Raw genomic sequence first — 47,913 nt, 5'->3', positions numbered from 1 at the left:
CCTCGTGGCTTGCTTGAGCCGGATGCGGGGAAAGCTCGCACGTCCGGTTCTGAGGGGGCCGGGGACCAGCAATGGTCTCCGGCTACCCGACCACAGTGAGGGCGACCAAGGTCGTTGTTCCGCAGGGCGTCCAGCAGTACGCCGTCGAGCGCACCGTCGCGGTCGAACCTCACCCACGGCTCCCCCGCCAGTTCGCGCAGCTCGACCCGGTCCGCAGCGAGCTGCCGATGCCCGGCGCCCAGCGCCACGACGAACTGCGCAACCCCGAGATGGTGAGCGTCGGCAGGGCCTTGATCGCACGCCGCCATCAAGGCGAGGCCCAGCACGCCCCAGCTGCTCCGGCTCGGCGGAGTTCGGCTCATCGAAGACGGTGACCTCCAGTCGCGGGAAGCGGCGCCGCGGCGCGCCCAGCGCGCCCGGTAGCTGTCGGGTGCCACAGCCCATCCGCACCGCAACCACCAACTCACCCACCAACTCGTCGGCACCGACCCCCTCCCTGCGGTGGACCGCGGCCCGCCGCGCTCAGATCGTCGTGATCGTTGCCAGTGTCACAACGCGGGAGACAGCGCATGGGCTCCAGGTCCGTCACCGGCCGTACGAAGGTGGTGCTGCCCGAGGTGGGTTGGCCCACCGCACGGCGGCTCCCCGAGCCGTCCCGCCGATCACGGTTGGTAGCCTCCCCGGATGACTGCGACCTTCGACCCAGCCGTCCGCGCCCGGCTGCAAGCTCCCCTCATTTGGTACGTCGGCACCGTGTTCGCCGATGGAGCACCGCAGGTCAGCCCCATGTGGGTGGACCTGGAGGGGGACAGTGAGTTGACGTTCAACACTTCGGCGGGCCGGGTGAAGGAGGAAAACCTGCGCCGCGACCCCCGCGTCTACCTCTCGCACGCGGACGCCGCCGACCCCTTCGACCGGGTGCAAATCAGTGGCGTGGTGGCCCGCTTCATCGAGGGCGAGGAGGCGCACGACCGGATGGACCGGTTGGCCCGCAAGTACCTGGGCAGCGAGCGCTTCGAGTGGATCATGCCGGGAGAACAGCGGGTCGCGGTGATCGTGCGGCCGACCAAGGTGCGCCACATCGTCGGGGTGGAGCGCTTTCGCCCCGGCGGCCCCACCCCCGCCCCCTGATGTGCCCACCGAGATTTTCTCAGTGCAGATCACTTCCAGTGGCGGTTACGGGCAACGGCGGCGCGGGCTATGTCGCCGATACGGCTGGGGCTGAGGGTGCCGCGCTTGAGCGCGCCAGCGTTCTTTGAGTGCGGCAGTGTTCTTCAGGTGTGCCAGCGTTCTTCGAGTGCAGCAGCGGTGCAAAGGTTCCGGCCGGCGGCGGAGGCCCAACACTAATGATCATCGCAGCCACCAGGGAGCCCGCAACATGACCGGCATCGCGGAGGCCCTTGGTGAGTCGGCTCCAGTCGACAATGCAGCACGAAGTGTCACGCGCCCGTTCTCCGTATACGCCGTACTCGCCAACTCGCTGTTCCAGCGCGGAGTATTCGTCCTCTTCCTTTATGAGCGAGGCTTCTCCGCCGGGCAAGTGGCCCTACTACAGACACTGCTCTACCTGGTCAGCGGACTCGCGGAATTGCCGACAGGAGTCATCGCCGACCGAATTGGCAGGCGTGCCAGCATCGTGATCGGCCAGGTGCTGATAGCTGGGTGTCTGCTCGGTCAGGTGGCGTTCTCCAACTACTGGATGTTCTTGGCGCTGTTCATCGGGCAGGGCGTGGGCATGGCATGTGTGTCCGGTTCGGACACCGCCCTGCTGTACGACCTGCTCGTGCGTCGTGGTGCAACGGCCAGCTACGTGAAGATCAAGTCCCGGTTCACCATGCTCGGGACGGTCACCTCGGGAGCCGCCATCGTCCTCGGCGGCCAACTGCAGCGCATTTCTTGGGGAGTCGTCTACGTCGGTTCGGCGACGTGCCTCGTCCTGGCCGTGGTGGTGCTGATGTCACGGGTGCCCGAGATCCGCGGCGCGGACGCGGTGGACGAGCAGGACGGAACCGGGGAGGAGCACGGCGACACCACCGCATGGCGGGCCATGCTTCGAGTCGCCACGCCGGCGCTCGTGACGCTTGTCGTGGTCTCCGGATTGATGCATGCGACGTTGACGCCGTACATCATTTTCACGCAGAAGGTCCTCTCCGATCAGGGAGCGGGCACCACATTGGTCAGCGTGGTCATATCGGCGGGATTCTTCGTCGGCGGGCTCATTCCCTTGCTGTCGGACCGCGTGGACCGACGCATCGGGTACCGGGTCATCGTCCCGGTGTCTCTTCTGACGCTCGCCGCGGCACTCGGCCTGAGCGGCCTCGGCCTTGTCTGGGTCACCATCGCCGCGTTCCTCATGCTGGTCGGAATTCCCGAGATCACCGCCGTGATCGTGGACAACGTGTTCAACAAGGCGGTGCCGTCGCGCCACCGGGCGAGCCTGCTGTCGATGATCGCTTTCGTGGAGTCGGCGCTCATCGGCATCGGCTATCTCGTCGTCGGCACGCTCATGGACGAGATGGGCTCCAGTGTGGGCATGGCCACCTACGCCGCGGTCCCCCTGCTGGCATGTCTCCTGTGGCTCCCGGTGCTCTTTCGAAGGGCACCGGTGACCACCGAGATCGAGAAGCCCGCCGACCAGAAGCCTTCCTGAAACAGACCACCTTGAGCAACGCCCTGCCCGATGGCAGGGCGTTGCTCGTTGACATGTCGCTTGCAGTCGGCGACAGAGCTGTCATCGCGACGATCAGCGGCAAACGGGATGGGAAGAATCGCGCCGCTGAGAAAACCTCACCGCCTTGTGCCGCAAAGGCGGCTGGGGGCGTACGAGAACTCCCGCCGTGCTCCGTGACGTGACGTACCCGTGCGCCGATGGCGTAGCTGCGTAAATGAGCCGATCGGCACGATTCCCGTAGCACCGATCTCAGTAGTCGGCTGCTTCGCGCTGGGCTTCTCGCTGTACGACGACAGTATCCGCAAGCTTGTCGTGCAGGCACTGCTGGAGCGGGTTGTCCCACAGGTACCACAAATGGTTCAGCGCACCGAAGAACCATAGGCCCAGGTGGGCCAAATGCCGGCACAAGGCGTGTTCATAGGACAGAGGGGTCCCATCCCACGCTCGCGCCACTCGCAGACCACACAGGCGTTTGCCAACCGTTCCGCCCCAACGAGCGGTCGCCAGTGGCGAGTAGCCCGCACACATCGCGATGAAGCACGGGGCCCCGATGGCCCCGTTGCAGCTCAGCTGCATGTCCAGTGCGACAGCAAGGGAAAATAAACCGCAAAAGACCACGACATCGATGACATAGGCGCTCAGGCGTCTTGGAAGGTCAGCGGGATGCTCCCTGCCTGGCTTGGTGGGGTACATCTGAAGCCAGGACGGGTACGGGCGGCCTCGGTAGTAGTGAAATCTCTCGGACTCCGGGATAAGCGGCGTCAATTCGTCCACGCCGCGGACGCTACTGGGCGCCACCGGGAGGGGTCCCGGATCTCTTCGGCGCAGCCCCAGTCACAAGGCCGTGTGCGTAAGCCAGTGATCCAAAAGGGCGCGGTCGCCGGTGATCGTGACCGCGGTGGGTGAAAGGCGGCGGTGGAGCAGCAGCAGGAGGTCTTGCACCGTTCCGGTCACCGCCACATCTGCCGCGGCGGGCCCGCGTTCCCAGGTCGGTCCCTGTGCCGTGCGCGTCACCACCCACCCTGGCGCAGCCGGCCCCTTGGCCTGCAACTGGAGCCGCTCGCCGTGGCCACGCAGTTCGGCCAGGGCCGGCTTGACCGCTTCGGCGCCCGGCGCGCACAGCAGGTCGAGTAGCTCGCAGATCGCATCGGCGGCGAGGTCGGGGGCCACCCGGAACGCGGTGTCGCTGGCCAGGGCCGCATCAGCGTGGTGCACGCAGGTGTCGTGCAGCATGCGACGCAGCCAAAAGACCGCGGGTCCCGCGCCGAGGAACGTCCACACGGTGGCCTCGGGAGGGGTGCCACGGACCGCGGTGACGAGATCGGTGACGCCATCGGCCAACCAGCGAGGCCACGCTCCCGGTGCGCCGGGATCGACGTCGCGCGGGTCCGGTACGGCCTCGGCGGCGCCGGCTCGCACGATCCCTGCCGCCCACCGATGCGCCTGGCCGATATGGGCGACGAGATCCCGCACCCGCCACTGCGGGCAGGTCGGCACGCGACGTTCCGGGTCCATGCCCCGCACCACGCCCGAAAAGGCCTTGGTCTGTTCCCGCAGCCCCTCGGCAAGTCGCTCAATACCCAGCTGTTGCATGGTCATTGTCCCTCTCTGTGTCTCTGTGGGAGATCCGGCTGGTGCATCCGTCTGGTCATTCCGGCTGGTAGATCCGTCTGGTGATTCCGGCTGGTAGATCCGTCTGGTGATTCCGGGTGGTAGATCCGTACGGTAGAAAGCGCACCCAGGTGGAGGTTCTAGTCATCGTGACCGACGTCACATCGCAGGGAGCGGCGCTCGGGATCGGCGACCTGGCGCAGTTGACCGGAGTGCCCGTGCGCACCATCCGCTTCTACTGCGACGGGGGCCTCTTGGTGCCGCGGCGCAGCGTGGGCGGGCACCGGAGGTTTGACCCCGCGGCAGTGGATCAGCTTCGCCTCATCCGGCAATTGCGCAGGCTCGGGCTTGGCCTGGCCGCGCTCCGGGATGTCCTCGCCGGCCGGTGTTCCCTCACCGATGCGGTCGCCGCAGAACGGGCCGCGCTGGACGCCGAGTTGGCGGCGCTCTCCTGGCGCCACGCTTGGCTGCGCGCGGTCGAGGACGCGGGCCCGATCGAACGGGCTGCCCATCTGGAGCTGCTCGGTGTGGTGGAGAGCGGCCCCGCTGCCCGCGACGCCCTCGTGGCCTTTTGGCGGCGGCTGTTTCTCGCGCCGCTGCCGGACGACATGGTCAGCATGTTCCTCGACGTGAGCGTTCCCACGCTGCCCGCGGACCCGACGCCGCATCAGGTAGTCGCCTATGCGCAGTTGGCCGCCCTGGTCACCGACCGGTCCCTGGAGCGACAACTGCTGGCCCGTGCGAAGGACGGCCGGGAGGCGTTTGTCGACGAGGTCGCGCTGCTGACCGGGGTGGGCGAGGCGTACGAGATGGCCGGGCCGCTGCTGCTCGCCAGGCGGCGGCCGGGGCCCGGCCCGGCGCTCGACCGCTTCGTGGAGGCCCATGCGTCGGTACGCAACAGCCGGGACACCGCGGCGTTTCGGCGCGAGATGCTGACGGCCTTCGAGCACCAGTCATGGACGCATATCGCCGTGTTAGGCGACCCGCGCATTCGCCGCTATTGGGGGCTGGTGAGCGAGGTGACCGGGGATGCCGCCACCCTCGGCGCCCTGCACGCATGGCTGCTCGACGCGCTGGAACGCTCCATCGAATGAGCCCGGCCGCACGCCGACGACAAAGGGACGCAGGGACTCAGGGATGCAGAGACGCAGGAACGCAGGGACGTAACGTATCCGCCGCGAAGGCTGGGCCTGTGCGGCGGATGATGGTCGTAGCCACAAGCGGATCGTGGCGAGGGCGACGGTGCCGTGGAAGACGTCGGCACGCTTGTTATAGCGAGCGGCCACGGCGCGGGAGTTCTTGAGCGAGTTGCTCGTGCGTTCGACCTCGTTGCGATGCTTGTAGACCGCCCTGTCGAAGCCGACGGGTCTGCCGCCCCTGCGTCCGCGTCGTTGCCGGTTGGCCCGCTGGCTGCGCGGTTCGGCGATGGTGTGCTTGATCTGGCGTCCGCGGAGGTATCGGCGGTTGCGGCGGGAGCTGTACGCCTTGTCTCCGCTGAGATGGTCAGGGCTGAGATAGTCAGGGCGCGTGCGGGGGCGGCCGATGGTGAGCCGGGGGACGCTAAGACGTTCCAGCACCGGGACGAGCTGTGGAGCGTCGCCCCGCTGCCCCGGGGTGATCAGGAACGCCAAGTGGCGACGTCCACCCTCGCCGACCAGGTGAACTCTGCTTGTCAGACCACCCCGCGAACGTCCCAGTCCCTCGTCGGGCCGATGCTGACTGTCGCCGGGTGGCAGTGGTACGAGCCGTGCCCACTCGCCATGCGTCAGATCGCCCCGCCCCGCCCCGGGCACGGTGCCCCGTTCCCAGAGACCGGATCGGACGGTTACGCGGTGTTCCGCCGGGCGCACACCTCGATCTCGATCTTCATGCGGGGATCGGCGAGGCCGCACATGAGCATGGTGGCGGCCGGCCGGACCTCGCCGAACGCGCGACGCAGCGTCGGCCAGCAGGGCTCGAAGTCGGCCCGGTCGGGCAGCAGGTAGCGCACCCGTACTACGTCGGCGAAGGAGCATTTCGCTTCGCTCAGGGCAGCCTCGATGTTGCGCAGGCACTGCTCGGCCTGCTCCACCACATCCTCGGAGATCGTCATAGTGGCGTAGTCGAATCCGGTCGTCCCGGACACATGAACCCAGTCGCCGTCGATCACCGCGCGGGCGTAGCCGATCTGTTCCTCGAACATCGAGCCGCTGAGGATGGAACGTCGCTCTGTCATGCGCCGAACGCTAAGCACCCGGCACCGATACGTCTAATACGACTTTCGGTTGGCAGTGATACCTCTAGGCGTATGGAGCGCCCTGAACTTCCCCTGCCGCAGCTGCACGCCTTCGTCGTGCTCGCCGAGGAACTCCACTTCGGCCACGCCGCCGCCCGCCTCGGTATCGCCCAGCCACCACTGAGCCAGCAGATCCGTCGCCTGGAGCACAAGGTCGGCTACGCACTGTTCAGTCGCGAACCCGGGCGCATCGGCCTCACCGCGGCGGGCCGGGAACTCCTCCCCGCCGCCCGGCACGCCCTCGCTCACCTCACGCAGGGCCTGGCCGCAGCCCGGGAAGTCGGCAGCGGCAGGGCCGGCCACCTGCGGATCGGCTTTGCTGCCTCCCTCGCTCTCACTGTTCTCCCCAGCTTGCTGCGAACCTTCCGGGAACGGTTTCCCGCCGTGGATCTGGACATCCAGGAGATGACCACCACGCCGCAACTGGCCGCCCTGCGCGAACGGACGATCGACATCGGCCTATTGCGAGAGCCGCCTGCCCATGACGCGGAGATCGGGTTCGAGACCGTGCTGACCGAACCGTTCGTGGCCGTCCTGCCCGCCTCGCACCCCCTGGCGGCACAACGGGCGCTCCAGGTCAAGCAGTTGGCGGACTGCCCCTTCGTGCTCCTGCCTCGTGCCGTCGGCCCGTCGCTGTACGACCAGATCGCCGGTCTGTGCATTGCTGCGGGCTTCACCCCCCAAGTGACCCAACACGCAGTGGAATGGCAGACCGTCTGCGCCTTGGTGGGAACCGGCCTCGGCGTGTCACTGGCCCCGGAGAGCATCCGCCGGATTCGCCTCAAAGGCGTCGCCTTCCGCAAGATCGAGCCCGACACCGTGCACACACGCGTCGCCGTCGCGTGGCGCAAGAACGACCCAAACCCCCTGGTCCCCAGCATCCTGGCCGCACTTGACCAAGATTCGCCGGACAAGCCTCAGAGGTAGGCGGCGGTCTCGCGAACGGCACCGAACCGGGGGAAGACCCGCTGTACGGCGAAGTCATGCTCATCGGCAGCCAACCCGGACATGGCGTCGCTGACGAACTCCACCTCGTATCCATGATCACTGGCCGCTCGCCCGGTGGACTCCACGCCCATGGTGGTGACCAGACCGCCGAGCACCACGGTGTCCACCCCGCGCTCGCGGAGCTGCTGGTCCACGTCAGTGGCGTAAAAAGCGCCAACGGTGCGCTTCACGATGACGAGATCACCGGGCTGGACCAGCCCCGTAGCGAAGTCACTGCCGGCAGGCTGCTCGGCCACCCCAGGGCGGTCCACGCGCACCTGGACGACCGGTCGGCCATCGGCCCGAAACGCTTCGGCCAGCCGCTTGCAGCGGGCCAGCACTTGGTCCCCGGAGTGTGGGGCCACGGGTAGGGCGATGATGCGGGGCATCAAGTCGATGAGGACGAGCGCGGAGATCATGATCATGATCGTACGCGCCACGCCGCCGGCGGCAATGGCTGATTATTGCCTCATTGCCCCGCACGGCACGCCTTCTTGCCGCGTCCCCACACCCCATCGCCGGTGTTGCACCCCCGCGACTGGGTGGCCGCACCGACCCCGCCCTCCGCACTTGAGGGCAGGGCAGAATTCCGCCGCGGGGGAGACGGGGTCCTGTCGAGGGCGGGTCGGCTACGGGATATCTTGATGTCGAGCAATGTTGCAGACGTGGAGCGGAGCACCCGGTGACTGACTCGACCATCATCTATACGCACACCGACGAGGCCCCGGCCTTGGCGACGTACTCGTTCCTGCCGGTGATCGAGGCCTACGCCTCGACGGCCGGGGTGGCCGTGGAGAGTCGTGACATCTCTCTGGCGGGGCGGATCATCGCCAGCTTCCCGGAGCACCTTGAGGAGAGCCAGCGCATCGATGACGCGCTGGCCGAGCTGGGCGAACTGGCCAAGACGCCGGGTGCCAACATCATCAAGCTGCCGAACATCTCGGCCTCGATTCCGCAGCTCAAGGCGGCAATCACTGAGCTTCAGGAGCAGGGTTACGCGCTGCCCGACTACCCGGATGACCCGAAGACCGATGAGGAGCGGGAGATCGGCGCGCGGTACGACAAGGTCAAGGGCAGCGCCGTCAACCCCGTGCTGCGCGAGGGCAACTCCGACCGCCGCGCTCCCGCCTCGGTGAAGAACTACGCCAAGGCGCACCCGCACCGCATGGGCGCGTGGACGTCCGACTCCAAGACGAACGTCACGCACATGGACACCGACGACTTCCGCTCCACCGAGAAGTCCGCGGTCATCGCCGAGGCCAGCACGCTGCGGATCGAGCTCTCCGGGGACGACGGCAGCACCACCGTGCTGCGCGAGTCGGTACCGGTGCTCGCCGGTGAGGTCGTGGACGCCGCCGTGCTGCGCGTCGCGGCGCTGCGCGAGTTCCTGACGGCGCAGGTCGCCCGGGCCAAGTCCGAAGGCGTGCTGTTCTCCGTTCACCTGAAGGCCACGATGATGAAGGTCTCCGACCCGATCATCTTCGGCCACGTGGTACGCGCCTTCTTCCCCAAGACGTTCGCCGAGCACGGCCAGACGCTCGCCGCGGCCGGCCTGACCCCGAACGACGGGCTCGGCGGCATCCTCAAGGGCCTGGAGTCGCTGCCCGATGGCGCAAAGATCAAGGCGTCCTTCGAGGCAGAGCTGGCCGAAGGCCCCGAGCTCGCGATGGTGGACTCGGACCAGGGCATCACCAACCTGCATGTGCCGAGCGACGTCATCGTCGATGCCTCCATGCCCGCGATGATCCGCACCTCCGGTCACATGTGGGGCCCGGACGGCCAGGAAGCCGACACCCTGGCGGTCATCCCGGACAGCAGCTACGCCGGGATCTACCAGGTCGTCATCGATGACTGCCGCGCGAACGGCGCCTTCGACCCGGCGACGATGGGCTCGGTGCCCAACGTCGGCCTGATGGCGCAGAAGGCCGAGGAGTACGGCAGCCACGACAAGACCTTCGAGATCCCCACCACCGGCACGGTGCGGGTCATCGACGGCAGCGGCAATGTGGTGCTTGAGCAGGTGGCCAGCGCCGGCGACATCTTCCGTATGTGCCAGACCAAGGACGCGCCGGTACGAGACTGGGTCAAGCTCGCCGTCACCCGTGCCCGCGCGACCGGCAACCCGGCGGTGTTCTGGCTGGACGAGGGCCGCGCGCACGACGCGAACCTCATCGCGAAGGTCACCACGTACCTCGCCGACCACGACACCGATGGTTTGCAGATCGAGATCCTGTCGCCGGTCGAGGCGATCGCGTTCTCGCTGGAGCGGATTCGCCGTGGCGAGGACACGATCTCGGTCACCGGCAATGTGCTGCGTGACTACCTGACCGACCTGTTCCCCATTCTGGAGCTCGGTACGAGCGCCAAGATGCTGTCGGTCGTCCCGCTGATGAACGGCGGCGGCCTGTTCGAAACCGGCGCCGGCGGCTCCGCGCCCAAGCACGTGCAGCAGCTCGTCAAGCAGAACTACCTGCGCTGGGACAGCCTGGGCGAGTTCCTCGCGCTGGCGGTCAGCTTCGAGCACCTCGCGCAGACCACCGGCAACGCGCGCGCCCAGGTGCTCGCCGACACTCTCGACCGTGCGACGGCGTCCTTCCTCAACGAGGACAAGTCGCCCAGCCGTCGGCTCGGTGGCATCGACAACCGCGGCAGCCACTTCTACCTGGCTCTCTACTGGGCCCAGGAGCTGGCGAAGCAGACCGACGACGCGGAGCTCGCCAAGGCGTTCGCCGCGCTCGCCCAGAACCTGGCCGACCAGGAGCAGACGATCGTGGCCGAACTGATCGCGGTCCAGGGCTCCCCGGCCGAGATCGGCGGCTACTACAAGCCTGACGCCGCCAAGGCCACGGCCATCATGCGCCCGTCGAAGACCTTCAACCAGGCGCTCGCGACCCTCGGCTAACCCGAGGCCCCGTGCGCCCGGCGGCACCGGCACCGGCAGCACCCGCCGCTGACGGGCGAGCGTCGTTGAGCTCGTGCGCAGATACGCGTCGGCTCCGCCCCGGCTGGTCCTCCATCCAGCCGGGGCGGAGCCGTTGTCGCCTCCGGCGCCGGCTCAGCTCGGTTCAGTTCAGTTCAGTTCAGTTCAGTTCAGGTCACCACGATGGCTGACGTGTTCGGCTGCCGGCCGCGGGGTGCCGGGTCATCGCGGCGAAGACCAGTGCGGCGACGATCTGGAAGCCGGCGGCTGTCAGCAGTGCGCCGGGCAGGGACCAGGTGGCCAGCGGCCCGGCGATGGCGGCCCCCACCGCGAAGCCGGTGATCTTCAGGCTGGCGCCCGTGGTGAAGATCTGGCCGCGCAGCCGCGCCGGCGCCTCCCGGTGGCGCACCGTGAACAGGGCGGTGAGCTGCGGCCCCTCGGCTGCGCCAGCGATCACCATGGCGCAGATGAGCGCCACCGGCGAGCAGGTCGCCGCCAGCGCGAGCGCGCCGGCGATGGCGAGAGGCGCGCACCAGATGAGGGTGTCAGGACGCACCGGGTAGGCGCGGCGGGCGAGCAGGGTGTTGGCGGCGAGCGCCGATGCGGCGACGACGGACAGCAGGATCGCCCCGCGATCAGCCCCGTCGAGCACCCGTACGCCGAGCAGCGGGCAGCACGCGATCAGGATGCCATCCCCCACACATGAGATCACCGAGGTCGCCGTCGCACGAGCCAGCGGCCCAACCCGCGCGATGGCGCGGAAGCCGGCGCCGAGGTCGGCGGCGACCGAGCCATCGGCCGCGGCGGGCCTCCGGGTGCGGCGGGCGGGCAGCGTCCACGCCGATGGCAGGGCCAGACAGATCAGCGCGATCGAGACGCCGACCGCGGCCGGGGCTCCGATCAGGCTCGCGATGACCCCGGCGGCTGCCGGGCCCACCAGCCCGGCGCCGTTGAAGGTCATGGCGTCGAACGCGTGCGCGCGCGGCAGCGCATCGGGCGTGACGCAGCGCGGGAGTTGTGCGGTCCAGCCGCCGGACAGCGCCGGGCCGAGCAGTCCCGCGCCCACGGCGATCAGTACCGAGTAGCCGATCGGCCAGTGGTCGATGGCCAGCAGGATGACGGTCAGCGCCGCCGCGTATCCGGCGAGCGCCCCGGCCAGCAGCCGGCCCGGACGCGCGGACCGGTCGATGAGGACGCCGAAAACCGGGCCGCCGACCGCCGCCGCGATGGTGATCCCGGCGAGTAGCGCGGAGGCGGCTGAGGCCGACCCGGTGGCCGCGAGCCCGGTGAGGAGCAGGGCGGGGCCTGACATCTCATCGCCAGTACGGGCCGCGGTTGCCCCAACCATGTACCGAGCCATCGCGTAACGCTTCTGCATGCCAGTCACGTTACGTACGTAACGAAAAACTTCGCCACATGCGTTACATTGCCAAGGTGCTGTCCCCTGGAGACGACTGGTCAACGCGGCACTCGGTGCTGGCAATCGCCCGCCGCACGGCTGCCCTCATCAATGCGCTGAGCGCCGACGAGCCGACGCCGGACGCGGTCGCCGACGTGCTGCGCGCTCACGGCGAGGAGGTTTCTCGCCCGCTCTCCGCGCACGACGTCTGCACCCTTCGTAGCGCCGCTTCGCTGTTGCGGGAAGTGTTTACGGCCGGCGACGCAGACACCGCTGCGCGCATCATCAACGGCCTGCTTCAGCGGAGCAGCGGCGCGCTGCGCCTCACCTCGCACGGCGGCAACACACCCTGGCACCCACACCTCGACAGCGACGACGACGCGCCCTGGGACGAGTGGTTTCTGGCCTCCTCGTGCCTGGCGTTGACCGTGCTGCTCTGGGACCGGCAGCGCTCGCCCGGGGGTCTGTGCGCCTCCGCGGGGTGCCCCAACGTCTACCTCACCCAGGGCAGCGGCCCATCCCGCCGCTACTGCTCACGCCGCTGCGCAACCCGCGAACGCGTAGCGGCACATCGGCGCGGAGCTGGCCACAGCCCGCACCCGCCGGCAGCCCATCGACCGTAAACTCGCCGACTCACCAGCTCCCCCGCGCGTCAACTCGCCAACGCATGAGCACGGCAGCGCGTCAGCACATCAGTTGGCCCCTACGCCGGCTCTTTAACCCGCCAAACCCGCCAAACCCGCCAGCATGTAAGGGACCCTGGACAGCACACCGGACGCACCTGCCCCAGAGCGCTCACCGGCACCGAGTACGCAAGGAGCCACGCATGCCCACGACACCCACGTCCCCCACCAACCCCGACCCCACCCCCGATCTGGGGCCCGCCGCGGAACGCATGGCGGCGCTGCTCAGCGAGGTCTCCGATGCCCAACTCAGCGCGCGCACGCCCTGTGCGTCGTACGTACTGGGCGACCTCATCGACCATGTAGACCGGCTGTCGCACGCGTTCGCCCTGGCCGCCACCAAGGACGTCGGGCCCAACGACAGCACGGGTCCCTCCGGCGACGCCTCCCGGCTCGGGCCCGACTGGCGCTCCCGGCTGCCCGCCCGGTTGACCGCACTGGCCGAGGCCTGGCGCGATCCGGCCGCCTGGCAGGGCATGACGCGAGCCGGCGGCTTCGACCTGCCGGGCGAGGTGGCGGGCCTCGTCGCGCTCAACGAACTGACCGTCCACGGCTGGGACATCGCCCGGGCCAGCGACCAGCCCTACGAGGCCGATCCGGCGACGGTACGAGCGTGCATGGCGTTCGCAGCGCAGGCGCCCGCAGCGGACGCAGCGGCGGAAGCGGAGAAAGAGAAGGGCCTCTTCGGCCCCGTGGTAGATGTCCCCGCCGATGCCCCGCCGCTCGATCGGCTTCTCGGCCTCACCGGTCGCCAGCCGTACTGGTCACCGGCCTGACCCACCGACACCCTGGCTGCACCGACACCGACACCGACACCGCGCCAGGCAGGTGGCTCGGCGTACGCCCGGCTGCCGTTCGGCCGGGCGCGCGGTCACCCGTCTCACCCGTAGCACCCGTCCCGCGTTCACCGGTGGCGAAGCGTCACCCATGGCCGGGCGCGTGCCGCGACACTGTGCGTATGCCGCACTTCATCACGTACGACGGGACCACACTCTTCTTCTCGTCGCTCGGGAGCGGGCCACCCCTGCTGTGCCTGCCCGGCGGGCCCGGGGCCGATGGGCGGGGGCTGGGCGAGCTCGGGGGCCTGGCCCGCGACCGTACCCTGATGCGGCTCGACGGCCGCGCCGCGGGCCGCTCTCATCTGCCGCACGATCAGTCGGGCTGCGGGTTCGCGGAACAAGCCCGCGATGTGGTGGCGTTTGCGGACCACTTGGGGCTGGACACGGTGGATGTGCTCGCGCACTCGGCGGGCGCGCTGGTCGCGCAGGAGTTCGCGCTCCAAAGCCCGGCACGCGTGCGACGGTTGGTGCTGGTCACGCCCGCGGGGAGGTTGGCCAGGGAGCCGGACAAGGCCGAGGTCGCCGAGATCCGCGGCAGGCTGGCTGGACGGCCCGACGCCGCAGCCGCGGAGGCCGCCGGCGCGCCGCCCGGGGGCTATGGCACGTGGTCCGCCGCCGCCCAAGCACACCATGCGGCGGGCGCTGCGCATCGCGTACCGCCACTGTGGCTCAGGTCACGGTTCTACGCCGATGAAGAGAGCGAGCCGGTGCGCGTGGTACGGCTGCGGGCGCTGCGGGCGCCGCTGCTGGCCATCGCCGGTGCGGACGACGGCATCGCCGGAACGGCCCCGGCTCGGCTCCTCACCGAGTGCTGCCCGCTGGCACGCCTTGCGGTGCTACCCGGCTGCGGTCACTGGCCGTGGGTGGATGCCCCGGAAGCGTTCCGCGCGCTGGTCGCCGACTTCTTGGCCGGATCTGCTGCCGATTGACCGCCGAACGCCTGGCGGGTCGCGCACGGCACCGTGCGGCGGTCGCGCCGCTCAGCCGTCGTTCCGTTCAGCGGCTGTGTCGCTCAGCTGTCCCGCCGTTCAGCGGCCGTGCCGCTCGGCCGTCGTGCCGCTCAGCGGCCGTTCAGCGCGACCCGCAACCTCCGTACGCCCTCGGCCAGTTCGGGCAGGCCCGCGACGCCCGCGAAGGACAGCCGGAGCTGGGGCGCCGGCGGCTCGGCGGCGTAGTAGGGGCGGCCAGAGGCCACGGCGACGCCTGCGTGCAGGGCTGCCTGGGCGACGGCCGATTCATCGGTGCCAGGCGGCAGGCGCAGCCACAGATGGAAGCCGCCGGGCGGCACCCGGAAGGGGGTGAGTTCCGGAATCTCCCGGCTCAGCGCGGCGACCAGAGTTTCCCGGCGGCGGCGCAACTCGGCCGCAATGGTCCGCAGATGGCGGGGCCAGGCGGGCGAGCCGACGAGTTCAAGAGTCGCTTCCTGGAAGGGCCAGGGCACGAAGAAACTGTCCACGACCTGGATCGCGCGCAGTCGATCGAGCACCGGGCCGCGCGCAGCGAGCGCGCCGACCCGCAGGCTGGGCGAGGTGGCCTTGGTGAGCGAGCAGACGTGCACCACCGTGCCGTCCAGGTCGTCGGCGGCGAGGGTGGGCGGCAGCGCGGGCGCGTCCTCGTGCACCAGTCGGCGGGCGAAATCGTCCTCGATGATGAACGCCCCCGCAGCCCGCGCCACCCGTACCACCGCGGCCCGCCGCTCCCGGCTGAGCACCGTGCCGGTCGGGTTTTGGAGCAGCGGCTGGCAGACGAAGACCCGGGCGCCACTGGCCCGGAACGCCTCGGCCAGCAGGTCGGTTCGTACCCCGTCTGCGTCCACCGGCACCGGCACCGGACGCACCCCGGAGGCGCGGGCGACGGCCAGCAGTCCGGGATAGGTGGGCGACTCGACCAGGACCGGCGCACCGGGCGGGGCGAGCGCGCGCAGCGCGGTGGTCAGCGCGCTCTGGCCGCCGGAGGTGATCAGTACGTCAGCCGCCGTGACGCCGCCGGCGGGTCCGCTGATCTCGCGGGCGAACCACGCGCGCAACTCGGGCAGTCCATCGATCGGTGGCCTTCCCCAGGCGCCCGGTCGCCGCCCGGCGCGGCCGAGGGCTGCGGCCAGCGCGCGTTCCGGTTGGAGCGAGGAGTGCAGATAGCCGCCGCTGAGTTCGATCACATCGGGCGGCGGGGCGGTCAGTGTCGCGAGGATGCCCGAGGCGTCCACCGAACGCGGCACCGCATCGGCGGCGGCCTCCGCACTCAACGCGACCTCCTGCCACGAGGTGTCTCCGGTACGCGGCTGCCCGCCGGCCCCGCCCGGCCCACCCGGCAGTTCCGCCCGGAATGCGCCCGCCCCGGGGCGGGTCACCACCAGGCCCTCGGCCGCCAGCACAGCGAGGGCGCGCGAGACCGTCACCGGGCTGACCCGATGCCGCTCGATAAGAGCACGACTGGATGGCAGCTTCCCACCTGGAGAGTAGCGGTTGAGCTCCCCCCGCAGAATGTTTACCAGGTCCGCGACGCTGCTACGCTCATACATGACAGCACACGATAGCGCTACTCGCCCCGACGCGATAGCAGTGCCCGGCGCCACCGACCCGGGCCCGCACACCGTTCCCAGCGCCGGCGCCCCAACCGCCCCCGGCGCCCGCCAGGCCACGCCCCACCCCGGTGCCCCCGCGGGGGCCGCCGCTTCCCCCCACGGCAGCGCCCGCCTCGGTACCGTGCTCGCCGCACTTGGCGTGGCGTCCTTCTCGCTGACCTTCCCCGCCACCGCCTGGGCGCTGGAGGGGCTCGGCCCCTGGTCCACGGTGGCGGTCAGGACCGTGCTCGCCGCACTGATCGCCGCCAGTTGTCTGCTCGCGCTACGCGTTCCGCTTCCCGCCCGCCGGCACTGGGCGGGGCTCGCGGTGGTCGCAGCGGGCACCGTGGTCGGCTTTCCCCTGTTGACGACCCTCGCGTTGCAGACCTCCTCCACCTCGCATGCGGCCGTCGTCGTCGGCCTGCTGCCGCTCACCACCGCGGCCTTCGCCGCCGTACGCACCGGGATCAGGCCCTCGCGGGTGTTTTGGGCCGCCGCACTGGCCGGGGCCGCCGTGGTGATCGCCTTCGCCGTGCAGCAAAGCGGAGGCGCGCCGAGCGGCGCCGATCTGTACCTCTTCGGCGCGCTGCTGATCTGCGCGGCGGGCTATACGGAGGGCGGCAGACTGGCACGTGAGATGCCGGGCTGGCAGGTCATCGGCTGGGCCCTGGTCGGCTGTCTACCGCTGGCCCTGCCGGCAGCCGCCATCGCCGTAACGCTGGAACCGGTCCACCTCACGGGGAAGGCCATCGCCGGGGTGCTGTGGGTGGCGGCGGGTTCGCAGTTCGCAGGACTGTACGTCTGGTACCGGGGCATGGCCGCGATCGGCGTGGCCAAAGCCAGCCAACTCCAACTCGCGCAGCCCCTGTTGACCCTGGTGTGGTCCGTACTCCTGCTGGACGAACACCTCACCCTCGCCGCACCATTGACCGCGCTCGCGGTCCTGGTGTGCATCGGCGTCACCCAGCGGGCCCGCAGCTGAGTACCCGGGGTCACGTATCTCGCCCGGCCGCGACGGATGCCCTGGGCACCACGATCCAGGCTCCCGCCCGGTGCCACCGCCCGAGGTGTTGCGCCGACCACGAGAACGGAAGCCCAAGAGAGGGGGCCAGATGGGGCCTCAGACAGTGAAAGTCTTGCTGTACTCCACGAACTCAGCCCAGGAGGCCGGCGGTACGGCTAGGACCGCGCCTTCCCGCGCCTTTGTGTCCCGGATGAGGACCTTCGAGGGGTCGTTGTCCGCAACTTCTACGCAGCTGTCGGATTTCGTGTAGGTACTGGTGCGCCATTTCGGCATTTCAGCCACGGCTTTCCCTTCCCATGCGTTCAAAGTGCTCGATAGCAGTCAAAATAAGATCCCTGGCAGCCTGGCCATACACAGCAGACTGCCGATGAAGTCCAAATGCCTTGTGGTATAGCTCGATTTCCCTCGGCTGAGTCACGGATATCTCCGCAGAGTACGTCTCGATCATGACGAGCCTGTCATCGAACATCGAAAAGGCATGGCCGATCCAGAGGGCGAGGGGTGCGGTCCTCGGCACGATACCCAGGCTGAGCCGCGGGAGGGCCATCACAGCCATCAACCGGTCGAGTTGGGCCCTCATGACTTCGGAACCGCCGTGGTTCGAGTAGAGGGCCTGCTCGCCAAGGAGAACGTTGAAGATTCGGTTCCCCTCGTAAAGGTACTGCTGCCGGTCGAGGCGTCTCGCCACGGCTGCTTCTGTGTCGGCCGGCGTCTCATGGAAGGCCGATACCTGCTGGAAGATGTTCTCGGCATACGCGGAGGTCTGGATGGTGCCCCACACCACGTTCGGGTCCCAGATTCGGAAGACCTTCGTCTTCCGGTAAAGAGGCAACGACTTCTTCTGGCGTCTCTCTGCCCCGGACTCAAGCATCCGGCGCCACTCCATCCACAGCTCGTCAATGTGGCGGAGTGTCGCGATCAAGTCGTCAGCCTCAGTCTCGTGCCCTGTCAGGCCACACCAGACGCGGATGTCGTCCTCGGACGCGTTCTGTCTCCCGTTCTCGATGCGAGAGACCTTGGATTCCTGCCATCCCGTCGCAGCGGCGAAGGCCCGACCACTGCTGAACCCCGCGTCCTTGCGGAACCCACGCAGCCGGACCCCCAGCGCCTCTCGCATCTCTTGTGCTTGGTTGTTCACGGAACGGTTAGGGCTTGTACTCGCGGTGGGGAATGGCCAAGCTCCAGAGCAGGTCCCGTACGCGTACACACTCGGCGACGGTTTCGGGGGTCTCGATCAGCTCGGAGCCCATCACCCGACCGCGCTCATCGAAGTGGCCTACGGCCAGGAGCCGGTCATCGAACAACCACCAATCATTCCCGTTTACGGGAAAGGTGAGTTCGCTTGGCAGGTGGTGCCGTGGCAGCCACCTGATGGACTCGCCAGCCTCCAGGTTGGTGCCGGTAGTGGCGTGCTCGTACTGGATGTAGGAGCTGTGCGGTTTAGTGACGACCCGCACCCGGCGAACAGTCTTCCCCAAGTCGGTGACGCGCCTCATGAGCTGTGTCCACGGTGACATGAACGAGTCATCCGCAGTTCCCGTTTGGAGCCAGCGCTTGTACGGGCCGGCCTCGTTGGGGACTGAGTAGTCGTCCCTCAGTTCAAGGTGGAATGCGTCGTGCGCGAAGCTCTCAAAGAGCCGGTTGCGCTCGGCGCCGGAGATCAGCTTCACGCGGTTCCTCCAGTAGGGCGGTGATCGCGGCCTTAGGGACCTCGACCACGGTCTCGTAGTCCGGAATTCTCATCTGTGCCAGAGCCTCGGCGTCGGTGACCTCCTGCCCCTGAACAACGTACGTACCTCCGGGAGTGAGGACCATAAGAGGGTCCTCCAGGCGCCTGAACTCCCCGGGGGGAAGCCCGTCTTTCTCCAGGTGCTCGAACAGCTCGGTGGGCACCTCTACGGCCGTCTCGCCCTCGTGCAGGGTGAGCTGCATCAGCAGAACGTTCGCGTAGATCCTCCACCCCTGCACTAGATACGTGTCCCGGTCAGTTGCGTACAGAGTGGGGCAGTCTCCCTCTTTCGAGTTCGTACCAAGGAACCGTAGCTTCATGGTCACTCCCCTGTCCTGTTGCTTGCGCGGAATTGCGCTTCCTCATGTTCGGACAGGCACTCGATGCCCCGCAAAGGTCGTGCCGCAAACTCGCGCAATCTGCTTGGAGGTTGGTTCCGGGAGCCTCTACGTTCGTGGCCTCACCGCAGCCCGTCCGTGGACTGGCAGCGGTGGTTGGCGGAGAACGTCCGGCCTCGCTCCCCAGTCGAGGCGGGACGTTTAGCACCCCCGGAGGGAAGCCCCGTGACCATGGCCGCGACGAAACCCAACGCAACTGGCGCTCCTGGCTACAGCGAGACGCTGCCTTGCGTGAAGGAGTCGGCCGGCATCGCTCGTCGGTTAGTGCGTGCGGCTCTGGAGACGTGGAAGCTCGAAGCGCTCATCGAGGTGAGTGAACTGGTCGTATCAGAGCTGGCCAGCAACAGCATCATGCACAGCGGAAGCCCCCACATGCGGGTTGCTGTCGATCGGACCGGCGATGACAGGGTGCGCGTCGCGGTCAGTGACAAGTCACGTCAAGCCCCGGCTACTAGTCATGCGAGCGACGAAGACGAGTCCGGCCGCGGCCTGCTCCTCGTTGAGGCGTTCGCAGAGCGCTGGGACACGGACTACCGCCTGTGGGGGAAGGTCATTTGGGCTGAAATGGTCGCCCCGCCAGCCCCATGCGCAGGGGGAAGTAATGAATAGACCCCGGACGCGGCCGTCCGTCGTTCCCTTCATCGCCTCGTGGAACAGCGAGCTGCCGGACCTCGTAGCGGGCCTGACCATCGAGTACGACCCCGAATCGCGTCTGGCCTACAAGGGCTTGCCACTCCCCACTGACCGTGACCTCGGCGGGATTTCGTCGGCTCGGATGTCCCACTCGCCGCACGTCGGGAAGCCGATCTTCGACGGCGTGCACCCGACCCGCCAGCGCTTCTGCATGTTCGAGATGAGCTGCCAAGTCTGCGGGTGGCCTGCTAGCCGCAACAAGGATGGCTGATTGTTCTTCGACTGGCGTAAGTCCTGGGACCCGCCCTCGTGGCCAGAAGGATCTCGGACGACCCAACCGCCCCTGTGTGATCAGCACGCGGTTACGGCTTTCGAAGAGTGCTGGAACAGCTCGCACTTCACCGCACTCAGGGTCAAGTGCCTGAAGCTCTGGGGCGTGATCGGCGCCCACCACCAGTACATATCTGACGGGTGGAGGGTGAGCCAGGAGGAGGTCATGTACCCGTACGGCGACCCCAGCCACAGCTACCAGCGAGAACGGGACATGCGTCCCGCCTCATAGCTCCCATTCCGGCGTCGCGCCCCCGTCGGGCCGGGATGGGTTACCAGGTCCCCGCCCCCTGGTCTTGGACGTCACGAGTCGGACCAGGGGACGGGTCGCAAGTGCACTACGGCCGGGGGATGAAGCCCCCGGTCGCTCCTGAGAGAAAGGCAGCAGCCATGTCGCTCAAGGAAGCACTCAGCAGGAAGGCTACCGTCCGCGGCGACGAGGACGACAACACCGACATCGAGGACGGCGACGGCAAGGGCGGTTCGGGCTCCCCCGGCCACTTCGCCTGACCTACTCCCCCTGATCGGATTCCCCTGGCCGCCCAGCGGCCGGGGGGCTCCACCGTTCCGTAAGGTCGTGCATGAATCTCCTAGTGATCGACTGGGACTTTTTCTTCCCGACTCCCACGGCCGGCGCCCCACTTGGCGAGCACCCAGAGCTGTACGCGTGGCCCGTTGCTGAAGACGCCGTGCACGTCGAAGCGATCTGGCTTCGCAGGGTTCGTGCCTTCATCAAGGCGGCGGTTCCGCTGCCCCAGTGTCACGGTTTCTCGGGCTTCTGGAACCGTTTCAACATTGCCCCCCAAGCCACCCTCTTCTACGCGGAATCGAACGCCTGGGCCTCCCAGATCTTCCCCTCGAACCTTGGCGGGTCAGGCCCCTGGAGGAGCGTCCACCTGTACGACGCCCACCATGACTGCGGGTACAAGCTGAACGATCGGAGCTTCGAGGACTGGAGGGGTGGGGTCCTCTCCGGACGTAAGAAGATCGGTGCCGAGAACTGGATGCTCGCGCACTACTGGAACGGCTCGCAGGTCTTCGTCCACTTCCCCTCGTGGCGGGAGTCCATGGCGCGGCCGAGTGAACAGCCGCTGATCCCCGTGAGCATGACCATCGACAACGGGCAGGCGCCCGACGTGGTCTTCACCTCGGTGTTCCTCTGTCGATCCGGTGCGTGGGTGCCCCCATGGTGCGATGCGCAGTTCGGAGACTTCCTGGCAGCCTGTCCGGTCGCACGACGAGTCGAGATGCCGCAGAACCAGTGGACACAGCCGCGCCCAGATGTCCTCCGCATGGTCGAGCTGGCGGACCGGATGAAGATGAGCCCTGGCCTGACGAGCACAGACGGGACGAGCGAGCGCCGCGAACGAGGCGCCCTCCACGGCGACCGGTCATACACTGACGAACACGGACCGCAGTTCCCTCCGGACTCCCGGACAGGAGGCCACCGCAGATGCGAGCCAGCGTAGGCGACCGGCTATTGGTGCACGGCAGGATCGTGGGCCAACACGACCGCACCGCGGAAGTCGTCGAAGTCCTTGGCCCAGACGGCGCGCCCCCATATCGGGTGCGTTTCCAGGACGGCCACGAGACCCTGATGTCGCCGGGTCCCGACACCGTCGTCCAGCACGAGGGCGAGGCTCGTACGTAGCCCCGCTCCCCCGCTTCTCCACGCCACCAGCGCTCCGGTGGTGGCCACGCTCGCGCCGTGGACGTGACCACCACGAACCGGGCTCCCGCCCGGCGCCGCCGCCCGTGGGTTGCGCCGACCACGAGAACCCAAACTCAGCGCGGTGGCCGTACCCGGTGCGGGTAGTGGTCGGCGACCACCTTGGCCATCGCGCCGGAGGGGTCGGTGGAGACCTCCTTCGCCGAGAAGTACACATGGCCGCGGACCTGCGGATGGTTCCGGCTGAAGGTGAGGTGCCGCGAGAGTTCGGCGACGTCCTGCCAGGGGGCGGGCTGGGCCGGGTCGCTCGCTTTGTACAGGGCCTCGCCCACATACAGCCGCACCCCCGTTCCCTGTACCGTCCGCGCCCACCAGGGCACGAGCTTGGCGTAGTCGGCAGCGGCGAACCCGAGGTGCCAGTAGACCTGGGGAACGAGGTAGTCGAGCCATTGTTCCTTGACCCAGCGGCGCGTGTCCGCGAAGAGATCGTCGTAGGTCTGCACGCCGGCCTTGGTGTCGGAGCCCAGCGGATCGCTCGCTCGGTTGCGCCACACGGCGAACGGGCTCACCCCGAAGTGCACCCGGCGCCGCAGCGCCCGTACCCGCCGCGATGTCTCCTCCACCAGCATGTCGATGTTGTTGCGTCGCCACGCCGCCCGGTCGGGAAAACCTGCCCCGTACTGTGCGTACGCCGCATCGTCGTCGAAGACCTGCCCGGCCACCGGGTACGGATAGAAGTAGTCGTCCCAGTGCACACCGTCGATGTCATAGCGGGTGACCGCATCGAACATCGCGTCCTGCACAAAGCCTCGCACCGCGGGCAGCCCCGGGTTGTAGTAGAGCTTCCCGCCATACGGAACAACCCACTCCGGGTGCACGCGCGCGGGGTGTGAGGCGATCAGCCGGCTCGGGTCGGTGTGGTTGGCGATCCGGTACGGGTTGAACCACGCATGCAGTTCCAGCCCGCGCCGGTGCGCCTCTCGCACCGCGAAGCCCAGCGGGTCCCAGCCCGGGTCCCGGCCCTGCGTTCCGGTCAGATACGCGCTCCATGGCTCGTACGGGGAAGGCCACAGGGCGTCGGCGGTGGGCCTGACCTGGAAGATCACCGCGTTGAGTCGCCGCTCGACGGCCGCATCGAGGTAGCCCACCAGTTCGGACTGCTGCTGCCGGGCGGGCAGCCCCGGCTTCGATGGCCAGTCGCGGTTGACGACGGTCGCCAGCCACATCGCGCGCATCTCCCGACGCCGTCCGGCACCCCCGGCGGCAGGCTCCGCGGCAACCGCACCCGGCTCCCGGGCCATGGCCCGGCTCCCATCCCGCGCGCCACCGTCCGCGGCCAGCGCGTCACTGCCGGCCAGCAACCCGGACACGGCGCCGGCCGCCCCGATCGCGAAGCCGCGGCGGCCCATGCTCTCCGTGCTCCCCATCTGGAGTCCCTTCGCTGTTGCGTGCGTCACACCGTACGAGGTCAGCATGCCCGCCCCGGCCCCGCGCGCACAGGTGGCCGCGGAGTAACGTCAAGGCCGAGGCGGTCACCGAAGCCCCCCGTGCCACAAGCCAGGGGTGGAGCTCCGCCGCCGGCCGAAGAAGATCAGCGAAAGGCACGATGTGACCGACATCGAACGCGTCGGAGTGGTGGGCTGCGGCCAGATGGGCGCGGGCATCGCGGAGGTGTGTGCTCGTTCCGGCCTGGACGTCATGGTCGCCGAGACCACGGGCGAGGCCCTGGAGTTTGGCCGTACCCGGCTGACCAACTCGCTCACCAAGGCCGCCGAACGCGGCAAGCTCACCCCCGACGAGCGGGACGCGGCGCTGGCCAGGCTCAGCTTCACCACCGACCTCGGGGAGTTCGCCGACCGCGACCTCGTCATCGAGGCCGTTGTCGAAAACGAGCAGGTCAAGACGGAGATCTTCCGGGTACTCGACCAGGTCGTGACTCGCCCGGACGCGATCCTCGCCTCCAACACCTCGTCCATCCCCCTGGTCAAGCTGGCCGTGGCCACCTCACGCCCCGACCAGGTCATCGGCATCCACTTCTTCAACCCGGCCCCGGTCCAGCGCCTGGTGGAGATCATCCCCGCGCTGACCACCGGCGAGGAGACCATCAAGCGCGCCGAGGCCGCGGTGCAGGGCATCCTCGGCAAGCACGCCATTCGCGCCCAGGACCGTTCGGGCTTCGTGGTCAACGCGCTGCTCATCCCGTACCTGCTGTCCGCGATCCGAATGTTCGAGTCCGGCATCGCCAGCCGCGAGGACATCGACGACGGCATGGAAATGGGCTGCGCCCACCCGATGGGCCCGCTCAAGCTCAGCGACCTGATCGGCCTGGACACGGTCGCCTCGGTCGCCTATTCGATGTACGAGGAATATAAAGAACCCCTGTACGCCGCTCCCCCACTCCTCCAGCGCATGGTCGATGCGGGCCGCCTCGGCCGCAAGTCAGGCTCGGGCTTCTACCCGTACTCCTGATCCGGCCCGCGCCGGCTCCACGAGAGCCTGCCTGGCCGTATGACAGGGCCGCTGTCCGTATACCGGACGGCGGCCCGTTGTCGGTAGTGGGCGTTGCGGGTGGGGGCCGTTGCGGGTGGGGCCGTTGCCGTAACGCGGGCGCTAACGCGCCTACCGCTCCAAGTAGTTGCGCCGACGGTTCGTTTTCTTGTCGCGCGGCGGATAGCACTCCAGGGGCCCGAGCGAAGTTGGGCTGACGCCCCCAGCGGGTGCGAGAGATCGCGGAGAGCCAAGTCGTCATGATCGGCAATCTGCTGAGAGCGGTGAGACCAGCGAAGGAGCCTCCAGACCGCCGAACTCCTGGCGCTCTGCGCCGCGTTCGCACGTGTCGCGCCGCTCACGGAGGGGTTGCCGGCCCCCTACCCTGGCAGGGACTAGCTGCTCAGAGAGGAACACAGCCGTGTCATCTGACGCTTCCCCGGACCCGCTCGCGTTCGGCCAGCGGATGCAGGTACTCCGCACGCGGCGCGGCATGAGCCGCACCGTCCTTGCCGGGCTTACGGGAATGAGCGCGGAGTGGGTAAAGGCGGTGGAACGCGGCCGTATCGCCGCCAAGTTGGACATGATGCTGCGCATTGCCGAGGCGCTGCGTGTCAAGGACTTGTCCGAGCTCATCGGCGGGCCGCAGCAGCAGCCGCTCTTCGCCGGCCCCGGGCACCCGCGCCTTGCCGCCGTAGAGGCCGCGATCGACACGTTTCCGGTACGCCGCGACGCGCCCGCGCCATCGGTCAAAGGTCTGCGGGCCCGGCTGGTCCGGGCGTGGGCGGCCCGCCATGCCTCGCCCATCCACCGGGAGGTCATCGGCGCACTCCTGCCGGATCTGATCAGCGAAGCCCAACTCACCGCGCGGCAGGCCGAAACGGCGGCGACCCGGCGCGCCGCGCAAGCGGTCCTGGCCGAGGTGTACAGCCTGAGTCAGTTCTTTCTCGCCTACCAGCCTGACGCCACGCTGCTGTGGCGCGTGGCGGAACGCGGCATGGTGGCCGCCCAGGAAAGCGAAGACCCGCATGTGATCGGCGTGGCCGCGTGGCTCACCACTCAGGCCCACCGCGATTCGGGTCCTGCTCACTACGACGCAGCGGACGCGGTCACCCTGGCGACCCTGCGTCACCTGGAGCCGCTGTTGCCGGACGCTTGCGATGATGTGCTTGCGATCAGCGGAGCGCTCCAGTTCGAGGCCGGATACACAGCGGCACGACGCGGCGACGCGGGCACAGCCTGGGGGCATTGGGACCGGGCGCGCACAGCGGCCGAGCGATTGCCGGAGAGCTACTACCATCCGGTGACGTCGTTCGGCCCAGCCATCATGGGCGCCCACGCGGTGACCGTGGCGGTGGAACTCCACGCGGGAGGCGAGTCCGTGCGGCAGGCCGCCGCATCCGATCACACGGTGATCCCCTCCCGGCCGCGCCGCGCTCGACACCGCATCGAACAGGCGCGGGCGTACCACCTAGATGGGCAGCCCGACATCGCACTAGCGGCGCTGGCGCGGGCACATCAGACGGCACCGGAGACGATCATGTACAACGGGTACGCGAAGCGGATCATTCTCGAAGAGGTGGAATGCTGCTCCGCCGCCCGCCGTCGCCGGGCGGCGAGGCTGGCCTTCGACATCGGCCTTCTCGCGGCGTGAGGGATGCCGTAGCCGCACCCCGAGCAACGGTCGGGCCCCACAGGGCGGACAACCGCGCGAGGCGACCGCCTCAGCAGCGCGGCATGTCTGACCAGACCCAGACCGTCAGGCGATCTCCGCCATGTTGAGTTGGAGGTTCATCGGCAGTTCCTGGCGGCGGGTGATGTTGAGCTTGCGGTAGACGCGGGTGAGGTGCTGTTCGACCGTGCTGACGGTGACGTAGAGCTTGAGCGCGATCTCCCTGTTCGTATAGCCGTACGCGGCGAGCACGGCCACCCGCTTCTCGGAGTCGCTGAGCTTGGCGTCTGCCTCGGAGTCCGCCGTCCACAGCGGGTCCTCCTGGGCGGGGGCCGTTCGGGAATGGTGGCCGGGCAGCGAACGTTCTCGTACCGACTCGATGCCGCACTCCTTGGCCAGGTGCCAGGCGCGCCGAGTCACCATGCTGGCCCGTGCCGGCTCGCCCACCGCCTGGAACGCCTGGCCCAGATCGGATAGCGCCCGCGACAGCTCAAGGCGGTCGCCGTACTTACGGAGCTCGTCCACGGCCTCCGCCAGCAGCCGGGGCCGCTGGCTGACCTCGGCGATCGCGGCCCGTACGCGCAGCGAGACACCCCGCACACGGGCGTTTCGCGCGTCGCCCATGGCGAGTTGCTCCATCACCAGTTGCTCCGCCTGCTGCCGGTCGCCAAGGTGGACCAGTGCCTCGGCCGCATCGGAGCGCCAGGGCACCACCACCGCGCGATCAAGGCCCCAGCGCCGGGCGAGCCTGCCGACCTCAAGGAAGTCGCTGAGCGCGGCATGGAAGCAGTTCGTCGCCAGGTGGTAGGAGCCGCGGGCGCGGAGGTAGCTAAGCGCGTAGACCGTACGGAACAGGCCGTCCGGCACCGGGTGGTTGAGCTGGCGAGCCGCGGCGCCGTGCCGGCCCTGCGCGGTGGCCGTGTAGATCAGGATGGAGCGGGGGGCGCAGGCGAAGACACTGCTGTTTTTCTCGGGCAGGCAGTCAAGCGCCATCGTGGCGTACTCTTCGGCGGCCCGCAGATTGCCCTGCCTGATCATGATGACGGCCTGTGCCTGGGCGAAGGCGGCCTTCCAGCCAGGGGCGTTACGGCGGTCCGCCTCTTCCAGGAAGGACTGGCACCAGGGCATCGCCCGGTCGGGGCGGTCGCCGTGCACCAGGGTGCGCAGCGCCTGCCCGATGGGCTCGATGGTGGTGTCGGTCAGGACCGCGGTCTGAAGAAATCGTTCGGCCGCTGCTGCTGCCACCTCGCCCTCGGCCGTGGCGGGGACGGTCCACATGCCGGCCGCGGGGCGCGCTGCCGCGCCCTCGGTGAGGGTGACCGTCGGTGCCCCGTCGGCGTCCTTGGAAATCGAGACCACGGCGCGCGAGCCGGTCGCCGCCGGGTAGCCGAACTGCGCCCCCACCGTGGTGCCGCGCATCGCGTTTGGCGCGTGTCCGCCGCCTTCTTCGCGCACATCGGCAAGCCGGTCGAGTACCTCGGTGGCCTCGTCCACGCGGCCCTGAGTGAGCAAGAGCCGGGCCAGCGAGGTCATATGGGACTCCGCCAGCCGCCCGGCACGCAGCGCCACCAGGGGTTCCCAGGTGTGTTCCTCGGCGGCGCCGGGGTCAACGCGCCAGGTGACGGCGGCGAGCCGAATCTTGATGGCGCTGCCGCGCTGGTCATCGGTGCACGTCTGGTGTGCCAGGGTCAGGCAGGCGACCGCCTGCGACACATCGTCGTCGGCCAGCGCTTGTTCAGCCGCGTCCCGCAGTGCCGCAACGCCCCAGCGCGCGTCTGCGTCACCGGCGGCCAGCAGGTGCGCTGCCACGACGGGGCTGGGCGCGCCGATGCTGTGCAGCAAGCACGCGGCGTCCCGGTGCAGTGCCGCCCGGTCGGCCGGCTCCATGGCATGCAAGATGGCGGCGCCTACGGCGGGATGTCGGAAGCCACAGCCATCGGCGATGCCCGCGGCGTTGAGCGCGTGCACGGCCTGTGATGCGGCGGCCTCACTGGTGCCGAGCAGCCGCCCCGCGGACTCCACCGAGCCGGCCCCGCGCAGCACCGCGAGGGCCTCGGCGAGCCGCACCGTCGCCTGCCCGCCACGATGTAGGCAGGTGAGCACGGCCTGGGTGAACGGGCCGCCCGCCTTTGGGCTTGGCAGCGCCGACCGGTGCGCCGGCGGCGTGGCTCGATGCTCCTCTACCAGTGCGCGCAGCAGCAGCGGGTTGCCGCCGCTGATCGCGTAAAGGCCGTCGATGAATACATCGCCCTGCGGCAAACCGGCGTATCCCTGGGCCAATTCGGCCACGCCGGCGCGGTCCAGGCGCTCAAGGCGGACCCGTTCGAAGTGTGGCAGGCGGAGAAGTTCGGTGCCGAAAACGGGGTCGCTGGTGTGTTCGTGAAGGGATTCGGCGAGTACGAGGAGAATGCGCGCGGAGCGAGTGCGGCGCGCGGCGTAGAGGAGGTATTGAAGGGTCGAGTCATCCACATGCTGTAGGTCATCCACGCAGACGACGACGGGCGACTGTGTGCTCAGCCGGCGCAGCGCCGCACAGAACTCGTGCATGGCCTCCACCCGTACCAGACCAGCCGATTCAGCGGGGGTGATCTGCGGCAACGTGCCGGCGGGAGCGCTGGTGATGAGCTGTCGCAGGGCGCCGAGGGGAACTGCGCGCTCCCGGTCCGAGCCGACCGCGCGCAACAGCGTTGCGCCGGACTTTTCGGCTCGCTCGGCGATGTTCTCGATGAACTCACTCTTGCCGCAACCTGAAGGTCCCTCGACGAACACGATTCTGGAGCTTCCGGACAGGCATCCAGCGATCGCGCTATCGAGCGTTTCGAGTTCCATACTCCGATCGATCAAAGCCATGGCTCCCCCAAGTCCCCGTGAATTCATAGCTTTTGACGCGCCTGCTACCAAGTTTTCCGGGAGGTGCGCCCTCACGCCGCGTGGGAATCGTTCCCGCGAACGGCTTCAGTCTACGGAGCGCGGAGCCGCCCTCCGGTGTCCATAAGTTGCCAGGCAACAACTGCATGCGAGACCGCTACCGCTGGTGAACGCGGTGTTCCCAGGTGATGCGCACCCATCGGGCCGATGTAGTGCGTGCGGTCATCCACGCAAGCGGAACATCCCTGGTATGCGGGTGGTGGGCCGACGCGTGGCGTGCGTGCGGAGGGTGGCGCGCGGACGTCTGGCCGTGGGTGGCAACGCGGCGCGGACGACGGAGTGTGGCCGCACCGCTGGTATGGGGACCGCGTCACTGACGCGTGCCGCGTGAAGGGCAGCGCCGATCGTGCGCGCACCGCCCACGGCGAACGTTCGGCTGAGGGCAACGCCGCTTGCGCGGGGCGGCAGCCCGGTGGCGGTGACGTCGCGGAGCGGCCTGGCGCGCGGGGCGCTGTGGTACGGGAATGGGTAAGGGCCAGCCATCACAGTCCCCCCTTCCTCCACGTCGTCGAGGGCCGCGCGGCGCGACACGCCTACCATGTCGTCCCCGCCTCGCCCAGCCCGAACGTGGCCCGGTTCGCACTCTCGGTGCAGTCCGACCCGCCGACCTGGTTCGTACTCTCGGCCCAGCTCGAACTTGGTTCGGTCTGAGCCTCGTACGGGCCCCTGTTCGCTTTGTCCGACCCGCGCCCCGGGGAGGAGCGCCATCTTTTCTCACGATCGCACGGGCCCGAGTACCGGCCAAGAGCGCCTTACCCCTGATCTCTACGGTGCGCGCCCCCTAGGCCGGGCGTACGAACCGCGCTGGCAACGGCTCGTACGGCGGTGGCGCCGGCCTGTGCCCGCCCGTGAAAGCCGCGGTATCCACGATGTGGGCAGGGGGCGGATGGATCGGCGGATAGGGGCGCGGGAGGCGCACGTAAGGGTTCTTCCCGCCCTCATCGGGCGCTATCACGAAGACGTCACGCCCCCTGCCCGGACGCCCGCTGCCGGTTCCGCACAAGGGAGCGATCGGGCCCGCGGGAGACCGCGGCAGCGACCCTGATAGCTGCCCGATCGGGCACTTTGTGGGGGCAGCAGTGTGCTGCTCACGGGCGCGCCGTGCCCGTGAGTGACCGTCTCCACAGCTCCAGTTCGCAACGCTCCGCAGCGGAGTGGCATATTCCACGGACAGTGGATGGCCGCATACCCGGCGTATACGCATCGCTAGCGCACTTCCGCCCCCAGCGCCACTCCAGCGATTCTTCTTTGGCACACACTGCCCCGGGAGCATGCGACGCGGTAAGGAAAATGGGGGAATCCGGAGCGGCGGCCCCCAAATGTCGATCAGGTCTCGGTCAAATGACGACCTGAATACAGGTTAGGCCGCCGAAGCGCCCCGCGAATCGCGGGGCCGGGTCCGCTCAGCGGCTACCAGGAATCCCGCCTCGCGGTCACCAGGCATCGGGCAGATGTCGTCAGCTACCACTTCGTGGCCAACGAAAGCGGTAGCTCCGGCCCGCATTTGCGGATGACAACTTCCGGCCACGGCGGGCCACTTGCTGCGGACATATCCACCGCAACGCCCCCGCGGGCCCTTCGCCGGGCCAGGGCCGCCCTGCCCGGACCCGCGCCCTCAGCGCCTGCCACCCGGCGCGCACCCGACAGAGCGAGCGTCGGATACCCGGTCTCACCAGCAGCAACGCTCCCCCATTACGCCGAGAAACACGGGTGAAGCACCCGGAAACGCCACCGTATAAGTCCGGCGGGCGGCGCCCCCTGATGAATCTGCGCTCCTCTCGCCCAGCACTGTGGCGCCCACTCGCGAACCGCGCGTGCCTCTCTCGCCGCCTGCCCCGGCGATGACCCGAGCCGTTGCGGCGTGGGTCATTCACCCGCACCTGCCCCTTACCGCACCCCGCACCGCCCCGGGCAGCAGCCAGTTCTGGCCGTGCCGCGAGCTCGCGCGAGGTGGCAGCAACCAGCAAATCAACCGACCAAGACTTCCCCAAAGAACTCCCAAGAGTTAGCCAAGTCCACAGCCGTTGAATCAGCCGCGCTTCTCTCACTCCAGCGATTCGCATTCGCGCTAGCGGGGCACCTTTTACCCCACGGGCGCACCCACCGCCTTCGTCGGCTCCACTCACGCGTACTCCGCGATCACTTCGGAGCCCGATGAAGTGCAGCAGTCACGGCGGCCATAATCTTACGCAGCGAATAAATAAGCGGGATACCCAACAGCAGAAGCGAGTTTCTGACAGGGGCGCATTTTCCGGCTGGAACCGTCATTTTTCGCGTCTCTATCAATTCTCCTCCGCGCCTCCACGAAATCCCCTGACGTTACACCCCGTAACGACCACCACAGTCGCCTCTGCGTCACCTTGCGTGAAGCCTTACGGAGCGACTGTCGAGTAACACGACAGCGCGGCGACGGGCCCTCGCCAAGGGAGGCAAGGACCCGCCACCGCGCTGCTTTGTAATGGGCTCCTGACGTCAGGAAAGCCGCCCTGACGTGCTCAAACTCTAGCCCAGCCAGCCCCAGATGGGGTCCAGGCGAGTCGCCGGCAAGATCATCGGAATCGTCGGGTACGTCGAAGTGGTGCCACTCACGTTCATTCCTCCGCTCGGGACCGGGGCCGGGGCCAAGTCCGGTCATACGCCACCGTCCTCAAGGCGCCAGCCACCGACAGACCTTGACGGTCATAAGATTAGCGCGGGAGAGTTTCATTTTCCCTCGGGGAGGAAGCTTTGACGTTGCCCTGGCGTGTACGGCACGCACCGTGATGGGCAGTACACACGTGACAGGCGGCAGGAACACTCTGCCCAACGCTTCGAGGCATTTTCACGAAAATAACGATGCCTTAAAGTTGCAAGGCAGCAAGTGCGCGGAAGAAGGGGGAAGCTCGGGGATGTCGGCAACCATCGGTTCCGACCCGCCATTCGCGGAGTTGGACGACGTGAGCGCGGCAGCTTACCGGCACGCAGTGCAGCGAGGCCGTTTCAACCGCCACGAGATCGCCGAGTTGCTGCACCTCTCGGCCGAGGAGGCGACCCGCATCGAGCGGGTGCTGAGCCTGCTGTGCCTGCTGCACCCCACCCCGGGCAACGCCGAGTTACTCGTACCGGTGAGCCCCGACGCGGCGGCCGTGGAGCTGGTTGGATCGGCGGAAAACCAGATCCGCGACCTGCAACACGCGGTCACCGAGGTGCGGGCCCAGATGCTCTCGCTGACTCCCGCGTACTACGACGGTCGTCGCGAACGCAATCGTATGGAAGCGTTCGACATCGTCTCGGATGTGGCAACCGTGCAGTCGCTTTTGAACGAGCTGAGTGAGCGCTGCCGCAGCGAGGTGCTGACCGTACAACCGGGTGGTGCACGCCCAGCCCACATCCTCACCGCGGCCCGCAAGGTGTCGCTTGGCATACTCGACCGCGGCGTGGGGATGCGCACGGTCTACCAGCACTCCGCGCGCACCGACCTCGCCACCCGGGCGTTCGTCCGCGAACTGATCGAGCACGGCGGCGAGCTGCGCACCAGTGAAGAGGTCATCGACCGGATGATCATTTACGACCGGGAGGTCGTCTTCCTACCCGAACACAAGCCCGTGGGGCGGGAGCCGGGCGCGGCGATCGTGCGCGAGCCGACGCTGGTGGCCTTTTTGTGCTCGGTCTTCGAGCACCTGTGGCGCGGGGCAACGCCCTTTCACCTGGGCAGCGTCGATTCCGACCCGGTGACCGACGACCTCAAGCGGTCCATCGTGCGGCTGATGGCAGAGGGCTACAAGGACGAGATGGTGGCCAGACGGCTCGGGATGTCGGTACGCACCTGTCGGCGGCACATCGCGGAGATCATGGAGGAACTGGAGGCCACCAGCCGTTTCCAGGCCGGGGCCAACGCCGCACTGTCCAAGCTGCTCTCCTCTCCACAGGACACCGTGTGAGCGGCGCGGGACGCCGCAGCCCGCCGCCGGTCTTTGCCTCGCCGTCATCAGTGCCGTCATAAGGATCGCCATGCGCAGGGACAGCCCCGTCGATCCGTCCGGCGGCGGACCGGCCACCGATGGCGCGACCAGCCACCTCATCCACCGGCCACGCTCTGGGGATCACTACCTTCTGGACGCCCCATCCAGCGGCGAGGAACACTTCGTCTTCGTTTCGCAAACGCCGCTCGGCCACCCACTGTTCAACGACGGTTCTGGTCATTTTCACGACCTTCAAGGCACTGCCGAAATGGCCCGCGAAGTGGGTGAGTTCATCGGCCATCAGTATTTCGGCCTGCCCGCCGAGCGGCACGCGGTCTTCTCCCGGCTCAGCCTGCACGTCACCAACCTGGCCGGCTGGCGCGCCGGCCCTGCACGCGCCAGCCTGACGGTACGCATCAGAGCCCGCCCGACCGACGTACTCAGGGGGGTACCGCGGGGGTTATCGCTCCACGGCGAACTGGACATCGACGGCGTCGGCTGTGCCACCGGAAGCATCAGCCTCGCCTTTCTGCCACCCGACTCCCCGTTTCACCACGCGGGCCCGCCCCAGCCCGCGATGCCCGCCGCCGGCTACTCCCACGACGAGGGCAGCGAGGAACCGCAGGCGCCGCAACGACCGGCCGACGCCCCCGAAGTAGGCCGTGCCAGCCCCGCGAACGTGGTGGTGAGCGAGCCCACGGAGTCCACGTACGGCCGCTTTGTCACCCAGCTTCTCACCAGCACGTATCACCGGGTGTTCGCGGCCGAGGGCGGCACCCACCTATCGGGAATGCTGCTGCTTGAGGCGATGCGCCAAACGGCGCTGCTCGCGGCCGGGCGGACTTATGGGCTGACGCCGACGCGTGCCACCGTGGCCACATCGCGGGTCCTCTTTCGGGCCCGCGCCGAGCCCGAACTGTCCGTCTACTGCGCCGCCGTGCCCGGCCGACTGGGCCGAGACCAGGACCAGCGGCCCGCGGTACCGGTCACCCTGACCCTCACCCAACACGGTCGCCGGGTGGCAGAGGCAACCGCGACCGTGCTCCAGGACTTCTGACCCGTCCGGCCGACTCCTGCGGCCCTACCCGGGGTGCCGGTAAGAACCCTGTCACCTGCCGCGAACGGCGGTGATCTCGCGCGGGCGTCACCCGTGTGGGTGAGTCCGGGGCTGTACGGCTGCGGTGTGTGAAGCCTCGCGAGGACGATCGACGACTGTGGCCCGTACCCCGTTGGACCTGGATGAGCTGGTCGAGCACTGGACGCTGCTGAAGGACGAGCAGGGGCTCGTGTCCGGCAAGCGCGGTGCGACGCGACTGGGCTTCGGCTTGTTGCTGAAGTTCTCCACGCAGTACGGCCGGTTTCCCCGGAACCGGGCAGAGTTGCCCGGTGAGGCCGTGGAGTTCGTCGCCCGGCAGGTGCAGGTTCCCGCCTCGGAGCTGGATTCCTACAACTGGACGGGCCGTACGGTCGAGTACCACCGCGCGCAGATCCGGGGCCACCTCGGCTTCCGGGAGTGCAGCGTCGCGGATGCAGGGAAGCTGATGGCGTATCTGGCCGAGCATGTCGCGCACAAGGAGCGCAGGCCCGAGCAGGTGCGGGTGGAGCTGCTGGCACGTTGCCGCGCGGAGAGCATTGAGCCGCCCACGCCGGGGCCGGTGCGACCGGATCGTCTCGGCTGCTCTGCGAGCGGCCGAGGAGTCGCTGACCGCACAGATCTCCTCGCGGCTGACCGCGGAGAGCATCGAACGGCTGGTGGCTCTGGTGGCCGCGGAGGCCGACCAGGACGACGGCACCGGACCCGACGGTGGCGGCACGGAGGGCGGGGACGCGCCGCCGGTGCTGGGGAAGATCAAGGAAGCACCGGGCAACGTGAGCCTGGAGACGATCGCCCAGCAGTACGACCAGATGATCAAGTACGCCACCGCGATTCGGACCCGTACCGCTTCCACCGAGGCGATCCTGCGGCGCTTCACCCGCAACGCCTCCCACCCCACCTACGCGGCGATGCTGGAGGTCGGCCGCGCCCAGAAGACCATCTTCGTGGCCCGCTACTTGCGACTGCGCGACCTCAGCGGGAGATCGAGGAGGGCCTGAACGTGATGGAGTCCTCCAACGGCGCGAACTCCGTGATCGCCTACGGTAAGGGCGGGGAGATCGCCTCCAACCGGCGCGACGAGCAGGAGATGTTCGTGCTGTGCCTACGGATCCTGTAATCGGCCCTGGTCTACGTGAACACCCTCATGCTCCAAGACGTCCTGGACGAGCCGGAGTGGGCGGACCTGCTCACCCCCGCCGATCGGCGCGGCCTGACTCCGCTGTTCTGGTCCCACGTACGCCCGTATGGGGAGGTGAACCTCGATATGGACGCCCGCCTGAACCTCGCTGCGGTCACCGTGCCGGCCCTCGCGCACCAGTGGCCGCCGACGACCAGCAGCAAGCCGCACACGGGTGATTATCGGCGATTAGGTGATCTTGATTCAGTGGCTGATGGCCCGGTGACGTGTCCGAGGGCACGTCAGCCGCGCAGCCGAGAGGCGGTGGGTCACGTGGCCGGCAGGCGCGCGCACTGGCGGCAGGCGCGGGCCGAGGCTGCCACCACGGCGTGCGACGCGGCTGCGAGTGCGCCGGCGAACGCGAGCAGCGGCCAGTTCGTGGCCAGGACGGAGGCGGTGGCGAGCGCGAGCGTCGCGACCGCCATGGCAACGCTGGCAGTAGTGCCGGTCCATGCGACCGCGAGGGGCAGCTGGTGCGGAATGGGCAGCCAGCGGGCGAGGGTGCCGGTGGCGGCCAGCGTCGCCGCGGCAAGTAGTGCTGCGACGCTGGCAACACCGGCCAGACAAAGGGCCAGCAGCTGAGCCGTGTGTGGCAGCTGCCAGGGCTGATCGTGGTCGGTGGTCCAGGCCAGGTACCAGCAGGCGACCAGGAGAGGGGCGGTGAGGGCGACGGCCCGGGCGGTGTGCCGGGCCTGGGCGATGGTCAGTTCCCGTTGGCAACTCGGCACAAGTTCGTCGAGGGTCCCGAACTCTCCCACTGCTTGGTGGGCGGCGCGCTGGTAGGCCATTCCTTCGCGGGTGTGCGCCTTTACCGTGTCCGCGAGGCCGTCATGTATCTCCTCGATCATCCGGGCCTTGATTCGGGCCGGGCCGTGCAGGGCGGCTGTCAGGGCCGCGATGTAATCCTCGATGGGGCCGGCTTGCCGACTGATGGCGCTCATGTGGCAAACCCGGGCGGCGCGGCGGGGTTCAGGACCGAGCCGATCGCTGTGGTGAACTCGCTCCACGCGGTGCGCTCGCTGGCCAGGGTGTGCCGTCCGGCGTCGGTGAGTTCGTAGCATCGCCGTCGCCGTTCACCAGTAGATTGCCAGCTGCTGCTCAGCAGCCCGAGCCGCTCCAGCCGGTTCAAGGCCGGGTAGATCGTGCCCGTGCGCAGCTCAAGTGCGCCCCTGCTGCGGTGTTGGACCGCGGCGATGATCGCGTAGCCGTGCAGCGGGCCCGGCTCAAGCACGGCCAGCAACAGTCCGTCCAGGTGCCCTCGCACCGCGTCTGCCCTCATGAGTAGGCAGCCTACCCAAAATTGCCGTAGGCAGTGTATGTATTGGCAGCCAACACATTCAGCTTCTGCTCGGAGGAATCCGCAGTGACCAAGGTGCTGCTGTCCGTACATGTCCTCGCGGCGATTCTGGCGGTCGGATCGATCACGGTGGCCGCGTCCATGTTCCCCCGCTATGCGCTGCAGGCATTTGGCGGCCAGGATCCGGACGGGCGAGCCGCCGGGATCGCCGCATTCCTGCACCGGATCTGCCGCAGCTACGCTGTCGCCGGTCTCGTCGTGCCGGTCTTCGGGCTCGCCACCGGCGCCGCGCTCGGCGTCCTCACCGACGCCTGGCTGATCGCGTCACTCGCGTTGACCGTGATCGCCGCGGCCATCCTGGCCATGGCCATCCTGCCTGGCCAGCAGCGCCTGCTCGCATTGACCCGGGACTCAGCGACCCAGGATGGGCAGCGTCCCGCGGCGACCCGGCTGACCATGCTCACCGGCATCTTCAACGTCCTCTGGGCGACCGTCGTCATCCTGATGATCGTCCGCCCCGGCTCCACCACAGGAGCGTGATCCCCGTGCGCACGTTGCGGATCGCGGCCGACGCCGAGGCCGCCTCCTTCGCGGTCCTGCTGGGCAACCTGCTCACCACACACACGCAAGCGATCACGACCCTCGTCGGCCCGCTGCACGGCACGGCCTACCTCGTCGCCATTGCGGCCGGGCCGCTTCGATGGCCCCGTCCGCCGCCTCGACGGGCGCCCGATGGCGCGCCGCCATCCCGGGAGTCGGCGGACTGCTCGCCCTGCGGCGGGTCCGAAACCGTTCCCGAGGAAGCCAACCTCTTCTTACCCGCCATGACCAGAAAGGCTGACGCAATGGACGACGCATACGGCGAACTGCCCTTTCCTCGTACCGACATAGCGCTGAGCGCGATGCGCTTCGTGCAAGACATCGAGGACCCGGCGATCTTCAACCACAGCATGCGCACCTATCTCTACGGGCGCTGGCTCGGAGAGCAGCAAGACCTGCAACCCGACCGCGACTATGACGACGAACTGCTGTTTCTGGGCTGCCTTCTACACGATGCCGGGCTCAGCCCTGAGGGCAACGGCGATCAGCCCTTCGATATTGACGGCGCCGACTTGGCCGCCCGTTTCCTCACCGACCAGGGGTTGTCACCTGAGAGGGTCGAGGTCGTATGGGATGCGATCGCCCTGCACCTCCACTACGAGATCGCCATACGCAAACGTCCCGAGATCGCGCTGGTCACGGCTGGCGCCGGTTTCGACCTCGGCCCCGAGGGGCCCCACACCCTCCCGGCCGGCTACGCAGACCGCATCCATGCCACGCTGCCCCGCCTCCACGCTGCGCCCGTGCTCTACGACACGATCGTCGGTCAAGCACTCGACAAACCCCACAAGGCCCCGCCATTCAGCATGCCCGGCGAACTTGTTCGCCAGGAGACCCGGGCAATCTGGCCCACCTGGAAACAACTGATGACCCAATCCCCCAGCTGGAACGACTACGACGGCTACCAGCCGAACGCGTAACACTGGTACCCGGACAGCCGTCGCCGGGCTCCGCGTCCTCTGTGGCGTCCGGTCAGGGGACGCGACGGCCCCGCCCCCCTCACTCGCCGATGCTCATCTATCGACCGATTGATGAGCAAGATCGGTAAGCGGCGGTGCGTGGCCGGATCGGCGCCAGATCATGCCCATAAAACGGTGTCAGAAAGTCGATGTGCTCAAGAACTTGAGGAGCACCGTCTTCTGTACGATCTGGCGGGTGCAGCCACCCCAGGACGACGACACCGCCGATCTCCTCGCACCCGTTCCGGCCGTACGGACCGGCAGTCTCGTGGGATACGCACGCGTGTCCGCCAAGGGGCAGTTGCTCGACCGGCAGATCTACGCACTCAACACAGCGGGCTGCATCCGGATCTTCTCCGACAAGAAGTCCGGCAAGAACGCCGAACGCGAGGAACTGTGAAAGGCCCTCGACTACCTGCGCGAGGGCGACACCCTCGTCGTCCCGTCGCTGGACCGGCTCGGCCGTTCCATACGTGCCCGAGCTGAAGGGCGGTCGCCTGGCACTCGCTGAGGCGACGAGCACACCGGAACTGCCCCAACCCACCAGGTCCGAGGACTGATCACCGCCGTTTGCGGCTGGTGACAGCATTCTTACCGGCACCTCTACCCGGCCCCCGAGCGCGGTTTCGCGTACGCCGTTGGAGGCGTTCCCGTACGGCCCAAGAAACGCGGTCTCGTGCCACGCGAACTATGCGAAACACTGGCCATCCGCTGGGCGGGCCGGCACGGCGATCTCGACCGGCAACGGGGGGCCGAGCGCCACCGCGGCGTCGAAGACGGCGGCGCTCACCCGGTAGCCGCTGTCCAACACCACGGAGGTGAAGGCCCACTCATGGCTGCCGCCCAGACTGCCGTCCGGACGCTGTACCCGCACCGGCCCGCCGTCCGGGGCGAAGCCGAATTCGGTGAAGCGGAACTTCATCGCCTGCCCGATGGCCTTGCTGTACGCCTCCTTCAGCGTCCACAGCCGGATCAGGCTGCCGTTGCGCTCGGGCTCCGGCAAGCGGGAGAGAGTGACCAACTCGTAGGGGGTGCAAATGTGCCGGCCGAAGCCCTTGCCGTACACCTGCCGGTCGGCCCGCTCCACATCCACGCCGATCAGCCCCCTGGTGGTCAGCCCCACCACCATTAACCCCTCCGCATGGCTCAGGCTGATGTCGATCTTGTCGCAGCCGCGGAGGTACGGGCGGCCGGTGGGCCCGTAGCCGAGTTCGTCACTGCCCTGGCCGTCGCGCACCACGGCCTGCGCCACGTACTTCAAAAGCAGACGCGACGCGGCGTACTGCACCCGTAAATCCGGGTGGGCCAGCGCCAGATAACAGGTCCAGTCGTCGCCGAGCAGTGCCCGCAGCTCGGCTACGGACGACACATCCGGGTACCAGTCGGCAAGCCTGGCGTAGAGCAGTACGGCCCCGGACGACAGCAGTTCAGCGTGGACCGCGTCCCAGCCGATGCCCTCGCCGACGACCTCAATCGGCACGCCGAGCTGCGGACCCGACCTGGAGCTCTCGGCGGCCGTCATGGCAATCCTCCAAGGATGAGATGGCAGACGGGCAGGTCGCCACAGCGTACGGATACGCCTGCAAGGATGACCGCCGGGCCGAGATCGTTCCCGACGGGAACCGTCGCCCCCAAGGCCCCTGGGCCCACCCTGCCGTCAGGAACGGGCTCTTCGCCGGTCGATGCGGCAGCGGTCGATGCGGCGACGGCCGTGGGCGAGCGACGGCTCGGTCAACGCGATCCCTCCCGCATCGGCTCAGCTCGACGGACAGCGTCCCACTGCCTCGCTGACGGGCTCCGATGGTCGGGGCACCGGCTTAAGCAGCACTTAGGTCCCGCGACTTAAGGGCCGCTTAGGGGTCCGCCCACCTCACGCCGGGCGAGGCAAGGGACCTATGGTGAAGCCGTTCGGGTACGGGGGCGGGACCGAACTGACCATGTCACTGGCTGGCCCGCTGAACCGGTCGCTCAACGGGCGGAAACACGGGGCGGGATGAGGTTCCGGATACTGGGACCGATGGAAGTGACGGGCGAGCCGCCCGAGGAGCGGGTGCTGACGCCGCGCGCCGCGAAGCTGCGCATCGTGCTGGCCAGCCTGTTGGTGCGCGCCCACCGGGTGGTCTCCGTGGATGCCCTGACCGACGAGTTGTGGGGCGACGCACCGCCGCGTACCCCCACCGCCACCCTCCAGGTCTACGTCTCCCACCTTCGTAAGACCCTGCGGGCCGCCGACCCACGGCACGGGCGCGACGCGCTGGTCACCCAAAGCCCCGGCTACCTGCTCCGTCCGCAACCGGGGCAACTCGACCTCACGGAGTTCGAGGAGTTGCACGACCGGGGCCACAGAGCCCTTGAGCACGGGGACTATGCGGCGGCATCGGATCTGCACCGCCGGGCGCTGGCCCTGTGGCGCGGGCCGATGCTCGCCGACACCCCGCACGGCGCGCTGCTGGGCGGGGCCGCGACCTGGGGGTGGCAGGTACGTACCTCGGCTCTGGAGCAGCGCATACGCGCCGACCTCCAGTTGGGTCGGCACCATGAACTCATCGGCGAGTTACGGGCCCTGGTGAGCGAGCATCCGCTGCGCGAAGAACTGCACGCCCATCTGATGCTGGCGCTGTTCAGGGCCGAGCGGCAGGCCGAGGCGCTCCAGGTGTTCGCCAGTCTGCGCGGCACCTTGATCGATGAGCTCGGCACGGAGCCGGGCCCGCCGTTGCAGCGGTTGCACCGGCGCATCCTCGGTGACGACCCGGAGTTGCTGGTCTCGGGCCGGGCGGCAGCGCCGCCGTCGAGCGCGCTGCTGCCAAGGAGGCTGGCCGTGGGTTTGCCGGCGGCCGACCCATCGTTCACCGGGCGTACCGCCGCGCTCGCCGAGGTCGAGCGGTGGTTGCGGCGTGCACCGGCGGGCAGTTGCGTCGCCATCGCCGGGCCCGCCGGGGTCGGCAAGACGGCCCTTGCCGTGGAGGCCGCGCACCGCGCCGCCGAAGTCTTCCCGGATGGGCGGATCTATCTCGATCTGCACCCGTCCGGCCGGGGGCCGCTGTCCCCGACCGAGGCGATGGAACGGCTGCTGCGCCGGGCCGATGTGCCGGGCCCGCTGCCCGCCGATCCCGTGGAGCTGTGCGACCTGGTGCAGCGGCTGCTCGCCGGTCGGCGCATGCTGCTGATCCTCGACAGCGCGGCCAGCGAGGCTCAGGTGCGACCGCTGCTGCCGACCGGCGCCGGCAGTACCGCGCTGATCACCAGCCGCCGGTTACCCGCCGGGCTGAGCGGCGTACGACCGGTGTTGCTGCGCGTGCCGGACCCGGACGAGGCGCGTGCGATGTTCGAGGTGGCAGCGGCCCTGACGCGCCCGGTGCAGGAGCCGGCGGCGGTGGCTCGGATCGTGGAGCTGTGCGGCGCGCTGCCGCTCGCGGTGCGCATTGCCGCGGCCAAGCTCAGCGCCAGGCCGCACTGGACGGCCGCGGTGCTGGCCGACCGGCTGGCCGACGAGGGCGGCCGGCTGTCGCAGCTGGCCGTGGGTGACCTCGCCGTACGAGACGCGCTACTCGCCGCCTACCGCGCGGCTTCGCCGGCCGAGCGGCGTGCCTTTCGACTCCTGGGGCTCCTGCCGCCCGGTGCGTTCGGACTGTGGCTGGCGACGGCCGTCCTAGGGGTGACCCCGGGGGAGGCGCAGCAGCTCATCGAGGCGTTGGTCGATGCCCGACTGCTGGAGGCCGCCGGGGCCGCCGACACCAGGCCCGGCCGCTATCGGCTGCACGAGTTGCTGCGGTTGCTCGCCGTGGAACTGGTGGCCGACGAATCCCCCGCGGCGGTACGGGCCGCGACGGAGCGGATGGGCGACGCGTGCGCGGACGCCGCCGCCTACGCGGACGCGCTGCTGGCTCCTGGACGGCGCGGCGGCGATGGAGCGTACGCCCGTGCGCAGGGCTACGACGGCGGCGCGAGCGACCACGGCGGCGGCGGCGCCCATGGCAGCGACAGCCGGCGGAACGCCACTGGGCACGCGAGACGGCCCGCTGAGAACGACCACGGCCTGTCCCTGCTATTGGGGCGCGGCCGTGGCGTTGGGTCCGGCATCGGGGCTGCCCCAGCTCCCGCCGGCCCCGGCCCGATCGGCTACCCCCCGCCCGGGCCGGCGGAGGCCGGCCCGGCCTGGCATGCCAGCGCCGTGGGGCACCATCCGCTGGACTGGTTCGCGGCCGAGCAGGCCACTCTGGTGGCCGTCGCGGTCGCAGCACACGCGGCACGGCTGTGGCGGCCAACGATTCGGCTCGTGGACAGCATGAGCTGTGGCCTTGAGACGTGTGCCGCCTGGGACGACTGGCTCACCACGCACACACTCGCCCTCGACGCGGCGCACCACTGCGGAGACCGGCGCGCCGAGGCGCGGCTGCTGCGCTCCTTGGGTGACCTGGCCTGGCAGCGGCGCGATCTTCAAGAAGCGCGCGAGTGCTACCAGCGGGCGCGACTCGCCGCCTGGGAGGTCACCGACGCCAAGGAGTACGGCCGTACCTTGGTGGGCCTGGCCGAACTCAGTCTCGGTTCGGGCCGGTTAGACGAGGCGGTCAGGCTGCTCAACTCCGCCCTGTCCGTGGTCAGTACGCCGGTGGACATTCGCGGTCGGTACGACGCGCTGCGTGCGCTGTCGCTGGTGGCCTTGGAGAGCGGGGATGTTGACGCCGCGGTGCGGTCGTTCGGTGAGTGCCTGGAGCTGGCCGGCGCGCTCCGCGACCGACGCCTTGAGGCGTACGCCCGCCGCGCGCTGCGCACCTTGCGTGCGGTGCCACCGAGCGGATGCGGCGGGGAACAGGAAGCACACTGGGCGCAGCCAAGTGGCGTTGAGGTGCGCCCCGGAGTGTGGCGACTGCGCACCCCGGCACTGTCCTGACGGCCAAGCACCGGACGACGCACGACCATCGGCGGGGCGCACGGCAGCACGCGCACAGCGCGTTTTCTGGGTCGAGCGCCCGCTCGAAGCGACCTGTCAGCGGTGATACGGCCACTGCGCTCACGCGGGACCGAACGGGTGAATCCCGATAATTCTCCGTTTCTCATACCTATATGGAGCCGAGTCTGTAGGCGGCACATCGGAAGACCTCAACAAGGGGAAGCGTCATGCGCGTTCACACCAAGACCCTGCGCTGGTTGTCCATCGCCGCCGTAACGGCCGCCACCACCACGGGGGGCATGTCGGCCACCGTGCACGCCGTCGAAGTGTCCGCCCCACCGTCCGGCGAGACTCGAATCAAGACGTTCAACGGCGACATCGACATGTGCATCGCGGTGAAGGGAGTCACCGACGACAGCGACGACGGAGCGTTGGCCATCCAACAGCCCTGCAGCCGAGCCGCTAACCAGAAGTTCACCTTCGTGCCGGCCTCTGACGGACGCTACGAAATTCGCACCTCCGCCAGGAAGTGTCTTGACGTGGCGAACGCGAGCAGCGATGACAGAACACCGATCATCCAGTACCGCTGTGAGGGGAGCGCCAACCAGAAGTTCAGGGTCGAGAGCTCGTCCGGCGCGGTGCGCATGCGCGCCTTCGCCAATAAAAAGTGCCTCGACGTGAAGAACAACAACGAGGACCCCGGCGCACGGATCATCCAGTACAAGTGCCTGAACCAACGCAACCAGCAGTTCCGCTTCGCCTGATCGAAGCTTCGCCCAACGCGGCAAAGCCTGCGGGCTGAGCAGGGCCTCCCGGGCCGGAGGCGGGAAGACGCAGTCAACCTTCCTGCCTCCGGCCCGGGCCCAGTTGGAGGGCCGGGAGGGGCAGCCGCCTTCTTTCACGTCACCGGTGCGAGAAACGACCGCTAAGCGGAGCCGCCAACCGGCCTTGCGTCGTCGCCTCGGCAGCTCTCTGACAGCGATGTCCCCGCCGACCGGGCGAGCCGCAACAGCCCGCTTATGCAACCTCGAAGAGAGGCTGGCGCGCTCGCGCAGCCAGTCACCGTACGTCGCAGTCACCTTGAGCAGCCATCGACGCAGCCCAGGTACCGCCGGGGCCAGCAATGATGCGGGCCGCCAGGCTGGTAACGGAGGGTGATTCACACGGGGTGCGCGCAGGGGACCCGCGCATACGGTCCGCACACGCTCCCATACCGCCCGCGACCGTGGTTCGCTCAGTGCGTTGACAACCGCACGGACACCCATGTGGAAGGGGAACAGGCGTGACCACCGGGCCCGAGCAAGCCGTGGTAGCCGCGGAGCTCGCGGAAATTCGCCGCAATCTCGATGTCGGAGTTGCCCGCATCGATGGGCAACTCGCCCTCCTCGCCCAGCGCAGCGAGCAAAACGACCGAGATGTGACTGTTGCGACCGAGCGAGTACGGGCGTTGGAGCACGGCCGTTGGCCGTTGCCCTCCTTGGCCGCGCTCACGGGGGTGTGCGCGCTGGCCGTCGCGATCTGGCAAGCCGCGGGCCACTGAGCAGGGTTCAGTCCTCGCTACGGCAGCGGTGTAGCAGCCGTATGACACATCACCGGGCCATGGGCGCGGCCACCAACCGCTCTCAGGCCACGCGGTGTTCCGCCGCCGCAGGAGACCAGACAGGAGCGGACGACCGGAGAGGACCGAGCAGACCGAAGCAGACGGGAGCAGACGGGAGGAGGTGGGAGCAAACGGGAGGAGACGGGAGGAGACTTAACGAACCGGGGCGCCGCCGTGGCACACGGCGACGCCCCGCCCCGTAGGCGGCCCCCGTATCCGCCCCGGGGTCAATCTGACCGGATCAGCCCAGCCGAATGTGGTGCAGCAGCAACAGCGCCGCCGCCATGTTCGCGGCTGGCACCTCACCGCTGGCCACGATGTCGGGCACGATCTTCAGCGGCACCCACTCCCGCCGATCGGACTCGAACGCGTCCTCGGGAGGCCCGACGTAGTCGGCGTCCTCGGCCCAGTAGATATGGTGCCGGGCGTCGGTCAGGCCGTTGGACGGCTCGACGGACAGCAGGTGCCGCAGGGGGCCCGGCCGCCAGCCGGTCTCCTCCTCCATTTCGCGGGCCGCCGCGTCGGCGATGTTCTCGCCGTCCTCGACGACCCCTGCGGGCAGCTCCCAGCCCCAGTTGTCCGTGATGAACCGGTGCCGCCAGAGCAGCAGCACCTCATTCGCCTCGTTGACCACCGTGGCCACGGCGACGGGCCGCAGCCGGATCAGATAGTGGTCGAGGTGGTGCCCATTGGGGAGTTCGACATCCGCCAAATTGACGCGGAACCACGGGTTCTCGTAGACGGTCCGCTCCCTGAGATTTTTCCACTGCACGGTCAGCCACCTTCCGCCGGGTAGATGGCAGCGACTCGGCGGGAGCGGCCTCACCTGCCTCACAGCGGAACGCGCAGTGCCCCGTCGATCAGTTCGGCGGCCTCGGAAGTTGCGGCGCATCCGCTCTCGACGAGATGCTCACGCACCGCGCGGAGCCGGTCCCGCAAGCGCTGCGATTCCATTCCACGCGCCCGCTGTGCCATTTCCACCGCGGTCGCCCCCGCCCGGTCCGCGTCCCCCTGGCGCAGCTCGATATGCGTGAGCATCGCCAACCGGTGGACCCGGCCCCGGTCGTGCGCGGGCGTATCCACCGCGGCCGTGGCGTGTTCGCGGGCGGCGTCCAGGTCGCCAAGGTTCAACAGCGCCTCCGCGACCTGCACGTTCACCAAGCCCGGCTGTACATAGCCGGTCTCGTCGGGCTCCTGCCCGGGCCGGATGCGCTCGGCGGCGCTCTCCGCGCTCCGGATGCAGGACAGCGCTCCCGGGCCATCGCCGAGCCGTGCGTACGCCTTGGCCTGCATGGCGTACAGGTCGGCGGCGAGGGCCGAGGTGAGGTGAGGGCCGGCGGCCCGCAGCGCGGATTCGGCGAATGCGACCGCCTGCCGGTACTCCCGCATGAACAATGACTGGTTGACCAGCAGGGCGATGACATAGGCGCCAAGCCCGCGGTCACCACTGGCCTTGGCGAGCCGCAACGCCTGGTGGAAGTAGCGCTGCGCGAGCCCGTGCGCATCGGAGTCGTACGCGCAGATTCCGGCGACCGCGACGAGGCCGCCGGTAGCCCGATGGAGGTGGCGGCCGGTCGCGTCCGGGTAGCTGCCCCGTAAGAGCGGCGCCGCCTCGGATATCAAAAAGCCGACGACGCGGGCGCGGGTCGCGACGCCGCCCGCCTTGCGGTACATCTGCTCGTAGTGGGCGCGGGCCGAGCGCAGCATGGCGATGTCGGTCATGCTCACCCGGGTCAGCCCGTCCCGCGAGACGTCCGAGTCCTCCGGCGGGTTCTCCCACTCCCAGACCGGGATGACGGCGGGGGTGCCGGTGACGGCCGGTGCTTGCACGACATGGGGGCGCTGCTGTTCGTCGGAGCGCCATAGGGCCGTGGCGCGTTCGACAAAGCCGGACAGCGGTGTGGAGGCCGCACGAGGGCTGCCGGGGGTGCCAAGGCCGATCGCATCAAGGGTGAGTGCACGGTGTACCCGCTCGCCGAGCACCTCACAGATGAGGTCGGGGACCTGGCCCCGCGGGCGCTGCCCCTTCAACCAGCGGGCGACGGCGGTGTGTTCGTACCGTAGCTCCATGCCGCGCGCCCGGCCCGCCTCGTTGACGTGCGCCGCCAGTGCCGCGTGCGAGATGCCCGCTTCGTCCAGCACGGCGTCGAGCAGGGTGTTGGGCTCCATGCTGCCCTCCGATGCCTCCCGGTCCCTCCCGGAAAGTTCAGCGTAACGGGACCCTCCGCACACGGGGTGTGAACTGCCCGCGTGGGTACGCACCGCACGCATGCACCGCCGGCTGCGGCCATCCACTCCCGGCTCTGTCCGCTCCCGGCTCTGTCCGCTCCCGGCTCTGTCCGCCCGCAGCAGGGCCGCGATGCACCCGGCAGCGTTAAGAAAGCTGCGCGTCGCTCACGGCCGATACGGGCACGGTCAGCCGCGAGGCCGCCCGGCAGCGGTCGTTGCGCAACATCAACAGCGCGGCGTCGTCACCGAGCCGCCCGCCGGTGTGCCGCAGCAGGGCGCTCTGGACGCGTGCGATCACGGCCGCCGGATGTACGGGCCCGCCGTGCACGGCCTCGGCCAGCGCTCGGGCGAGCGGGAAGAAATCACCGGCGGCGTTCCTGGCGTCCTCTGCGCCATCGGTGTAGAGAACGAGCGCATCCCCCGGCAGCAGGTGCACGCAGCGGGTCGGCGCCGGGTGGTCGGGCAGCGGGAAGATACCGAGCGGCAGCATGCTGTCGCCGGGCGCGAGTTGCTGCACCCGCGGACAGCCCGGACGGTGCGCAAACGCCCGCCGCCCGGGCTGGTGCGGACCCGGCCGCACAACCCCGACCGGGTGCCCCAACCCCTGGCCGACCAGCAGGAACGGCCACGGATGCCCGCAGTTGAGGGCCATCACCTCGCCCGCTGGCCCTACTTCGAGCAGCAGTACGGTGACGAACTCCTCGACGGTTGGATGTTCGGGAGAGCCGCCACCAAAGGCCGAGTGCTCGGCCATCGTCCGCTCCCGCAGATGGCGCTGGAGGGTGCGTTCGAGGCGGCGTAGTACGTCCGCGAGTTCGGGTTCGTCATGCGCGGCCTCGCGAAAGCTGCCGAGCACGGCGGCGACGGTGTCGATCGCGGCCAGGCCGTGGCCACGTACATCGCCGATGACGATCCGCACGCCGTACGGGGTGGCCAGCGCCTCGTAGAGATCGCCACCGACCACGGCGCCCCGACTCGCGGACAATTGGCCACCAGCGAGGGCGAAGTGGCCCATCCGCAGGGGCAGTGGGCGCAACAGGGTCTGCTGGGCGGCGATGGCCACCAGCCGAGTCCGGTCGAGTTCGCGCACCAGCCGCTGCCGGCGCCTGGTGACCAGCCAGCAGGCGGCGATCACGACGACGATCGCGGCGCAGCTACCGAGGGGCGCGTTCTGTGTGGTCGGTGTGGTCGGTGGCCCGAACGCCGCCATCGGTACCAGGGCGCACAGCGCGTACAGCCCGCTGAGCAACACCCGGCTGCGCCGGCCGCCGACCGCGAGCGCGAAGACCGGGGCCGCGGCCAGCAGCG

At 68.9% G+C, this 47,913-nt stretch carries 42 protein-coding genes and 4 pseudogenes (1 of these 46 running past the window's edge); 26 read left to right on the top strand and 20 right to left on the bottom strand.

All coding sequences use genetic code 11. The features are described from left to right. A pseudogene (locus FHS42_RS36360) lies at window positions 1-362 on the bottom strand (hypothetical protein); the annotation flags it as partial. Between the two features lie 322 nt (window positions 363-684). Between FHS42_RS36360 and FHS42_RS28790 the strand changes: the two are divergent. Further along, entirely contained in the window at window positions 685-1,131 is a 447-nt protein-coding gene (locus tag FHS42_RS28790; RefSeq protein ID WP_184577186.1) for a PPOX class F420-dependent oxidoreductase, read from the top strand. A gap of 247 nt (window positions 1,132-1,378) precedes the next feature. Next, window positions 1,379-2,650, top strand: coding sequence for an MFS transporter (locus tag FHS42_RS28785; RefSeq protein WP_184577183.1), 1,272 nt, complete (start codon window positions 1,379-1,381; stop codon window positions 2,648-2,650). Between the two features lie 270 nt (window positions 2,651-2,920). Here FHS42_RS28785 and FHS42_RS28780 read toward each other — a convergent pair whose 3' ends face one another. Next, window positions 2,921-3,364, bottom strand: coding sequence for an RDD family protein (locus FHS42_RS28780; protein WP_246495555.1), 444 nt, complete (start codon window positions 3,362-3,364; stop codon window positions 2,921-2,923). Window positions 3,365-3,505: 141 nt separating this feature from the next. Continuing rightward, entirely contained in the window at window positions 3,506-4,270 is a 765-nt protein-coding gene (locus FHS42_RS28775; protein WP_221476966.1) for a maleylpyruvate isomerase family mycothiol-dependent enzyme, read from the bottom strand. Window positions 4,271-4,431: 161 nt separating this feature from the next. Between FHS42_RS28775 and FHS42_RS28770 the strand changes: the two genes are divergently transcribed. Next, entirely contained in the window at window positions 4,432-5,376 is a 945-nt protein-coding gene (locus FHS42_RS28770; RefSeq protein WP_312867077.1) for a MerR family transcriptional regulator, read from the top strand. 114 nt (window positions 5,377-5,490) lie between these two features. Here FHS42_RS28770 and FHS42_RS28765 read toward each other — a convergent pair. Beyond that, window positions 5,491-6,003: pseudogene (locus FHS42_RS28765) on the bottom strand (IS5 family transposase); the annotation flags it as partial. Window positions 6,004-6,107: 104 nt separating this feature from the next. Beyond that, complete coding sequence (locus FHS42_RS28760; RefSeq protein WP_184577177.1) at window positions 6,108-6,497, bottom strand: RidA family protein; 390 nt, start codon at window positions 6,495-6,497, stop codon at window positions 6,108-6,110. A gap of 72 nt (window positions 6,498-6,569) precedes the next feature. On the opposite strand from FHS42_RS28760, the gene FHS42_RS28755 reads away from it, so the two are divergent. After that, entirely contained in the window at window positions 6,570-7,484 is a 915-nt protein-coding gene (locus FHS42_RS28755) for a LysR family transcriptional regulator (RefSeq protein WP_184577173.1), read from the top strand. Here the strand turns inward: FHS42_RS28755 and FHS42_RS28750 are convergent. Beyond that, a complete protein-coding gene (locus tag FHS42_RS28750; RefSeq protein WP_184577170.1) occupies window positions 7,475-7,963 on the bottom strand; it encodes an isochorismatase family protein in 489 nt (162 codons plus the stop codon). The genes FHS42_RS28755 and FHS42_RS28750 overlap by 10 nt on opposite strands. A gap of 263 nt (window positions 7,964-8,226) precedes the next feature. On the opposite strand from FHS42_RS28750, the gene FHS42_RS28745 reads away from it, so the two are divergent. Next, window positions 8,227-10,446: an NADP-dependent isocitrate dehydrogenase gene (locus tag FHS42_RS28745; protein WP_184577167.1), complete on the top strand. Its 2,220-nt coding sequence runs from the start codon at window positions 8,227-8,229 to the stop codon at window positions 10,444-10,446. A gap of 193 nt (window positions 10,447-10,639) precedes the next feature. On the opposite strand, the gene FHS42_RS28740 is transcribed toward FHS42_RS28745, so the two are convergent. Next, on the bottom strand, window positions 10,640-11,842 hold the full coding sequence (locus FHS42_RS28740; RefSeq protein WP_246495530.1) for an MFS transporter: 1,203 nt from the start codon (window positions 11,840-11,842) through the stop codon (window positions 10,640-10,642). Between the two features lie 38 nt (window positions 11,843-11,880). Here FHS42_RS28740 and FHS42_RS28735 point away from each other — a divergent pair, with 38 nt between their 5' ends. From FHS42_RS28735 to FHS42_RS28725, 3 genes are all read left to right on the top strand, one after another. Beyond that, window positions 11,881-12,486, top strand: a complete 606-nt coding sequence (locus FHS42_RS28735) for a CGNR zinc finger domain-containing protein (RefSeq protein ID WP_184577164.1) — start codon at window positions 11,881-11,883, stop codon at window positions 12,484-12,486. Between the two features lie 203 nt (window positions 12,487-12,689). Then, window positions 12,690-13,322 (top strand): TIGR03086 family metal-binding protein, encoded by a 633-nt coding sequence (locus FHS42_RS28730; protein WP_184577162.1) that lies wholly within the window; start codon window positions 12,690-12,692, stop codon window positions 13,320-13,322. Between the two features lie 182 nt (window positions 13,323-13,504). Beyond that, on the top strand, window positions 13,505-14,314 hold the full coding sequence (locus tag FHS42_RS28725) for an alpha/beta fold hydrolase (protein ID WP_184577158.1): 810 nt from the start codon (window positions 13,505-13,507) through the stop codon (window positions 14,312-14,314). 131 nt (window positions 14,315-14,445) lie between these two features. On the opposite strand, the gene FHS42_RS28720 is transcribed toward FHS42_RS28725, so the two are convergent. Beyond that, window positions 14,446-15,903 (bottom strand): aminotransferase-like domain-containing protein, encoded by a 1,458-nt coding sequence (locus tag FHS42_RS28720; RefSeq protein WP_184577154.1) that lies wholly within the window; start codon window positions 15,901-15,903, stop codon window positions 14,446-14,448. Here FHS42_RS28720 and FHS42_RS28715 point away from each other — a divergent pair. Beyond that, on the top strand, window positions 15,902-16,927 hold the full coding sequence (locus tag FHS42_RS28715) for a DMT family transporter (protein WP_184577151.1): 1,026 nt from the start codon (window positions 15,902-15,904) through the stop codon (window positions 16,925-16,927). The genes FHS42_RS28720 and FHS42_RS28715 overlap by 2 nt on opposite strands. Before the next feature lie 138 nt (window positions 16,928-17,065). Here FHS42_RS28715 and FHS42_RS28710 read toward each other — a convergent pair whose 3' ends face one another. Genes FHS42_RS28710 through FHS42_RS28695 form a run of 4 tightly spaced genes read right to left on the bottom strand, consistent with a single transcriptional unit; the run spans window position 17,066 to window position 19,018 of the window. Then, window positions 17,066-17,242, bottom strand: a complete 177-nt coding sequence (locus FHS42_RS28710) for a DUF397 domain-containing protein (protein WP_184577148.1) — start codon at window positions 17,240-17,242, stop codon at window positions 17,066-17,068. Window position 17,243: 1 nt separating this feature from the next. Next, complete coding sequence (locus FHS42_RS28705; protein ID WP_221476964.1) at window positions 17,244-18,086, bottom strand: helix-turn-helix domain-containing protein; 843 nt, start codon at window positions 18,084-18,086, stop codon at window positions 17,244-17,246. Between the two features lie 28 nt (window positions 18,087-18,114). After that, on the bottom strand, window positions 18,115-18,639 hold the full coding sequence (locus tag FHS42_RS28700; RefSeq protein WP_184577142.1) for a DUF6879 family protein: 525 nt from the start codon (window positions 18,637-18,639) through the stop codon (window positions 18,115-18,117). Then, window positions 18,599-19,018 (bottom strand): hypothetical protein, encoded by a 420-nt coding sequence (locus FHS42_RS28695; RefSeq protein WP_184577139.1) that lies wholly within the window; start codon window positions 19,016-19,018, stop codon window positions 18,599-18,601. Before FHS42_RS28695 ends, FHS42_RS28700 begins: the two co-directional genes overlap by 41 nt. A gap of 249 nt (window positions 19,019-19,267) precedes the next feature. Between FHS42_RS28695 and FHS42_RS28690 the strand changes: the two genes are divergently transcribed. The 4 genes from FHS42_RS28690 (at window position 19,268) to FHS42_RS28675 (ending at window position 21,710) form a co-directional block, all read left to right on the top strand. Next, on the top strand, window positions 19,268-19,705 hold the full coding sequence (locus FHS42_RS28690; protein WP_184577229.1) for an ATP-binding protein: 438 nt from the start codon (window positions 19,268-19,270) through the stop codon (window positions 19,703-19,705). Next, complete coding sequence (locus tag FHS42_RS28685) at window positions 19,698-20,000, top strand: hypothetical protein (RefSeq protein ID WP_184577136.1); 303 nt, start codon at window positions 19,698-19,700, stop codon at window positions 19,998-20,000. The genes FHS42_RS28690 and FHS42_RS28685 overlap by 8 nt, the downstream gene beginning before the upstream one ends. Before the next feature lie 640 nt (window positions 20,001-20,640). Continuing rightward, window positions 20,641-21,528 carry a hypothetical protein gene (locus FHS42_RS28680; protein ID WP_184577133.1) on the top strand — a complete coding sequence of 296 codons (888 nt, stop codon included), beginning with the start codon at window positions 20,641-20,643 and terminating at the stop codon, window positions 21,526-21,528. Further along, on the top strand, window positions 21,513-21,710 hold the full coding sequence (locus tag FHS42_RS28675; RefSeq protein ID WP_184577130.1) for a DUF1918 domain-containing protein: 198 nt from the start codon (window positions 21,513-21,515) through the stop codon (window positions 21,708-21,710). The genes FHS42_RS28680 and FHS42_RS28675 overlap by 16 nt, the downstream gene beginning before the upstream one ends. A gap of 134 nt (window positions 21,711-21,844) precedes the next feature. Here FHS42_RS28675 and FHS42_RS28670 read toward each other — a convergent pair whose 3' ends face one another. Further along, window positions 21,845-23,155, bottom strand: a complete 1,311-nt coding sequence (locus FHS42_RS28670; RefSeq protein ID WP_246495527.1) for a glycoside hydrolase family 10-like protein — start codon at window positions 23,153-23,155, stop codon at window positions 21,845-21,847. A gap of 181 nt (window positions 23,156-23,336) precedes the next feature. Here FHS42_RS28670 and FHS42_RS28665 point away from each other — a divergent pair, with 181 nt between their 5' ends. Then, window positions 23,337-24,197, top strand: a complete 861-nt coding sequence (locus tag FHS42_RS28665) for a 3-hydroxybutyryl-CoA dehydrogenase (RefSeq protein ID WP_184577224.1) — start codon at window positions 23,337-23,339, stop codon at window positions 24,195-24,197. A gap of 439 nt (window positions 24,198-24,636) precedes the next feature. Next, window positions 24,637-25,869 carry a helix-turn-helix domain-containing protein gene (locus FHS42_RS28660; protein WP_312867076.1) on the top strand — a complete coding sequence of 411 codons (1,233 nt, stop codon included), beginning with the start codon at window positions 24,637-24,639 and terminating at the stop codon, window positions 25,867-25,869. Between the two features lie 105 nt (window positions 25,870-25,974). Here FHS42_RS28660 and FHS42_RS28655 read toward each other — a convergent pair whose 3' ends face one another. Beyond that, window positions 25,975-28,716 (bottom strand): helix-turn-helix transcriptional regulator, encoded by a 2,742-nt coding sequence (locus FHS42_RS28655; protein ID WP_184577127.1) that lies wholly within the window; start codon window positions 28,714-28,716, stop codon window positions 25,975-25,977. 426 nt (window positions 28,717-29,142) lie between these two features. Between FHS42_RS28655 and FHS42_RS28650 the strand changes: the two genes are divergently transcribed. The 5 genes and pseudogenes from FHS42_RS28650 to FHS42_RS38755 all read left to right on the top strand — a co-directional run. Then, a complete protein-coding gene (locus FHS42_RS28650) occupies window positions 29,143-29,466 on the top strand; it encodes a hypothetical protein (RefSeq protein ID WP_184577124.1) in 324 nt (107 codons plus the stop codon). Between the two features lie 2,237 nt (window positions 29,467-31,703). After that, entirely contained in the window at window positions 31,704-32,735 is a 1,032-nt protein-coding gene (locus FHS42_RS28645; RefSeq protein ID WP_184577121.1) for a helix-turn-helix domain-containing protein, read from the top strand. 70 nt (window positions 32,736-32,805) lie between these two features. Continuing rightward, window positions 32,806-33,813, top strand: a complete 1,008-nt coding sequence (locus FHS42_RS28640; RefSeq protein WP_184577118.1) for an AfsA-related hotdog domain-containing protein — start codon at window positions 32,806-32,808, stop codon at window positions 33,811-33,813. Between the two features lie 124 nt (window positions 33,814-33,937). Then, window positions 33,938-34,342: pseudogene (locus tag FHS42_RS39250) on the top strand (DUF4158 domain-containing protein); the annotation flags it as partial. Beyond that, window positions 34,317-35,044: pseudogene (locus FHS42_RS38755) on the top strand (Tn3 family transposase); the annotation flags it as partial. The pseudogenes FHS42_RS39250 and FHS42_RS38755, both read left to right, overlap by 26 nt. 254 nt (window positions 35,045-35,298) lie before the next feature. On the opposite strand, the gene FHS42_RS28625 reads toward FHS42_RS38755, so the two are convergent. After that, entirely contained in the window at window positions 35,299-35,970 is a 672-nt protein-coding gene (locus FHS42_RS28625; protein ID WP_184577115.1) for a permease prefix domain 1-containing protein, read from the bottom strand. Further along, window positions 35,967-36,308, bottom strand: coding sequence for a PadR family transcriptional regulator (locus FHS42_RS28620; RefSeq protein WP_184577112.1), 342 nt, complete (start codon window positions 36,306-36,308; stop codon window positions 35,967-35,969). Before FHS42_RS28620 ends, FHS42_RS28625 begins: the two co-directional genes overlap by 4 nt. A gap of 84 nt (window positions 36,309-36,392) precedes the next feature. Here FHS42_RS28620 and FHS42_RS28615 point away from each other — a divergent pair, with 84 nt between their 5' ends. The 3 genes from FHS42_RS28615 to FHS42_RS39520 all read left to right on the top strand — a co-directional run bounded on the left by FHS42_RS28615 (window position 36,393) and on the right by FHS42_RS39520 (window position 38,285). After that, complete coding sequence (locus tag FHS42_RS28615; RefSeq protein ID WP_184577110.1) at window positions 36,393-36,866, top strand: DUF2269 family protein; 474 nt, start codon at window positions 36,393-36,395, stop codon at window positions 36,864-36,866. A gap of 5 nt (window positions 36,867-36,871) precedes the next feature. Further along, window positions 36,872-37,846, top strand: coding sequence for an HD domain-containing protein (locus FHS42_RS28605; protein ID WP_312867075.1), 975 nt, complete (start codon window positions 36,872-36,874; stop codon window positions 37,844-37,846). Between the two features lie 235 nt (window positions 37,847-38,081). Continuing rightward, complete coding sequence (locus FHS42_RS39520; protein WP_312867074.1) at window positions 38,082-38,285, top strand: recombinase family protein; 204 nt, start codon at window positions 38,082-38,084, stop codon at window positions 38,283-38,285. Window positions 38,286-38,573: 288 nt separating this feature from the next. Here the strand turns inward: FHS42_RS39520 and FHS42_RS28595 are convergent, their stop codons facing one another. Next, window positions 38,574-39,407, bottom strand: coding sequence for a 4'-phosphopantetheinyl transferase family protein (locus FHS42_RS28595; RefSeq protein ID WP_184577105.1), 834 nt, complete (start codon window positions 39,405-39,407; stop codon window positions 38,574-38,576). Between the two features lie 495 nt (window positions 39,408-39,902). Here FHS42_RS28595 and FHS42_RS28590 point away from each other — a divergent pair, with 495 nt between their 5' ends. From FHS42_RS28590 to FHS42_RS28580, 3 genes are all read left to right on the top strand, one after another. After that, complete coding sequence (locus FHS42_RS28590; RefSeq protein WP_184577102.1) at window positions 39,903-42,776, top strand: AfsR/SARP family transcriptional regulator; 2,874 nt, start codon at window positions 39,903-39,905, stop codon at window positions 42,774-42,776. 227 nt (window positions 42,777-43,003) lie between these two features. After that, entirely contained in the window at window positions 43,004-43,540 is a 537-nt protein-coding gene (locus FHS42_RS28585) for an RICIN domain-containing protein (protein ID WP_184577100.1), read from the top strand. A 518-nt stretch (window positions 43,541-44,058) separates the two neighbouring features. Next, window positions 44,059-44,316, top strand: a complete 258-nt coding sequence (locus tag FHS42_RS28580) for a hypothetical protein (protein ID WP_184577098.1) — start codon at window positions 44,059-44,061, stop codon at window positions 44,314-44,316. A 301-nt stretch (window positions 44,317-44,617) separates the two neighbouring features. On the opposite strand, the gene FHS42_RS28575 is transcribed toward FHS42_RS28580, so the two are convergent. The 3 genes from FHS42_RS28575 to FHS42_RS28565 all read right to left on the bottom strand — a co-directional run. Continuing rightward, window positions 44,618-45,148, bottom strand: coding sequence for an NUDIX hydrolase (locus tag FHS42_RS28575; RefSeq protein WP_184577095.1), 531 nt, complete (start codon window positions 45,146-45,148; stop codon window positions 44,618-44,620). Window positions 45,149-45,207: 59 nt separating this feature from the next. Next, window positions 45,208-46,545, bottom strand: a complete 1,338-nt coding sequence (locus FHS42_RS28570) for an NsdA family TPR-like regulatory protein (protein WP_184577092.1) — start codon at window positions 46,543-46,545, stop codon at window positions 45,208-45,210. Between the two features lie 205 nt (window positions 46,546-46,750). After that, window positions 46,751-47,913, bottom strand: partial view of a PP2C family protein-serine/threonine phosphatase gene (locus tag FHS42_RS28565; RefSeq protein WP_184577089.1) — the 3' portion only. It continues 142 nt past the right edge of the window; only the last 1,163 of its 1,305 coding nucleotides appear in the window; its start codon lies beyond the right edge, outside the window — the gene reads right to left on this strand; its stop codon occupies window positions 46,751-46,753.

Source organism: Streptomyces zagrosensis (genome assembly GCF_014203645.1).
Classification (GTDB): Bacteria; Actinomycetota; Actinomycetes; order Streptomycetales; family Streptomycetaceae; genus Streptomyces; species Streptomyces zagrosensis.
This window is presented reverse-complemented; position numbering and strand designations above follow the sequence as displayed.

Excerpts from the sequence above, each read along its gene's own strand:
- FHS42_RS28790 (WP_184577186.1), top strand. The coding sequence starts at position 685 with ATGACTGCGACCTTCGACCCAGCCGTCCGCGCCCGGCTGCAAGCTCCC.
- FHS42_RS28785 (WP_184577183.1), top strand. The coding sequence starts at position 1,379 with ATGACCGGCATCGCGGAGGCCCTTGGTGAGTCGGCTCCAGTCGACAAT.
- FHS42_RS28780 (WP_246495555.1), bottom strand. The coding sequence starts at position 3,364 with ATGTACCCCACCAAGCCAGGCAGGGAGCATCCCGCTGACCTTCCAAGA.
- FHS42_RS28775 (WP_221476966.1), bottom strand. The coding sequence starts at position 4,270 with ATGACCATGCAACAGCTGGGTATTGAGCGACTTGCCGAGGGGCTGCGG.
- FHS42_RS28760 (WP_184577177.1), bottom strand. The coding sequence starts at position 6,497 with ATGACAGAGCGACGTTCCATCCTCAGCGGCTCGATGTTCGAGGAACAG.
- FHS42_RS28755 (WP_184577173.1), top strand. The coding sequence starts at position 6,570 with ATGGAGCGCCCTGAACTTCCCCTGCCGCAGCTGCACGCCTTCGTCGTG.
- FHS42_RS28750 (WP_184577170.1), bottom strand. The coding sequence starts at position 7,963 with ATGATCTCCGCGCTCGTCCTCATCGACTTGATGCCCCGCATCATCGCC.
- FHS42_RS28740 (WP_246495530.1), bottom strand. The coding sequence starts at position 11,842 with ATGCAGAAGCGTTACGCGATGGCTCGGTACATGGTTGGGGCAACCGCG.
- FHS42_RS28735 (WP_184577164.1), top strand. The coding sequence starts at position 11,881 with ATGCGTTACATTGCCAAGGTGCTGTCCCCTGGAGACGACTGGTCAACG.
- FHS42_RS28730 (WP_184577162.1), top strand. The coding sequence starts at position 12,690 with ATGCCCACGACACCCACGTCCCCCACCAACCCCGACCCCACCCCCGAT.
- FHS42_RS28725 (WP_184577158.1), top strand. The coding sequence starts at position 13,505 with ATGCCGCACTTCATCACGTACGACGGGACCACACTCTTCTTCTCGTCG.
- FHS42_RS28715 (WP_184577151.1), top strand. The coding sequence starts at position 15,902 with ATGACAGCACACGATAGCGCTACTCGCCCCGACGCGATAGCAGTGCCC.
- FHS42_RS28720 (WP_184577154.1), bottom strand. The coding sequence starts at position 15,903 with ATGTATGAGCGTAGCAGCGTCGCGGACCTGGTAAACATTCTGCGGGGG.
- FHS42_RS28710 (WP_184577148.1), bottom strand. The coding sequence starts at position 17,242 with ATGCCGAAATGGCGCACCAGTACCTACACGAAATCCGACAGCTGCGTA.
- FHS42_RS28705 (WP_221476964.1), bottom strand. The coding sequence starts at position 18,086 with ATGCGAGAGGCGCTGGGGGTCCGGCTGCGTGGGTTCCGCAAGGACGCG.
- FHS42_RS28695 (WP_184577139.1), bottom strand. The coding sequence starts at position 19,018 with ATGAAGCTACGGTTCCTTGGTACGAACTCGAAAGAGGGAGACTGCCCC.
- FHS42_RS28690 (WP_184577229.1), top strand. The coding sequence starts at position 19,268 with ATGGCCGCGACGAAACCCAACGCAACTGGCGCTCCTGGCTACAGCGAG.
- FHS42_RS28685 (WP_184577136.1), top strand. The coding sequence starts at position 19,698 with ATGAATAGACCCCGGACGCGGCCGTCCGTCGTTCCCTTCATCGCCTCG.
- FHS42_RS28680 (WP_184577133.1), top strand. The coding sequence starts at position 20,641 with ATGAATCTCCTAGTGATCGACTGGGACTTTTTCTTCCCGACTCCCACG.
- FHS42_RS28675 (WP_184577130.1), top strand. The coding sequence starts at position 21,513 with ATGCGAGCCAGCGTAGGCGACCGGCTATTGGTGCACGGCAGGATCGTG.
- FHS42_RS28670 (WP_246495527.1), bottom strand. The coding sequence starts at position 23,155 with ATGGGGAGCACGGAGAGCATGGGCCGCCGCGGCTTCGCGATCGGGGCG.
- FHS42_RS28655 (WP_184577127.1), bottom strand. The coding sequence starts at position 28,716 with ATGGAACTCGAAACGCTCGATAGCGCGATCGCTGGATGCCTGTCCGGA.
- FHS42_RS28645 (WP_184577121.1), top strand. The coding sequence starts at position 31,704 with ATGTCGGCAACCATCGGTTCCGACCCGCCATTCGCGGAGTTGGACGAC.
- FHS42_RS28640 (WP_184577118.1), top strand. The coding sequence starts at position 32,806 with ATGCGCAGGGACAGCCCCGTCGATCCGTCCGGCGGCGGACCGGCCACC.
- FHS42_RS28625 (WP_184577115.1), bottom strand. The coding sequence starts at position 35,970 with ATGAGCGCCATCAGTCGGCAAGCCGGCCCCATCGAGGATTACATCGCG.
- FHS42_RS28620 (WP_184577112.1), bottom strand. The coding sequence starts at position 36,308 with ATGAGGGCAGACGCGGTGCGAGGGCACCTGGACGGACTGTTGCTGGCC.
- FHS42_RS28595 (WP_184577105.1), bottom strand. The coding sequence starts at position 39,407 with ATGACGGCCGCCGAGAGCTCCAGGTCGGGTCCGCAGCTCGGCGTGCCG.
- FHS42_RS28590 (WP_184577102.1), top strand. The coding sequence starts at position 39,903 with ATGGAAGTGACGGGCGAGCCGCCCGAGGAGCGGGTGCTGACGCCGCGC.
- FHS42_RS28585 (WP_184577100.1), top strand. The coding sequence starts at position 43,004 with ATGCGCGTTCACACCAAGACCCTGCGCTGGTTGTCCATCGCCGCCGTA.
- FHS42_RS28570 (WP_184577092.1), bottom strand. The coding sequence starts at position 46,545 with ATGGAGCCCAACACCCTGCTCGACGCCGTGCTGGACGAAGCGGGCATC.